General features: G+C 64.7%; 47 protein-coding genes (1 of these 47 cut by a window edge). 16 read left to right on the top strand and 31 right to left on the bottom strand.

All coding sequences use genetic code 11. The annotated features are described in order from the left end of the window. Positions 1-892, bottom strand: partial view of an FAD-binding oxidoreductase gene (locus UB43_RS22415; protein ID WP_024762157.1) — the 5' portion only. The gene continues 503 nt to the left of window position 1, outside the view; only the first 892 of its 1,395 coding nucleotides appear in the window; its start codon is at positions 890-892; its stop codon lies beyond the left edge, outside the window. 190 nt (positions 893-1,082) lie between these two features. Between UB43_RS22415 and serA the strand changes: the two genes are divergently transcribed. Beyond that, positions 1,083-2,312, top strand: coding sequence for a phosphoglycerate dehydrogenase (serA, locus tag UB43_RS22410; protein ID WP_045215566.1), 1,230 nt, complete (start codon positions 1,083-1,085; stop codon positions 2,310-2,312). 206 nt (positions 2,313-2,518) lie between these two features. On the opposite strand, the gene UB43_RS22405 is transcribed toward serA, so the two are convergent. Together UB43_RS22405 and UB43_RS22400 are read right to left on the bottom strand one after the other, a co-directional pair. Continuing rightward, positions 2,519-2,950, bottom strand: coding sequence for a DUF4399 domain-containing protein (locus UB43_RS22405; RefSeq protein ID WP_045215563.1), 432 nt, complete (start codon positions 2,948-2,950; stop codon positions 2,519-2,521). 140 nt (positions 2,951-3,090) lie between these two features. Beyond that, a complete protein-coding gene (locus tag UB43_RS22400) occupies positions 3,091-3,585 on the bottom strand; it encodes a DUF523 domain-containing protein (protein ID WP_045215561.1) in 495 nt (164 codons plus the stop codon). 256 nt (positions 3,586-3,841) lie between these two features. Between UB43_RS22400 and UB43_RS22395 the strand changes: the two genes are divergently transcribed. Beyond that, positions 3,842-4,390 carry a DUF6160 family protein gene (locus tag UB43_RS22395; protein WP_045215558.1) on the top strand — a complete coding sequence of 183 codons (549 nt, stop codon included), beginning with the start codon at positions 3,842-3,844 and terminating at the stop codon, positions 4,388-4,390. Positions 4,391-4,402: 12 nt separating this feature from the next. Here UB43_RS22395 and UB43_RS22390 read toward each other — a convergent pair whose 3' ends face one another. After that, positions 4,403-5,014, bottom strand: coding sequence for a 2OG-Fe(II) oxygenase (locus UB43_RS22390; RefSeq protein ID WP_156160476.1), 612 nt, complete (start codon positions 5,012-5,014; stop codon positions 4,403-4,405). A gap of 127 nt (positions 5,015-5,141) precedes the next feature. Between UB43_RS22390 and UB43_RS22385 the strand changes: the two genes are divergently transcribed. Further along, a complete protein-coding gene (locus UB43_RS22385) occupies positions 5,142-5,882 on the top strand; it encodes a hypothetical protein (protein ID WP_045215554.1) in 741 nt (246 codons plus the stop codon). Between the two features lie 153 nt (positions 5,883-6,035). Here the strand turns inward: UB43_RS22385 and UB43_RS22380 are convergent, their stop codons facing one another. Then, positions 6,036-6,974 (bottom strand): alpha/beta hydrolase, encoded by a 939-nt coding sequence (locus tag UB43_RS22380; RefSeq protein WP_045215552.1) that lies wholly within the window; start codon positions 6,972-6,974, stop codon positions 6,036-6,038. Positions 6,975-7,097: 123 nt separating this feature from the next. Here UB43_RS22380 and UB43_RS22375 point away from each other — a divergent pair, with 123 nt between their 5' ends. Both UB43_RS22375 and UB43_RS22370 read left to right on the top strand, forming a co-directional pair. Continuing rightward, positions 7,098-7,673 (top strand): DUF6436 domain-containing protein, encoded by a 576-nt coding sequence (locus UB43_RS22375; protein ID WP_045215550.1) that lies wholly within the window; start codon positions 7,098-7,100, stop codon positions 7,671-7,673. Positions 7,674-7,761: 88 nt separating this feature from the next. Continuing rightward, entirely contained in the window at positions 7,762-8,274 is a 513-nt protein-coding gene (locus UB43_RS22370) for a transcriptional regulator (RefSeq protein ID WP_045215548.1), read from the top strand. 3 nt (positions 8,275-8,277) lie between these two features. Here UB43_RS22370 and UB43_RS22365 read toward each other — a convergent pair whose 3' ends face one another. Further along, the gene (locus tag UB43_RS22365; RefSeq protein ID WP_045215546.1) at positions 8,278-9,327 is read right to left on the bottom strand and encodes an AraC family transcriptional regulator; all 1,050 of its coding nucleotides are present in this window, start codon (positions 9,325-9,327) and stop codon (positions 8,278-8,280) included. A gap of 107 nt (positions 9,328-9,434) precedes the next feature. Between UB43_RS22365 and UB43_RS22360 the strand changes: the two genes are divergently transcribed. Continuing rightward, positions 9,435-11,822 carry a penicillin acylase family protein gene (locus UB43_RS22360; protein ID WP_045215544.1) on the top strand — a complete coding sequence of 796 codons (2,388 nt, stop codon included), beginning with the start codon at positions 9,435-9,437 and terminating at the stop codon, positions 11,820-11,822. A gap of 420 nt (positions 11,823-12,242) precedes the next feature. Here UB43_RS22360 and UB43_RS22355 read toward each other — a convergent pair whose 3' ends face one another. The 8 genes from UB43_RS22355 to UB43_RS22320 form a co-directional block, all read right to left on the bottom strand. Beyond that, entirely contained in the window at positions 12,243-13,115 is an 873-nt protein-coding gene (locus UB43_RS22355; RefSeq protein WP_024762146.1) for an ABC transporter permease subunit, read from the bottom strand. After that, positions 13,112-13,993, bottom strand: coding sequence for an ABC transporter permease subunit (locus UB43_RS22350; RefSeq protein ID WP_089285861.1), 882 nt, complete (start codon positions 13,991-13,993; stop codon positions 13,112-13,114). The genes UB43_RS22355 and UB43_RS22350 overlap by 4 nt, the downstream gene beginning before the upstream one ends. Positions 13,994-14,019: 26 nt before the next feature. Further along, entirely contained in the window at positions 14,020-15,174 is a 1,155-nt protein-coding gene (locus UB43_RS22345; protein WP_045215541.1) for an ABC transporter ATP-binding protein, read from the bottom strand. A 149-nt stretch (positions 15,175-15,323) separates the two neighbouring features. Then, positions 15,324-16,391, bottom strand: a complete 1,068-nt coding sequence (locus UB43_RS22340; RefSeq protein WP_305728781.1) for a polyamine ABC transporter substrate-binding protein — start codon at positions 16,389-16,391, stop codon at positions 15,324-15,326. Positions 16,392-16,646: 255 nt separating this feature from the next. Next, positions 16,647-17,747, bottom strand: coding sequence for a polyamine ABC transporter substrate-binding protein (locus UB43_RS22335; protein ID WP_045215535.1), 1,101 nt, complete (start codon positions 17,745-17,747; stop codon positions 16,647-16,649). A 117-nt stretch (positions 17,748-17,864) separates the two neighbouring features. After that, positions 17,865-19,232: an aspartate aminotransferase family protein gene (locus tag UB43_RS22330; RefSeq protein WP_045215532.1), complete on the bottom strand. Its 1,368-nt coding sequence runs from the start codon at positions 19,230-19,232 to the stop codon at positions 17,865-17,867. Between the two features lie 61 nt (positions 19,233-19,293). Then, a complete protein-coding gene (locus UB43_RS22325; protein WP_045215530.1) occupies positions 19,294-20,652 on the bottom strand; it encodes a glutamine synthetase family protein in 1,359 nt (452 codons plus the stop codon). Between the two features lie 40 nt (positions 20,653-20,692). Beyond that, positions 20,693-21,442, bottom strand: coding sequence for a gamma-glutamyl-gamma-aminobutyrate hydrolase family protein (locus UB43_RS22320; protein WP_045215528.1), 750 nt, complete (start codon positions 21,440-21,442; stop codon positions 20,693-20,695). A 278-nt stretch (positions 21,443-21,720) separates the two neighbouring features. Between UB43_RS22320 and UB43_RS22315 the strand changes: the two genes are divergently transcribed. The 4 genes from UB43_RS22315 to aguA all read left to right on the top strand — a co-directional run bounded on the left by UB43_RS22315 (position 21,721) and on the right by aguA (position 26,484). Further along, positions 21,721-23,100, top strand: a complete 1,380-nt coding sequence (locus tag UB43_RS22315) for a glutamine synthetase family protein (protein ID WP_024762139.1) — start codon at positions 21,721-21,723, stop codon at positions 23,098-23,100. A 244-nt stretch (positions 23,101-23,344) separates the two neighbouring features. Continuing rightward, complete coding sequence (locus UB43_RS22310) at positions 23,345-24,406, top strand: polyamine ABC transporter substrate-binding protein (RefSeq protein WP_045215525.1); 1,062 nt, start codon at positions 23,345-23,347, stop codon at positions 24,404-24,406. Between the two features lie 55 nt (positions 24,407-24,461). Further along, on the top strand, positions 24,462-25,103 hold the full coding sequence (locus tag UB43_RS22305) for a TetR/AcrR family transcriptional regulator (protein WP_045215522.1): 642 nt from the start codon (positions 24,462-24,464) through the stop codon (positions 25,101-25,103). Positions 25,104-25,374: 271 nt separating this feature from the next. Further along, the gene (gene aguA / locus UB43_RS22300; protein ID WP_045216867.1) at positions 25,375-26,484 is read left to right on the top strand and encodes an agmatine deiminase; all 1,110 of its coding nucleotides are present in this window, start codon (positions 25,375-25,377) and stop codon (positions 26,482-26,484) included. Between the two features lie 234 nt (positions 26,485-26,718). Here aguA and UB43_RS22295 read toward each other — a convergent pair whose 3' ends face one another. The 17 genes from UB43_RS22295 to desA form a co-directional block, all read right to left on the bottom strand. Next, complete coding sequence (locus UB43_RS22295; RefSeq protein ID WP_045215520.1) at positions 26,719-28,077, bottom strand: OprD family porin; 1,359 nt, start codon at positions 28,075-28,077, stop codon at positions 26,719-26,721. Positions 28,078-29,434: 1,357 nt separating this feature from the next. Next, a complete protein-coding gene (locus tag UB43_RS22290; protein WP_045215517.1) occupies positions 29,435-30,556 on the bottom strand; it encodes a polysaccharide biosynthesis/export family protein in 1,122 nt (373 codons plus the stop codon). Between the two features lie 31 nt (positions 30,557-30,587). Continuing rightward, positions 30,588-31,988 (bottom strand): undecaprenyl-phosphate glucose phosphotransferase, encoded by a 1,401-nt coding sequence (locus UB43_RS22285; protein ID WP_045215514.1) that lies wholly within the window; start codon positions 31,986-31,988, stop codon positions 30,588-30,590. Between the two features lie 102 nt (positions 31,989-32,090). Next, positions 32,091-32,966: a glucose-1-phosphate thymidylyltransferase RfbA gene (gene rfbA, locus UB43_RS22280; protein WP_045215511.1), complete on the bottom strand. Its 876-nt coding sequence runs from the start codon at positions 32,964-32,966 to the stop codon at positions 32,091-32,093. Then, positions 32,963-34,081, bottom strand: a complete 1,119-nt coding sequence (locus UB43_RS22275; RefSeq protein ID WP_045215509.1) for a glycosyltransferase family 1 protein — start codon at positions 34,079-34,081, stop codon at positions 32,963-32,965. The genes rfbA and UB43_RS22275 overlap by 4 nt, the downstream gene beginning before the upstream one ends. Before the next feature lie 20 nt (positions 34,082-34,101). Continuing rightward, complete coding sequence (locus UB43_RS22270; protein ID WP_045215507.1) at positions 34,102-36,717, bottom strand: hypothetical protein; 2,616 nt, start codon at positions 36,715-36,717, stop codon at positions 34,102-34,104. Next, positions 36,686-37,918: a glycosyltransferase family 4 protein gene (locus UB43_RS22265; RefSeq protein ID WP_045215504.1), complete on the bottom strand. Its 1,233-nt coding sequence runs from the start codon at positions 37,916-37,918 to the stop codon at positions 36,686-36,688. The genes UB43_RS22270 and UB43_RS22265 overlap by 32 nt, the downstream gene beginning before the upstream one ends. Then, positions 37,915-38,913 carry a glycosyltransferase gene (locus UB43_RS22260; protein ID WP_045215502.1) on the bottom strand — a complete coding sequence of 333 codons (999 nt, stop codon included), beginning with the start codon at positions 38,911-38,913 and terminating at the stop codon, positions 37,915-37,917. Before UB43_RS22260 ends, UB43_RS22265 begins: the two co-directional genes overlap by 4 nt. 44 nt (positions 38,914-38,957) lie before the next feature. Next, entirely contained in the window at positions 38,958-39,485 is a 528-nt protein-coding gene (rfaH, locus tag UB43_RS22255; RefSeq protein ID WP_045215500.1) for a transcription/translation regulatory transformer protein RfaH, read from the bottom strand. Next, a complete protein-coding gene (locus UB43_RS22250; RefSeq protein WP_045215498.1) occupies positions 39,482-40,231 on the bottom strand; it encodes a WbqC family protein in 750 nt (249 codons plus the stop codon). The genes rfaH and UB43_RS22250 overlap by 4 nt, the downstream gene beginning before the upstream one ends. Positions 40,232-40,259: 28 nt before the next feature. Further along, complete coding sequence (locus tag UB43_RS22245) at positions 40,260-42,473, bottom strand: polysaccharide biosynthesis tyrosine autokinase (RefSeq protein WP_045215495.1); 2,214 nt, start codon at positions 42,471-42,473, stop codon at positions 40,260-40,262. Between the two features lie 31 nt (positions 42,474-42,504). Then, on the bottom strand, positions 42,505-43,434 hold the full coding sequence (locus tag UB43_RS22240) for a glycosyltransferase (protein ID WP_045215493.1): 930 nt from the start codon (positions 43,432-43,434) through the stop codon (positions 42,505-42,507). Between the two features lie 2 nt (positions 43,435-43,436). Continuing rightward, positions 43,437-44,957, bottom strand: a complete 1,521-nt coding sequence (locus tag UB43_RS22235; RefSeq protein ID WP_045215490.1) for a lipopolysaccharide biosynthesis protein — start codon at positions 44,955-44,957, stop codon at positions 43,437-43,439. 10 nt (positions 44,958-44,967) lie between these two features. Next, entirely contained in the window at positions 44,968-46,062 is a 1,095-nt protein-coding gene (locus UB43_RS22230) for a DegT/DnrJ/EryC1/StrS aminotransferase family protein (protein ID WP_045215487.1), read from the bottom strand. 55 nt (positions 46,063-46,117) lie between these two features. Further along, positions 46,118-47,527 carry a hypothetical protein gene (locus UB43_RS22225; protein ID WP_045215485.1) on the bottom strand — a complete coding sequence of 470 codons (1,410 nt, stop codon included), beginning with the start codon at positions 47,525-47,527 and terminating at the stop codon, positions 46,118-46,120. A gap of 1,052 nt (positions 47,528-48,579) precedes the next feature. Then, a complete protein-coding gene (locus UB43_RS22220) occupies positions 48,580-49,548 on the bottom strand; it encodes a sensor domain-containing diguanylate cyclase (protein ID WP_045215483.1) in 969 nt (322 codons plus the stop codon). A 138-nt stretch (positions 49,549-49,686) separates the two neighbouring features. Continuing rightward, on the bottom strand, positions 49,687-50,868 hold the full coding sequence (desA, locus tag UB43_RS22215) for a delta-9 fatty acid desaturase DesA (RefSeq protein WP_045215480.1): 1,182 nt from the start codon (positions 50,866-50,868) through the stop codon (positions 49,687-49,689). Between the two features lie 178 nt (positions 50,869-51,046). On the opposite strand from desA, the gene UB43_RS22210 reads away from it, so the two are divergent. The 6 genes from UB43_RS22210 (at position 51,047) to UB43_RS22185 (ending at position 57,639) form a co-directional block, all read left to right on the top strand. Continuing rightward, on the top strand, positions 51,047-53,320 hold the full coding sequence (locus UB43_RS22210; RefSeq protein WP_045215478.1) for a bifunctional diguanylate cyclase/phosphodiesterase: 2,274 nt from the start codon (positions 51,047-51,049) through the stop codon (positions 53,318-53,320). A gap of 140 nt (positions 53,321-53,460) precedes the next feature. Further along, positions 53,461-53,643 carry a sulfur starvation response protein OscA gene (oscA, locus tag UB43_RS22205; protein WP_017520779.1) on the top strand — a complete coding sequence of 61 codons (183 nt, stop codon included), beginning with the start codon at positions 53,461-53,463 and terminating at the stop codon, positions 53,641-53,643. 168 nt (positions 53,644-53,811) lie between these two features. Next, positions 53,812-54,810, top strand: coding sequence for a sulfate ABC transporter substrate-binding protein (locus tag UB43_RS22200; RefSeq protein WP_045215475.1), 999 nt, complete (start codon positions 53,812-53,814; stop codon positions 54,808-54,810). Positions 54,811-54,933: 123 nt separating this feature from the next. After that, on the top strand, positions 54,934-55,752 hold the full coding sequence (cysT, locus tag UB43_RS22195; RefSeq protein ID WP_017520777.1) for a sulfate ABC transporter permease subunit CysT: 819 nt from the start codon (positions 54,934-54,936) through the stop codon (positions 55,750-55,752). Between the two features lie 10 nt (positions 55,753-55,762). Continuing rightward, complete coding sequence (gene cysW / locus UB43_RS22190) at positions 55,763-56,635, top strand: sulfate ABC transporter permease subunit CysW (protein WP_045215472.1); 873 nt, start codon at positions 55,763-55,765, stop codon at positions 56,633-56,635. Positions 56,636-56,649: 14 nt separating this feature from the next. Then, the gene (locus tag UB43_RS22185; protein ID WP_045215470.1) at positions 56,650-57,639 is read left to right on the top strand and encodes a sulfate/molybdate ABC transporter ATP-binding protein; all 990 of its coding nucleotides are present in this window, start codon (positions 56,650-56,652) and stop codon (positions 57,637-57,639) included. The last annotated feature ends 32 nt before the right edge of the window (positions 57,640-57,671 follow it).

The raw sequence follows: 57,671 nt of genomic DNA, 5'->3' as shown, positions 1-57,671 counted from the left end.
CGAAAGTCGCCAGCGCCTCGTTGGCCACTTCCTCGGTGGTCGCCTCGAATTCCAGCAGCGCGTAGAACGGGCAGTCGGTCTCGAAGGCCGGCGGCACGTCGCCACGGGCCATGATCTTGGCCAGGGCCTTGTCGGAGAAGAACTCGAAGGCGGTCAGGTCCAGCTTGCTCTGGAAGGCATGCAGCACCGGCATGATCGAATCGAAGTCCGGGGTGCCGAGGACCATCGCGGTGAGGTTCTTCGGCTGGCGCTCCAGGCGCATGGTGGCCTCGACCACGAAGCCCAGGGTGCCTTCGGCGCCGATGAACAGCTGGCGCAGGTCGTAGCCGGTGGCGTTCTTGATCAGGTCCTTGTTCAGCTCCAGCAGGTCGCCCTTGCCGGTGACGACCTTCATGCCGGCTACCCAGTTGCGGGTCATGCCGTAGCGAATGACCTTGATCCCGCCGGCATTGGTGCCGATGTTGCCGCCGATCTGGCTGGAACCCGACGAGGCGAAGTCCACCGGGTAATAGAGGCCGTGCTCTTCGGCGAAGGTCTGCAGCTGCTTGGTGATCACGCCCGGCTGGCAAACCGCGGTGCGGTCGAATTCGTTGAATTCGACGATCTTGTTCATGTAGTCGAAGGCCACGACCACTTCGCCATTGGCCGCGACGGCAGCGGCGGAGAGCCCGGTGCGGCCACCGGAGGGAACCAGCGCGACCTTGTGCTCATTGGCCCAGCGGACGATGGCCTGGACCTGCTCGGTGCTCTTGGGGAAGGCGATCGCCAGGGGTGCCGGGGCGAAATGCTTGGTCCAATCCTTGCCGTAGGTGTCGAGGGAATCGGCGTCTGTCAGCAGCTTCCCGGCATCCAGCAGGGGCTTGAGCGATTCGATCAGGGCGTCGCGGGTCATTGGAGGAACTCTCAAATGGTTCATGGTCGTCCTGAGAACAGCTCAGGTCGCAACCGGGCAAGGAAAAGGGAGAACATGCTAGCATACGCACCCCACGCAGATCGCCACCTGGCGCCAAGCTTGGCACCGGCCGGTCCGGCCTGAGCTGTTCAATTTCTCGCCACATCCCGGGACTACAGGTTCAAAGCAGATGAGCAAGACTTCTCTCGACAAGAGCAAGATCAAATTCCTTCTCCTTGAAGGCGTGCACCAGAACGCCGTCGACACCCTCAAGGCGGCCGGCTACTCCAACATCGAGTACCTCAAGACCGCACTGTCCGGTGACGAGCTGAAGGAAAAGATTGCCGATGCCCACTTCATCGGTATCCGCTCCCGCACCCAGCTGACCGAAGAAGTCTTCGACGCGGCCAAGAAACTGATCGCGGTGGGTTGCTTCTGCATCGGTACCAACCAGGTCGACCTGAATGCGGCCCGCGAGCGCGGCATCGCCGTGTTCAACGCGCCCTACTCCAACACCCGCTCGGTCGCCGAACTGGTGCTGGCCGAAGCCATCCTGCTGCTGCGCGGCATTCCGGAGAAGAACGCCTCCTGCCACCGCGGCGGCTGGATCAAGTCCGCAGCCAACTCCTTCGAGATCCGCGGCAAGAAGCTGGGCATCGTCGGCTACGGCTCGATCGGCACCCAGCTCTCGGTCCTGGCCGAGGCGCTGGGCATGCAGGTGTTCTTCTACGACACCGTGACCAAGCTGCCGCTGGGTAACGCCCAGCAGGTCGGCAACCTGCACGAGCTGCTCGGCATGTCCGACATCGTCTCGCTGCACGTGCCGGAACTGCCGTCCACCCAGTGGATGATCGGCGAGAAGGAAATCCGCGCCATCAAGAAAGGCGGCATCCTGATCAACGCCGCCCGTGGCACCGTGGTCGAGCTGGACCACCTGGCCGCCGCGATCAAGGACGAGCACCTGATCGGCGCCGCCATCGACGTGTTCCCGGTCGAGCCCAAGTCCAACGACGACGAGTTCGAAAGCCCGCTGCGTGGCCTGGATCGCGTGATCCTGACCCCGCACATCGGCGGCTCCACCGCCGAAGCCCAGGCCAACATCGGCCTGGAAGTGGCCGAGAAGCTGGTCAAGTACAGCGACAACGGTACCTCGGTATCTTCCGTCAACTTCCCGGAAGTGGCCCTGCCGTCGCACCCGGGCAAGCACCGCCTGCTGCACATCCACGAGAACATCCCGGGTGTGATGAGCGAGATCAACAAGGTGTTCGCGGACAACGGCATCAACATTTCCGGCCAGTACCTGCAGACCAACGACAAGGTCGGCTACGTGGTGATCGACGTCGACGCCGAGTACTCGGACCTGGCGCTGGAGAAACTGCAGCACGTCAACGGCACCATCCGCAGCCGCGTTCTGTTCTAAGCGCTGATTGCGGTAAAGAAAAAGGAGGCCTTCGGGCCTCCTTTTTTGTGTCTGACTCCGGCGCGTCGAACCGTGTGGGAGCGGACTCTGTCCGCGATTGGCGTCCGGCGCGATGTGGCGCGATGCGATGCGATGCGATGCGATGCGAAACCTATCGCGGACGAAGTCCGCTCCCACGCATATGCCAGCCCGGCATCAATCAGCCATCACTTCACAGTGACGGTGATCTGCTGCGACTCCACCGGCGGGTCGAACGGCACGTGGTTCTTGTCGCCCACCAGCAGTTGCAGGGTGTGCTTGCCCGGCGGCAGGGTCACCTGGGTCTCGGTCTGGCCCTTGCCGAAGTGTTTGATCTGGTCGGTCATCGGCAGCGGCATATTCATCGCCGGCTGCTCCTTGAGGTCGATCAGCAGGTGGTGGTGGCCGGTGGCCGGCGAGTCCACGCCAGCGGGCGCAACGCCCATGCCCTTGAGGCCGAATTTGACGGTGAAGGTCTTGTCCACCGTGGCACCGTCGGCCGGCTCGATGAAGTACACCTTCGCGCCTTCCGGAGCCGGGGTACGCGGGATATCGGCGGCAACGGCAGAGGTGCCGGCGAGCAGCGCGGCAAGGCCCAGGCAAGGCAGCAGGGTTCTCATGTTCTTCTCCTTCTACATGGAAATCGAAAGGCGAAGGACCCGCTCAGGCCGGCCCCGCCTCACGCATGGAACGCACAAGCATAGGCGCCAGGGCGCGAGGCTCAAGCAAAATAGTGCATCTTCGAGTGACGGCGAGCGCTCTAGCCCCCGGCTTCCAGCCCGGCCAGACAGACGGCGGCGGCATCCAGCTCTTCCTCGCTGAACACCAGCACGCCCATGCGTTTGAGGGCGGCAGCGGTGACACCTTCACCAGCGACCTTCTGGCCGCTGAAGCTGCCATCGTAGTTCTCGCGGTTGCCGCAGGAAGGGCTGCGCGCCTTGAGCACCGCCAGGCGGATGTCGTGGCGGCGCACCAGCGCCATGGCTTCCTCGGCGCCGAGCAGGAAGGCGTCGCTGACGTCTTCGCCCTCCACCGTCATCACCGGACGGGCGCGCTCCAGCACCGCCATGCCCTGGCCACCAGGAATCTCCGCCGGGGCGCGGGGCGTCGGCAGGCCACCGGCGACTTCCGGGCACAGCGCCACCACCCGCCCCTGGTCGAGCCAGCGCGATAGCAGGTCGAACGGCCCGTGCGCGCCGCCGTCGTAGCGGACGCGATGGCCAAGCAGGCAGCGGCTGACGAGAACCTTCTGCATAGGCGAATCACTCCCTTTTGGAAGGGGACAGACTAGCCGCTCGCCGTTTGCCGGTCACGCCGGGTAACGCAACTTTCATCGGCGCGTCTGTCGCAACAGGTTTCCGGCCCGCCGAAAGTCGGGTCCTTGAGCGGCGCGCCGATCGTCGGCACAGCGGTGAAACACAACCTTCGACGGGAACAGCCGCCCGGCACTGGCTGCCCGGCAAGCCGCCGCCCAGACTCGCGCATCGGCCAATCGCCATGGAGCCTCCCTCATGCCGCGTCTCTTGCTCTGCACCGCCACCCTCGCCGCGCTGTCCTATCTGCCGCTGGCCTTCGCCGAACTCCAGGCACTGGACAACGAGCACCTGGGCGCCGTCACCGGCCAGGACGGCATCAGCATCCGCGCCGACGTGCTCGCGCACATGGACAGCGTGGCGTGGAACGACGACGGAGGCAGCGTCTCGCTACGCAATGTGTTCATCGACAACGGATGCGTGAGTGCCGGCGATTGCCCCGACGGGCGTGGCGGCAGCCTGCCTTACGGCCCCGCGCAGCTGGGCCTGAGCCTGCCGATCTTCGGTGTCGAGCAGCCGACCCTGCAGGTAGACGTGGTGCAGGGCGCCGGCGGCCAGCAGCAACTGGCGCTGACCCTGCCCGACCTGACCACCATCAACCAGCAGCTCAATGCCAGCGGACTGCCGTCGCAGACCATCCGCCTGCGCGTGGCCGGCGATCTCTACGTGGGCGGCGGCAAGCTGGGGAGCATCGAAGTGCGCGACATCCAGGACATCAGCGGCACCCTGAAGATCTGGGGCCACTGACGCCCCCGGCGTTCAGCGCGGGGCGTCGCCGCGACGGCGGAACCAGCCGGTGAGCGACAGACGCTCGTGGGTGGCCGGCAGCACCTCGTGGGGGAACTCGCCGGAGAGGAACACCACCAGCCGGCCGGCCAGCGGCGGCAAGTCCAGTGTCCGTTCGTCGGGGAGGTACATGCGCAATTCGCCGCCCTGCGTCACCGCCCAGTCGCGGTTGAGGTAGAACACGGCGGAAAGGGTGCGGCGGTCATCGTCGCGGAAGCGGTCCAGGTGCTTCTGGTAGAACGCCCCGGGCGGATAGAGCGCGAAGTGTCCCTCGAAGTCTTCCAGGCCCAGGTACAGCGAACGATTGATCTGTTGGCGCAGCGCGTCCAGCGCCCCCAGGTAAAGGTCGCAGGCCTCCGACTGGCCGGGCTCGAGCCACTGGATGCGGTCACCGCGAATGCCTTCGCGCACCGCCTGCCCCTCACCTCGGCCGATGGCGGCGGAGGCCAGCTTGCCGGCCGCATCGCGAGCACGGCATTCCGTCGCCAGTCGGGCGATCAGGGCGTCGGGAAGGAAGGCGTCCTGCTGCGACCAGCCCTTGTCGGCGAGGTCGTCAACGATGCGTTGCAGGAGGGGGCCTTGCATGAATGGAGAAGGGGGGTCGAAATGCATGGCGTATTGTAACGTCTGGCGCCAGTGTCTCGACAAGCAGGGCAAGCCTTGCCGACAATAGCCCCCGGCGAGCGATCCCTGCCGCCCAAAAGGAGTTGCAATGCGCGTACTGCTGGCCCTCACCCTTCTTGTACTGGGCATGCCTGCCCTGGCCGACGACTACCAGCGCCTGTACCAGGCCGCGGGCTGGCCGGAACAGCGAGCGCACTTCAATGACGCCCTGCACGCCGCGCAGAAGCGCTACCAGGGCAACCTGCCGCCGGCGCTGTACCAGACGCTGGTGGACAACAGCAACCAGCGCTTCGCCCCCGCCGACATCGACCAGCGCGCCCTCAACGGCCTGCGCCAGAACCTGCCGGACAGCACCGCGGCGGTGAACTTCTTCGAATCCCCGCTGGGCCGCAAGGTCGCCGGCGCCGAAACCCTGGCCACCCGCAGCGACCAGTTGCAGAAGTACGCCAATGGCCTGCCGCGCCAGCAGGCCAGCGATGCGCGCAAGCAGATCGTCCATCGCCTGAGCCAGATTTTGCCGGCCCGCGAAGCCGGCGCCGAAGTCAGCCTGGCGCTGGCCAGCGTGGCCGCCGACAGCCTCAGCCAGATGCTCCCCGGCCTGCTCGGTGGTGGCACCACCCAGGGCATGCTCGAAGGCCAGCGGCAGAAGCTGATGAGCCAGATCGGCGCCGATCTCGACAACACCCTGCTGTATGTCTATCGCGGCCTGAGCGATGCCGAGCTGGGGCAGTTCGCCGATTTCAGCGAGTCGCCGGCCGGCCGCAATTACTACCGCGCCGCCCTGGCCGCCCTTAAGGCAGGATTATCGGTTTCTTCCAGCGGGCAGTGATCGGAAAAGACCTACCGCGCTTGAGGACCACTCCGAGGAACGCCCCTCCTAGAATGGCACCCGCTGTACAGAGGGTGGCGCCTGAGGATCATGGCGCAAGGAGTGTAGGGACACACCCTCGACCACAGCGGCCCCTTCCCCGCATCATCCCCGCTATGCCATTCGCTCACTGAGAAAATCGAAGTAACGCCTGCGTAGCGTTTCGCTCTCGTTCGCCAGGTGGTGTCGCGCTCCAGTGAGCAGCAGGCACTCGATCTTCTCGAACTTGTCCTCCAGCACCTTCAGGTTGTAGCGCCAGTCCACCGTCTCGTCGGCGTCGCCCTGCACCACCAGCAGGCTCTGCGCGCCGTGGCCGGCCGCCTCGATGCGCGGAATCCAGCGCGCCAGCGCGCCGACCCAGGCCGTGGGCAGGATCTTCGGCTGCAGCGGATCGCGGTCGCGCAGGAAGGAAAGGAATTCGGCGTCATTGGAGTTCTCGCTGAAGCGTCGCGGAATCGAATCCACGAACGGCCGCAGCAGCTGGTAGCTGAACTTCGACCAGCCCCAGGCCCGTGGTCGCACCAGCGGCGCCAGCAGGATAGTGCGGCCCAGTTCCGGGCGCGGCGCACCGGTGAGCAGGTAGTCCAGCAGAATCGCCCCGCCGGTGCTCTGCCCACAGAGATGCCAGGGTTGCGGCAGGTCCAATTCCTGGGCCTGGCCCAGCAGGGCGCCCAACACCACCTGGTATTCGGCGAAGTCGCCGATGCTGGCGGCGGCGCCACCCGACAGGCCGTGGCCCGGCAGGTCGCAGGCCAGCACCGCGAAGCCCATGCCCAGCGCCCAGTCGATCACGTGGCGGTACAGGCCCATATGGTCGTAGTAGCCGTGCAGCAGGACGACGGTTCCCCGCGCCAGCACCGGTCGCCAGTACTGCGCGGCGATCTGGTAGCCGCCGGCCTCGAAGGTGCCCAGCCGGCTCTGCAGGCCGGGGTGACGGGCGTGCAGGTCCAAGCCGTAGAAATGCTGATACAGCGCGATGCCGACCTCGTTCGCCTCTGCGGTCAGAGGTCGCAGCAGAGTGCGCAGCAGATCGGGCTGGAAGGCTTCAGGCATGGGCGTTTCGCTTCTGACAGGCGGGTGGAGAAAGGAGCGCGTGCAGCAGCGGGATATTCTGCCGCGCTCGCCCCCGTGGCAAGCTTGTCGGCTATCTTACCGACTCTGTCACTGGTCGCCGCCATGTCCACACGCCGAAAATCGCTGCTCACCTGGCTGATCGCCGCGCTCTGCCTGGGCGCGCTGCTCGCCACCTACTGGTGGTACGAAAACCGCTTCATCCGCCCGTTCAGCCAACAGCCGCAGCTGTTTTCCGGCGACCACCTGATGCTGCCCGCGCAACTGGCCGGCCCCGGCAAGATCCGCCTGGTGCACTTCTGGGACCCGGCCTGCCCGTGCAACGTCGGCAACCAGCAGCACCTCGCCGAGCTGATCCAGCGCTTCGGCCCGCAGGGCGTTGAGTTCTTCGCCGTGCAGAAACCCGGCAGCCGCGGCCACCTGCCCGACACGCTGAACGCCATGCGCGCGCTGGACTCATTGCCCGGCGCCGAGCAACTGCCCGCCAGCCCCGCCGTGGCCATCTGGGATGCCCAGGGCAAGCTGGCCTACTTCGGCCCCTACAGCGAAGGTGCGGTGTGCACCTCGGGCAACAGCTTCATCGAGCCGATCCTCGATGCCCTGGTGGGCGGCCGCCAGGTCCACGCGACCCACACCCTGGCGGTGGGCTGCTATTGCCCCTGGGATGGCGCAAAGCACTGAGCCGCATCAACGAAGACGATGGCCAATCCGTGACTACACTTGGATCGCCGGCCCATGAAGGGCCGCTCGCTACCAAGGAGCTTTTCGCATGCGTCTTCCTTCCGCCCTCGCCTTCTGCGCCGTTCTCTCCACCGGGCTTGTGCTGCCCCTGGCCGCCCACGCCGAAGATGCCCCCAACAGCAAACAGGTGATGGAGCAACACAAGCAGGCCATCAACAACCGCATCGCCGACATCGACTACAAGCGCAAGCGCATCGTCGAAGCCAACATGAAGCTCACCCCGCAGGAAACCGAGAAGTTCTGGCCGATCTACAACAGCTACCGCACCGAGGCGGACAAGCTGAGCAAGCAGACCCTGGCGATCATCATCGACTACGCCAACAGCTATAACACCGGCTCGGTCAGCAACGACGACGCGGCGAAGCTGCAGAAGCAGGTGCTGGAGCTGCAGGACGACCGTCAGGAGCTGAAGGAGAAGTACCTCAAGCGCATCGCCAAGGAAGTCTCGCCGCAGCGCGCCCTGCGCTTCCTGCAGGTCGAAGACCAGCTCGACGCCATGGCGCTGCTGGAAGTCAGCCGCGAAATCCCGCTGGCCGAGTAATCCTCAGCCTTCGGTGCCGCCCAGCAGGCGCTGGCGATAGCGCTCGGGCGGCACCGAATACCAGCGCTTGAACGCGCGATAGAACGGCGACAGCTCGGCAAAGCCGCAGGCCCGCGCCACCTCGCGGATCGCCTCGCCCTGCTCCAGCAACTGCGCGGCACGCTGCCGGCGCACCTCCTCCCGCACTTCCCTGAACGTCTGCGCCCGGCTCGCCAGGTTGCGCTGCAGCAGCCCCGGCCGCACGCCCAGCTCACGGGCGCAGCTTTGCAGGGTGCACTCCTCCTCCCCCAGCCGTATGGCGATCAGGTAGCGCAGGCGATTGAGCAGGTCGTTCTCGTCCAGCGTGCCCAGCTGTTCCCGCGCGTGCTCGGTGAGCAACTGGTGCAGCACGGGGTTGCCGGTGCGTGACGGCCGGGCCATTTGCGCGCGGTCGAACAGCAAGGCGTCATGGGGCTTGCCGAAGCTCGGCGTCAGGCCGAACAGCCGCCGGTGCTCGCTCAGCCGGCGCGGCTGCGGATGGCGGAATTCGATGGCCTGGACGCGGAATTCATCGTCGGTGATCAGCGCCAGCAGCTTGAGGAACAGCAGCATCAGACACTCCATCTGCTGGCGCAGGTTGCTGGTGCCCAGATAGTTGAGGTCGAGGATCAGCCGTACCTGCTCGCCCTCCTCGCGCATCTGCGCAGCGAAGCCGCCGGAGAGGATGTGCTGGAAGCGCAGGAAGCTGTGCAGCGCTTCGCGCAGGTCGCTGCTGGCCATCAGCAGGTAGCCGACCACGTCCAGCAGGCGCGGCTTCATCGCCTCCCCCAGGTGCAGGCCGATATCGGCATCGCCGGTAATTTCGTCAAGCGTCGTCCAGAACAAGGGGGCGTCGTCGTGCACCAGACGACCGCTCTGCGCCGGCGGCGGCAGGCGCACCTTCTGCAGCGCCTGGCGGTAGATATCGGTGGGGTCGAAGCCCAGCACCGAGAGCGCCTCGTACAACTGGCGGCGCAGGGTGGCGGACTGGGTCAGCGCCGGAGTGGCGGGGAAGTTCAGCTCGGGGGCGGCCATGGTCACTCCAGGGATTGACCTGAGAATTCCAGTAGCGAGACGTTTGGTCAATGAGCGACGAGCGGTATCCACTGCAAAATCGCCGCATAACAACAAGGAGTTGCCGCATGAAACGCACTTTGACTGTCCTCGCTGTCGTCGTCGCCGCTGCCGCGGCGGGCGCCGGCTGGTACCTGCACGGCAAGCAGCCGGTACGCGACGGACAACTGCCCCTGGCCGGTCTCGCCAGCGAAGTCACGGTTCGCTACGACGAGCGCGGCGTGCCGCACATCAAGGCCGGCAGCGAGGAGGACATGTACCGGGCGATCGGTTACGTCCATGCCCAGGACCGCCTGTTCCAGATGGAAATCCTCCGTCGTCTGTCCCGTGGCGAGCTGGCCGAGGTGCTCGGGCCCAAGCTGGTGGACACCGACCGCATGTTCCGCAGCCTGCGCATCCGCGACCATGCCGCCGAGTACGTGGCCAGACAGGACAAGAACTCTCCGGCCTGGAAGGCTCTGGTCGCCTACCTCGATGGCGTCAACCAGTTCCAGGACAGCCACCCGCGCCCGGTGGAGTTCGACATCCTCGGCATTCCCAAGCGCCCCTTCACGCCCGAGGACACCGTCAGCGTCGCCGGCTACATGGCCTACAGCTTCGCCGCCGCCTTCCGCACCGAGCCGGTGCTGACCTATGTGCGCGACGAACTGGGCGCGGACTACCTGAAGGTCTTCGACCTCGACTGGCATCCCGAAGGCGTGATGACTCCCAAGGCGTTGGCCGCCGCCGACTGGCAGGACCTGAGCGCCATCGCCCGGCTGAGCCACGCGGCGCTGGAGAAGGCCGGCCTGCCGCAGTTCGAGGGCAGCAACGCCTGGGCGGTTTCCGGTGGCCGCACCAGGAGCGGCAAGCCGCTGCTGGCGGGCGATCCGCACATCCGCTTCGCCGTGCCGGCGGTGTGGTACGAGATGCAGGCCAGCGCGCCGGGCTTCGAGCTGTACGGCCACTACCAGGCGCTCAACCCCTTCGCCTCGCTCGGCCACAACCTGCAGTTCGGCTGGAGCCTGACCATGTTCCAGAACGACGACGTCGATCTGGTCGCCGAGAAGGTCAACCCGGACAACCCCAACCAGGTCTGGTACCACGGCCAGTGGACGGACCTGAAAAGCGAGGAGCAGAGCATCGCGGTGAAGGGCGAGGCGCCGGTGAAGATCACCCTGCGCAGTTCACCCCACGGCCCGCTGGTCAACGACGCGCTGGGCACCGCCGCGGGCAAGACGCCGGTCTCCATGTGGTGGGCCTTCCTGGAAACGCAGAACCCGATCCTCGACGCCTTCTACGAGCTGAACCGCGCCGACACCCTGGCCAAGGCCCGCAGCGCGGCCTCGAAGATCCAGTCGCCGGGCCTCAACGTGGTCTGGGCCAACGCCCGCGGCGACATCGGCTGGTGGGCCTCGGCGCAGCTGCCGGTGCGCCCGGACGGGGTCAATCCGAACTTCCTCCTCGACGGCGCCAGTGGCCAGGCCGACAAGAGCGGTTTCTACCCCTTCAGCGAGAACCCGCAGGAAGAGAACCCGCCGCGTGGCTACATCGTCTCCGCCAACTTCCAGCCGGTGCCGGCCAACGGCCGCCCGGTGCCGGGCTACTACAACCTGCCCGATCGCGGCCAGCAGTTGAACAAGCGCCTGTCCGACGACTCGGTGAAGTGGGACCTGCAGAACAGCCAGGCGCTGCAACTGGACACTTCCACCGGCTATGGCCCGCGCTTCCTCAAGCCGCTGCTGCCGATCCTGCGTGAAGCCGCGGCGACCGACGAAGAGAAGGCGCTGGTGGAGAACCTGGCCAACTGGCAGGGCGACCATCCGCTGGATTCCGTGACCGCCACGGTGTTCAACCAGCTGCTCTACCAGGTGGCCGACGGCGCCATGCGCGACGAGATGGGCGACGCCTTCTTCGACAACCTGCTGTCCACCCGCGTGCTCGACGTGGCCCTGCCGCGCCTGGCTGCCGACGAGAACTCGCCCTGGTGGGACAACCGCAAGACCCCGCAGAAGGAAACCCGCGCCGATATCGTCAAGGCCGCCTGGAAGGACAGCCTGGCGCACCTGCGCGCCAAGCTCGGCCAGGACTCGAAGCAGTGGCAGTGGGGCAAGGCGCACACTCTCACCCACAGTCATCCGCTGGGCCAGCAGAAGCCACTGGACCGCCTCTTCAACGTCGGCCCGTTCGCCGCTCCTGGCGGCCACGAGGTGCCGAACAACCTCTCCGCCCGCGTCGGCCCGGCACCCTGGCAGGTGGTCTACGGCCCGTCCACCCGTCGGCTGATCGACTTCGCCGACCCGGCCCACAGCCTGGGCATCAACCCGGTGGGCCAGAGCGGCGTGCCGTTCGACAAGCACTACGACGACCAGGCCGAGGCCTACATCGAAGGCCAGTACCTGCCACAGCACTATGACGACAACGAGGTGAAGGCCAACACCAAGGGCATCCTGCGGCTGATTCCCGTCCGTCGCTGAAGCGCCCTCGACAAGATCCACCCGGAAATGAAAAACCCCGCCTCTGCGGGGTTTTTCATTGGTGCGATGTTGAGAGTGTTGCGGGAGATGCCGGAGCTCCCTGGCGCGATATTCCCCCTAGGGATAGGTCGGGGTGTTGTATTACGCGCCATCTCCCGCACGGAGTGCCATAGGCATCACTGAAGGTTTGCCGACGGCGCCGCCCGGTCCTGGTTCGGGGGGAGACCGGAAAGCGCTACCGAACGCTTTAAAGAGTAGTTCGCAATCCTCTGGGAGCGAGTCTTTCCTACCCACGGATTTTTCCGATAAGTCCCGATATTCCAAGCACTTCGGAATAACGTGTGAGCAAAAAAACACGGGCCACCCGAAGGTGGCCCGTGGTTCGACAATCGCCGGATACTACCGGCCGACAAGACGGCGTCAGGCGGTGGCTGTCGAACCCTTCTGCCAATCGGTCGCGTTGGACTCCATGGCTTCCTGGATCGCACGCTTGCGACGCTCTTCGGCCTGACGGGTGAAGTACCAGGCGAAGAAGGTGAACAGCGAAACGGTCAGCAGGATCAGGCTGGCGACGGCGTTGATCTCCGGCTTCACGCCCAGGCGCACGGCGGAGAACACTTCCATCGGCAGGGTGGTGGAGCCAGGACCGGACACGAAGCTGGCCAGTACCAGGTCATCCAGCGACAGCGCGAAGGACATCATGCCGCCCGCCGCCAGCGACGGGGCGATCATCGGGATGGTGATCAGCATGAACACTTTCCAGGGCTTGGCGCCCAGGTCCATGGCCGCTTCCTCGATGGACAGGTCCAGCTCACGCAGACGCGCCGACACCACCACCGCCACGTAGGACGAGCAGAAGCTGGTGTGGGCGATCCAGATGGTCACGATGCCGCGCTCCTGCGGCCAGCCGATCAGCTGGGCCATGGCGACGAACAGCAGCAGCAGCGACAGACCGGTGATGACCTCGGGCATGACCAGCGGCGCGGTGACCATGCCGCCGAACAGCGTGCGGCCACGGAAGCGCGGGATGCGGGTCAGCACGAAGGCCGCCAGGGTGCCCAGGGCCACCGAGGAGATCGCGGTGTAGCAGGCGATCTCCAGCGAGCGGAACACCGAACCGACCAGCTGCTGGTTGTCCAGCAGGCCGACGTACCACTTCACCGACCAGCCGCCCCAGACGGTCACCAGCTTGGAGCCGTTGAAGGAGTAGATGACCAGGATGATCATCGGCACGTAGATGAAGAGCAGGCCCAACACCAGCATGATGTTGGAGAACGACCAACGCTTGTTCATACCTTGCCCTCCAGCTCTTTAGCCTGGTTCTTGTTAAAGAGAATGATGGGGATAATCAGGATGGCCAGCATCACCACGGCAAGGGCAGACGCCACCGGCCAGTCACGGTTGTTGAAGAACTCCTGCCACAGCACCTTGCCGATCATCAGCGTCTCGGGGCCGCCCAGCAGTTCCGGGATCACGAACTCGCCCACCGCCGGGATGAACACCAGCATGCAGCCGGCGATGATGCCGTTCTTGGACAGTGGGACGGTGATCTTCCAGAAGCTGGTGAAGCTGCGCGCGCCGAGGTCGGACGCGGCTTCCAGCAGGCTCATGTCGTGCTTCACCAGGTTGGCGTAGAGCGGCATGACCATGAAGGGCAGGTACGAGTAGACGATGCCGATGTACACCGCGAAGTTGGTGTTCAGGATCGTCAGCGGCTCGTTGATGATGCCCAGCCACATCAGGAAGCTGTTGAGCAGGCCGTTGTTGGACAGGATGCCCATCCAGGCGTAAACGCGGATCAGGATCGCCGTCCAGGTCGGCATCATGATCAGCAGCAGCAGGACGGTCTGCATTTCCTTGCTGGCGCGGGCGATGGCGTAGGCCATCGGATAACCGATCACAAGGCAGAGGAAAGTGCTGATCGCCGCCATCTTCAGCGAGCCCAGGTAGGCGTCGATGTAGAGCGGGTCGTCCGTCAGCATCAGGTAGTTGCCCAGGTTCATCACGACCTGGAGGGTCTGGTCGGCGTACTGGAACACTTCGGTGTACGGCGGAATGGCCACGTCCGCTGCCGCCAGACTGATCTTCAGCACGATGGCGAAGGGCAGCAGGAAGAACAGGAACAGCCAGAAGAACGGCACACCGATCACGGCATGCCGGCCGTTCGGCAGGCGTTTCATGAGCGATTTGCTGATGTTCATGATTGCAGTACCACACCGCTGTCGTCGTACCAGCTGATGTAAACCGGCTGGTCCCAGGTCGGGCGCGCCACGTGGCGCTCGGCGTTGGCCATGAAGGCCTGGACGATGAAGCCGGAGGTCAGCTTGATGTAGTAAACCGAGTGACCGCCCAGGTAGGCGATGTCGTGGACGGTGCCCTGGGCGACGTTGAAGCCTTCGTGCTCGAGGTTTTCCGGCTTCTGCGCGCTGACCATGACCTTTTCAGGACGCAGTGCGTAGGTCATGCGCTTGTTCTCGGCACGGGTGCTGATGCCGTGGCCGATGTAGATCGGGTTTTCCAGCTGCGGGCAGGCGATGACCGCGTGGTCCTGCAGGTCTTCGACGATCTCGCCGTCGAACAGGTTGACGTTGCCGATGAACTCGCAGATCAGGCGGCTGGCCGGCGTCTCGTAGATGTCCATCGGGCTGCCGATCTGCTCGATGCAGCCCAGGTGCATGATGGCGATGCGCTGGGCCATGGTCATGGCCTCTTCCTGGTCGTGGGTCACCATCACGCAGGTCACGCCCACGCGCTCGATGATTTCGACCAGCTCAAGCTGCATCTGCGAACGCAGTTTCTTGTCCAGGGCGCCCATGGGCTCGTCGAGCAGCAGCAGCTTCGGACGCTTGGCCAGGGAGCGGGCCAGGGCCACGCGCTGACGTTGGCCACCGGAGAGCTGGTGCGGCTTGCGCTTGGCGTACTGGGTCATCTGTACGAGCTTGAGCATCTCGTCGACGATCTTGTCGATCTCGGCCTTGGGCAGGCCGTCCTGCTTGAGGCCGAAGGCGATGTTCTGCGCCACGCTCATGTGGGGGAACAGGGCGTACGACTGGAACATCATGTTGATCGGCCGCTCATAGGGCGGCAGGTCGGTAATGTCCTGGCCATCGAGGAAGATGCGACCTTCAGTGGGACGCTCGAAACCAGCCAGCATGCGAAGCAGGGTCGACTTGCCCGAACCCGAACCACCCAGCAGGGCGAAGATCTCGCCTTTCTTGATGTCCAGGGACACGCTGTCCACAGCCAGCGTTTCGTCGAACTGCTTGCTGACCCGGTCGATTTTTACCAGAACCTCTTTAGGCTTCTGGTCGCCACTCAAGGCTTTCTTGTAGGCACCGGAGGCTATTGCCATTACCACAACTCCCAAATCATAGAGGCCCGGCCCCCGCGGCCGGGCATGCTTGGTATTACAGGGCTGGCGCAGTTTACGTGCGCCGGAAAACCTTGCGAGAGGCTCTCCGACGCTCCGTGCCCGCGCGGACGGATTTGGGGAAAACCGTCTTACTTGCCCGACTTGATCTTGGTCCAGGAACGGGTCATGAGGCGCAGGATCTTCGGCGGCAGCTCATGCTGCACGAAGAGTTTGTCGAGAACCTCCTGGGATGGGTACACCTCAGGATTGTTGCGCACGGACTCATCCATGAATTCGCCAGCCTTGGGGTTCGGGTTGGCGTAACCGACGTAATCGCTGACCTTGGCGATCACTTCGGGTTTGAGCAGGTAGTTGATGAACGCGTGGGCCGCCTTCGGGTTGGAGGCATCCTTCGGCACGGCGAGGATGTCGAACCAGAGGTTGGCGCCTTCCTTGGGAATGGCGTAGGCGATGTTCACGCCCTTGCCGGCTTCCTTGGCGCGGTTGGCGGCCTGGAATACGTCACCGGAGAAACCGGCCGCAACGCAGATGTTGCCGTTGGCCAGGTCCGAGATGTACTTGGAGGAGTGGAAGTAGGTGACGTACGGACGCACCGCCATCAGCTTCTCCTCGACCTTCTTGTAGTCATCCGGATTGGTGCTGTTGGGGTCCAGCCCCATGTACTTGAGCACAGCCGGCATCATCTCGTCGCCCGAATCGAGGAAGGCGACGCCGCACTGGCTGAGCTTCTTCATGTTCTCGGGCTCGAAGAGCACAGCCCACGAATCGATCTTGTCGACACCCAGCACGGCCTTGACCTTCTCGACGTTGTAGCCGATGCCGTTGGTGCCCCACAGGTACGGCACGCCGTACTCGTTGCCCGGGTCGTTGGCCTCGAGCTGTTTCATCAGGTGCGGGTCGAGGTTCGACCAGTTCGGCAGCTGGCTCTTGTCCAGCTTCTGGAACGCACCGGCCTTGATCTGGCGACCGAGGAAGTGGTTGGACGGCACGACCACGTCATAGCCGGTGCGACCGGCCAGGAGCTTGCCTTCCAGGGTTTCGTTGGAGTCGAAGACGTCGTACACCGGCTTGATGCCGGTTTCCTTCTCGAAATCGGCGAGGGTGGTTTCACCGATGTAGTCCGACCAGTTGTAGATGTGGACGGTCTGCTGCGCCTGGGCCAGCGAAGTCAGGCCGAAGAGGGAGACTGCAGCGATCAGGGTTCTGCGGAAGGGAATGCGCACACGTGAGTCCTCTCGTTGTTTTTTACTACTTCAGTCGGTTGCTGCCGGGGTTTCGACGGCCGGTCCGTGGGTAGCGCCGAACCCTTCATCAGCACGAGAGCGCCAGGGCTTGCGCAGCCATTCCACCGATGGAAGCTGTTTGTTGCTGCCGGTAGCGGCGAGGGAGGGCACTCCCCCGCCGCTGTCCCGGACCATCCGCTGCCGCGTCAGGCGGCAGCGACTACCCGATTACTTGCCGGACTTGATGGTGGTCCAGCTGCGGGTCATCAGACGCTGGGTCTTCGCCGGCAGATCCGGGAAGGCGTACAGCTTCTTCATGGTTTCCGGAGTCGGATACACGCCCGGGTCGTTGCGGATCGCCTCGCTCACCATCGGGGTGGCCGCGGCGTTGCCGTTCGGGAACTGCACGACGTTGGTGATCTCGGACATGACGGCCGGCTCGAGCAGGAAGTTGATCCACTTCAGCGCGGCTTCCTGGTTCTCGGCATCCTTCGGAATGGCAACGGTGTCGAAGAACGCGCCGGCACCTTCCTTCGGAATGTTGTACTTCACAGTGACCTTGTTCTTGGCTTCTTCAGCGCGGGACTTGGCCTGGTAAACGTCACCCGAGTAACCGATGGCCACGCAGATGTTGCCGTTGGCGATATCGGAAATGTACTTGGAGGAGTGGAAGTAGGAGACGTACGGACGAATCTTGAGGAACAGCGCTTCGGCTTCCTTCAGCTCTTTCGGGTCCTGGCTATCCGGCTTGTAGCCCAGGTAGTGCAGGGCCGCCGGGAGCATTTCGGTCGGCGAGTCGAGGAAGCTCACGCCGCAGGCCTTCAGCTTCTGGATGTTTTCCGGCTTGAACACCAGGTCCCAGGAGTCCACCGGGGCGTTGTCGCCCAGCGCGGCCTTGACCTTGTCCGGGTTGTAGCCGATGCCGATGGTGCCCCACATGTAGGGGATCGCGTACTGGTTGCCCGGGTCGCTGATCTCCAGGGTCTTCATGATGTCCGGGTTCAGGTTCTTCCAGTTCGGCAGCTTGGACTTGTCCAGCGGCACATACACGCCCGCCTTGATCTGCTTGGCCAGGAAGGAGTTGGACGGCACCACGATGTCGTAGCCCGACTTGCCGGCCAGCAGCTTGGCTTCCAGCACTTCGTTGCTGTCGTAGACGTCGTAGACGACCTTGATACCGGTTTCCTTGGTGAACTTGTCGACCGTGTCCGGTGCGATGTAGTCCGACCAGTTGTAGACGTGCAGCACCTTGTCATCTGCCTGCGCCATACCAGCCACAGCGCCCGCCAGCGTTACAGCGAGCAGGGATTTGCCGAAGGTCTTGAACATGCGGGTAGCTCCGTTTGTTTTTTTGATGTTCCGGGTGGCGTGGACATCTCCTTCCGTCACCACCCGGTGAGCCTGGCCAACGCACAGGCGCAGTCTGTCAAAGGTCCGGTGAAAGACTCAAGACAGAACGGCTGCGGCGGTTTGATCGAGGCACTTGCGCGCCAGGGTGATCAGGTCATCGATCTGCGATTTCTCGATCACCAGCGGCGGCGAGATAATCATAGTGTCTCCCACCGCGCGCATGATCAGACCGTTGCGGAAGCAGTGCTCGCGGCACAGCATCCCGACACCCTTGCCTTCGAAGCGCTCGCGGGTCTTCTTGTTCTTCACCAGCTCCAGTGCTGCCACCAGGCCTACCCCGCGGGCTTCGCCTACCAGGGGATGGTCGGCCAGCTCTTGCCAGCGTTGCTGCAAATACGGTGCCGTTTCGTTCTTCACACGCTCGACGATCTTCTCTTCACGCAGGATGCGGATGTTCTCCAGCGCCACCGCAGCGGCTACCGGGTGACCAGAGTAAGTGAAGCCGTGGTAGAACTCCCCACCCTCATTCAGGGTATGGACGATCTCGTCGCGAACGATCACGCCGCCCATGGGGATGTAGCCGCTGGTCAGGCCCTTGGCGATCGGCATCAGGTCCGGGGCGTTGCCGAAGTACTGGCTGCCGAACCATTCGCCGGTACGGCCGAAGCCGCAGATGACTTCGTCGGCGATGAACAGGATGTCGTACTTGGCGAGGATCTCGCGGATCTTCGGCCAGTAGGTTTTCGGCGGGATGATCACGCCGCCCGCGCCCTGCAGGGGCTCGGCGATGAAGGCGGCGACCTTGTCTTCGCCGACTTCGAGAATTTTCTTCTCAAGCTGCTCGGCAGCCCAGACGCCGAACTCTTCCGGGTCCATGTCGCCGCCTTCGCCGAACCAGTACGGCTGGGCGATGTGCTCGATGCCGGGGATCGGCAGGTCGCCCTGCTCGTGCAGCGCCTTCATGCCGCCCAGGCTGACGCCGGCGACGGTGGAGCCGTGGTAGCCATTCCAGCGGCCGATGACCACTTTCTTCTGCGGCTGGCCCTTGATGGTCCAGTAGTGGCGAACCATGCGCAGCACGGTGTCGTTGGACTCGGAGCCCGAGCCGGTGAAGAACACGTGGTTCATGCCTTCGGGGGCGATGTCGGCGATGGCCTTGGACAGCTCCAGCACCGGCGGGTGGGCGGTCTGGAAGAACAGGTTGTAGTAGGGCAGTTCCTGCATCTGCTTGTAGGCGACTTCAGCAAGCTCCTTGCGACCGTAGCCGACGTTCACACACCACAGGCCAGCCATGCCGTCGAGGATCTTGTTGCCCTCGCTGTCCCACAGGTACACGCCTTCGGCCTTGGTGATGATGCGCGCACCCTTCTCGTTCAGTTGCTTGTAGTCGGTGAACGGAGCCAGGTGGTGATCGCGGCTGAGCGCCTGCCAGTGTTGGGTGTTGGCGCTGGTCTGGTTAGTCATCTTGATAAAACCTCTTCTCTAAGAAACACGGGGCCCGGCCACGCGCCGGACCCCACGCCGATCAGACAGAAAGCAGGAGGAACTCGCGCTCCCAGGAACTGATTACTCGCTTGAAGTTCTCGTGCTCGGCGCGCTTCACCGCGACGTAGCCCCGAATGAACTTGTCACCCAGGTATTTCTCCAGGGTCTTGCTGCCTTCCATGCATTCCAGGGCGGCCTCGATGGTCAGCGGCAGGCGCAGGTTACGCCGTTCATAACCACGGCCTTTGACCTGGGCACTGGGTTTGAAGCCTTCGACCATGCCGATGTAACCGCACAGCAGGCTGGCCGCCAGGGCCAGGTAGGGGTTGGCGTCGGCGCCGGCCAGGCGGTTCTCCACGCGGCGGTTGTCCGGGGTGGAATCCGGTACGCGCAGGCCCACGGTGCGGTTCTCCTCGCCCCACTCCACGTTCACCGGCGCCGAGGTATCGGGCAGGAAGCGGCGGAACGAGTTGACGTTCGGGGCGAACAGCGGCAGCGCCTCGGGGATCAGCTTCTGCAGGCCGCCGATGTGGTGCAGGAACAGCTCGCTCATGCTGCCGTCGGCGTTGGAGAAGATGTTCTTGCCGGTCTTGATGTCGACGATGCTCTGGTGCAGGTGCATGGCACTGCCCGGCTCGCCGGTCATCGGCTTGGCCATGAAGGTCGCGGCCACGTTGTGCTTGAGCGCAGCCTCGCGCATGGTGCGCTTGAACACCACGATCTGGTCGGCCAGGTCCAGGGCATCGCCGTGACGGAAGTTGATCTCCATCTGCGCGGTGCCTTCTTCATGGATCAGGGTGTCCAGATCCAGGCCCTGCAGCTCGCACCAGTCGTACATGTCCTCGAACAGCGGGTCGAATTCGTTCGCCGCGTCGATGGAGAAGGACTGGCGGCCGGTCTCCTGGCGACCGGAACGGCCGATCGGAGCCTGCAGCGGGTAGTCGGGGTCGTCGCTGCGCTTGGTCAGGTAGAACTCCATCTCCGGCGCCACGATCGGCTTCCAGCCTTTGTCGGCGTACAGCTGGAGCACGCGCTTGAGCACGTTGCGCGGCGACAGCTCGATGGGGTTGCCCAGCTTGTCGTAGGTGTCGTGGATGACCATCGCGGTCGGCTCGATGGCCCAGGGGACGAGGAACACGGCATTCTCGTCCGGGCGGCAGACCATATCGATGTCGGCCGGGTCCAGCAGGTCGTAATAGATGTCGTCCTCGACGTAATCACCGGTCACGGTCTGCAGGAGAACGCTCTCCGGCAGGCGCATGCCCTTCTCGTTGAGGAATTTCGCAGTCGGCGCGATCTTGCCCCGGGCGATCCCGGTCAGGTCGGCGATCATGCATTCCACTTCAGTGATCTTGCGTTCCTTCAACCAGCCACTGAGCTGGTCTAACTTGCTAGTCATAAAGACCTCAGGGTTTGAGAGCCCGGCCCCAACGCCGGACTCAGCGGTTCCCCGCCCTCTTGCTGCAGGCTTTGCCGAATGCCTGGAAGATAGCGAGATAGTTGGGGTTCGTTTCGACCTGCCATTCCGGGTGCCACTGCACCCCGACGGCGAAGGCCGCACCTTCGACGGAGAAGGCTTCAACCAACCCGTCAGGCGCCAGAGCTTCTACACGAAGGCCGGGCGCCAGACGATCAACGCCCTGGCCGTGAATAGAGTTGACCTGGAACTGCGAGGGTAGCCCGATACCGGCGAAAACGCCGCCCGGCTGCACATCGACGACGTGCCGCAGACCATACTGGATTTCGATCGGCTCACCGGCGGGTTCGCGGTGGTCCATGAAACCTTCGACTTCGTGCACCTTCTGGTGCAGCGAACCGCCGAAGGCGACGTTCATTTCCTGGAAGCCGCGGCAGATGCCCAGCACCGGAATCCCGGCCGCGACGGCGCGGCGGATCAGCGGCAGCGTCGTGCTGTCGCGCTCGGGATCATGAGGGGTGCCTGCAATGCTGGCGGAACCACTATAATGATGGGGTTCGACGTTCGACGCCGAGCCTGTGAAGAGCAGGCCGTCGAACGCGGCCAACATGTCTTCCTGGTCGATGGCATCGCCCAGGGAGGGAATGATCAAAGGAATGCCCGAGGCCCCGGAGATCAGCGCTCTGAGGTATTTGTCGCCAGCAACATGGTAGGGTTTGGAACCGATCTGCTTGATGCAGGCGGACACGCCGATTAACGGCAGGCGAGACATGGGACACCCGTGTTTGTAAGTGTTATGGGCTTGAGGCCGAGCTTAGCCTTGTTCATTTTTTTACACAATAGCCATGTAAAAAATCAAACACGCCCCACTGAACAGCCCGCCAGCAAAGGCTCTCCGCTCATCAAAAGCGGCTTGAAACGCCCCAAAAACGGCCCATCACGACCGATGCGCCCCACTTTGGTGCGACATTGACAACCCTTGCCAATTCGGATTGACTCACACCTCAGCTTTCGAATGATTGAAATTTTTAACAATAAAGGTGTGACATCATGTCGGTACCCCAGAGTGCCGTGTCGCTCGAAGAAGCGAGTGAGTTCCTGAAGGAACACCCCGAGGTCCAGTTCGTCGACCTCCTTATTGCAGACATGAATGGTGTGGTCCGCGGCAAGCGCATCGAACGCACCAACCTGCCCAAAGTCTATGAGAAGGGCATCAACCTCCCCGCCTCTCTCTTCGCTCTCGACATTACCGGCTCCACCGTAGAAAGCACCGGCCTCGGCCTGGACATTGGCGACGCGGATCGCGTCTGTTTCCCAATCCCCAACACCCTCTCCATGGAACCCTGGCAGAAGCGCCCGACCGCGCAGCTGTTGATGACCATGCACGAGATGGAAGAGCGCACGCCGTTCTTCGCCGACCCGCGTGAAGTACTGCGTCAGGTCGTACAGAAGTTCACCGACATCGGTCTGACCATCGTCGCGGCCTTCGAGCTCGAGTTCTACCTGATCGACCAGGAGAACGTGAACGGCCGTCCGCAGCCGCCGCGCTCGCCGATTTCAGGCAAGCGTCCGCAATCGGTCCAGGTCTACTCCATCGACGACCTCGACGAGTACGCCGACTGCCTGCAGGACATCATCGACGGCGCCCGCGCCCAGGGCATCCCGGCCGACGCCATCGTCAAGGAAAGCGCCCCGGCCCAGTTCGAAGTCAACATGCACCACGTTGACGACGCCCTGAAGGCCTGCGACTACGCAGTCCTGCTCAAGCGCCTGATCAAGAACGTCGCCTACGACCACGAGATGGACTCGACCTTCATGGCCAAGCCCTACCCGGGTCAGGCTGGCAACGGTCTGCACGTGCACGTCTCGCTGCTCGACAAGGACGGCAAGAACATCTTCACCAGCGAGGATCCCGAGCAGAACGCCGCGTTGCGCCACGCGATCGGCGGTGTGCTCGAGACCCTGCCGGCGTCGATGGCGTTCCTTTGCCCGAACGTCAACTCGTACCGCCGTTTCGGTTCGGCCTTCTTCGTGCCGAACGCACCGAGCTGGGGCCTGGACAACCGTACCGTCGCCCTGCGCGTGCCGACCGGAGCGCCGGAAGCGGTGCGCCTGGAACACCGCGTCGCCGGTGCCGATGCCAACCCGTACCTGCTGCTCTCGGCGGTACTGGCCGGCGTCCACCACGGCCTGACCAACAAGGTCGAGCCGGGCGCGCCGATCGAAGGCAACGCCTACGAGCAGCTGGAACAGAGCCTGCCGAACAACCTGCGCGATGCACTGCGCGAGCTGGACGACAGCGACGTGATGAACAAGTACATCAGCCCCGAGTACATCGACATCTTCGTCGCGTGCAAGGAGCATGAGATGCAGGAGTTCGAGTATTCGATCTCCGATCTCGAGTACAACTGGTACTTGCACACCGTATAAGTGGTAAACGAAACGCCGGCCCTCGTGCCGGCGTTTCCTTGTGCCTCTGGTACACCCGGGGAACTGCGACATCGCAACGGCGAGGAGGGGCGCTGTGGCGAGTCACATCCGTCGTTCCTTCCTGTCCGCGATGTCTCCATCCGCCCGCCCGGGCGCCATCGCGTCTGTCGTGTCTTTGCTGTCGCGCTATCGAGCGGCGAATGCCGCATCCGCTGATTACGTGGTTCATTCAGGGAGATCGCCAATGCCACGCCTGTACGCCTTGATTCTGATGCTGTTGTGCCCGCTGTCCGCCTGGGCCGACCAGGTCATCCGCGTCTACAACTGGAACGACTACATCGCTCCGGAAGTGCTAAAGGACTTCGAGAAAGACACCGGCATCCGGGTCGAGTACACGACCTACAGCACCGCCGACGAGGTCAAGAAGGCCCTGGAGAGCGGTGAGAAGTTCGACGTCGCCGTGCCGTCGCACAACGACCTGCCGGCGCTGATCCGCGACAAGCGCATCCAGGCGCTGGACTTCAGCAAGCTGCCCAACCGCAGCCACCTCGACACCCAGCTGCTGAGCAAGCTGGCCGCCGTCGACCCCAACAACCAGCACGCCGTGCCCTACCTGTGGGGCGCCGTAGGCCTGGCGATCAACGAACCCGAAGCGGAGAAGGCCTACGGCGGCAAGCTGCCCGACAGCTGGAGCGTGATGTTCGACCCGCAGCAGAGCCAGCGCCTGAAGGCCTGCGGCATGAGCCTGCTGGACGCTCCGGACGAAGCCTTCTCGGTGCTGATGAACTACCAGGGCCGCAACTTCGCCCGCAGCGCCCCGTCGCAGATCCGCCGCGCCGGCGAAGTACTCGCCGAACTGCGCCCGAACCTGCGCTACATCGACAGCGAGCGCTACATCCAGGACCTCAACGCCGGCAAGCTGTGCGTCGCCATGGCCTGGGTCGGCGACGCCCTGGGCGCGGCCAACGCCGGCCAGCCGGTGCGCTTCGTGGTACCTCAGGAAGGCTCGGTGCTGTTCATCGACAACCTGGTGATCCCCAGCGCCTCCGAGCATCCGGACCTGGCCCTGAAGTTCATCGATTACCTGATGCAGCCCAAGGTCGCCGCGCAGATCACCGCCGCCACCCTCTACCCCAACGGCAACAAGGACTCCGCGCAGTTCCTCGACGCCGCCCTGCGCGACCAGCCGGGCCTGTACCCGGACCAGGAGACCAAGCGCCGCCTGTTCGCCCTGGAAACCGCGCCGGAGAAGACCGCCCCGGTGATCACCGAAGTCTGGGCCAAGTTGCGCGACGGCGGCAGCTGACTTGCCGAGCACCCCGGAGCTGGCGTCCAATAGCCGCCCAGCTCCGGAGGTCGTCATGCCCGCCCCCTCTCCCACTCGCAAGCCCCGCGCCAGCAGCCAGGCACGCATCGCCGTGATCCTCGAGGCCGCCCGCGCCCTGCTGGCCGAGAGTGGCGCGGCGGGCCTGTCGATCTATGCGGTGGCCGAGCGCGCGGACATCCCGCCCTCCTCCGTCTACCACTTCTTCCCCAGCGTACCGGCCCTGCTGCAGGGGCTGACCAGCGACGTCCACGCCGCCTTCCGCGCCTGCCTGGAGCAACCCGTCGACCACGCCGCCCTGCGCGACTGGCGCGACCTCGCGCGACTGGTCGAGCAGCGCACCCTGGCCGTCTACGCCGAAGACGCCGCCGCGCGCCAGCTGATCCTCGCCAGCCACGGCCTCGCCGAAGTCACCCAGGCCGACAGCCAGCACGACGTGCAGCTCGGCCAGGCCATGCGCAAACTGTTCGAGCGCCACTTCGAGTTGCCGCCGCTGCCGCAGGACATCGAGGTGTTCAGCCTCGCCATCGAGCTGGGAGATCGCGTCTACGCCCTCTCCGTGCAGCGCCACGGGAAGATCACCGAGCGCCTGGCCGAAGAAGGCATGCGGGTGATCGACGCCTACCTGTCGCTGTACCTGCCACCCTGCCTGCCAAAACGGCCGTCGCTCCTGGGGTAATCGATTTTTATCCGACAAATATCCGGACAGACGCGCGAAAAATTTCGGCTACGCCCTTCTTAAACCGATTTTTATCGGATATAAATTCCCTCACCTGGAAACGCTTCGCCGCGCAGCCATGGCGGGCAACCTATACTGGCCCTCCTGCAAGGCTCGACGGCGACGATCTCTCGAATGACATAAGCCACTTCGCAGAATGGCTGGGGCGCAGCGATACCCATCGATGGATATCGGCCTTTCCTTCCGCGAAGCAACCATCAAGGACCGCCCCATGACCACGCTGACCAGCACTCCCCGCGCCGATGGCTTCCGCATGCCGGCGGAATGGGAACCCCAGACCCAGACCTGGATGGTCTGGCCCGAGCGTCCGGACAACTGGCGCCTGGGTGGCAAACCCGCGCAAGCCGCCTTCAGTGCCGTGGCCCGCGCCATCGCTCGCTTCGAGCCGGTGACCATCGGCGTCTCCGCCGGCCAGTACGAGAACGCCCGCGCCCAACTGGCTGACGCGGACAACATCCGCGTGGTGGAAATCAGCAACGACGACGCCTGGGTGCGCGACACCGGGCCGACCTTCGTCACCAACGACAAGGGCGACGTGCGCGGCGTGGACTGGACCTTCAACGCCTGGGGCGGCCTGGAAGGCGGCCTGTACTTCCCCTGGCACCGCGACGACCAGGTAGCGAGCAAGATTCTCGGCATCGAACGCTGCGACGGCTACCGCACCGAAGGCTTCGTGCTGGAAGGCGGCTCCATCCACGTGGACGGCGAAGGCACCCTGATCACCACCGAGGAATGCCTGCTCAACCACAACCGCAACCCGCACATGAGCCGCGAAGAGATCGAAGCCGTGCTGCGCGAGCACCTGGCCATCGACACCGTGATCTGGCTGCCGGACGGCCTGTTCAACGACGAGACCGACGGCCACGTCGACAACTTCTGCTGCTACGTGCGCCCCGGCGAAGTGCTGCTGGCCTGGACCGACGATCAGAACGACCCGAACTACGAGCGCTGCCAGGCCGCCATGCGCGTGCTGGAAACCGCCCGTGACGCCAAGGGCCGCCAGCTGACCGTGCACAAGATCATCATCCCCGGCCCGATCCACGCGACCGAAGCCGAGTGCGAAGGCATCGACCTGGTGATCGGCACCCAGCCGCGCGATCCGTCGATCCGCCTGGCCGGCTCCTACGTCAACTTCCTGATCGTCAACGGCGGCATCATCGCCCCGCGCTTCGACGACCCGGCGGACGCCGAGGCCGAAGCCACCCTCAAGCGCATCTTCCCCGAGCACGAAATCGTGATGGTGCCGGGCCGCGAGATTCTCCTGGGCGGCGGCAACATCCATTGCATCACCCAGCAGCAACCGGCGCCGCAGAAGCGCTGAGTCGCTGAGTCGCTGAAGCTGATTTGCTGAAGAAAAGGGCCGTCGCTCCCACCGGAACGACGGCCTTTTTCATTGGCAGGGGAATGCCTCTGTAGGAGCGAGCTTGCTCGCGAACCACTTCGCGACGGGACTTGTTCGCGAGCAAGCTCGCTCCTACAAAGAGCCCTCGTGCGCACCCATGAAAAAGCCGCCGCCTCTTGCGAGGTCGGCGGCTTTTTCGTTATCCCGCGAGAATTACAGCAGCGGGATGGTGTAGCTGACGATCAGGCGGTTCTCGTCCTGGTCACGCTGGGTCGCAGTGCCCGAACCGGTGGTCGGCAGCCCGCTGCGCAGGGCAGCGTTCTTCCAGGTGAAGCCCAGGCCCTTGAAGGTGCCATCCGGGATCACGTAGGCCAGGGAGATATCACGCTCCCACTCGCTCTTGTCGCCGTACTTGGTGTCGATGTTATCGCCGTGCAGGTACAGGGTCTGGAAGGTCAGGCCCGGCAGGCCGGCCTGGGCGAAGTCGTAGCCGTAGCGGACCTGCCAGGTGCGCTCGCCGGCGCGCAGGAACTTGCCGATCTGCACGTCAGTGATCAGGTAGGCAGTGGCGCCGTCGCCGTTGTTGATGAACGGGAAGTCGCTGTCGCCACTGAGCTGCTGGTAGCCGGCGCCGAAGCTGTGGCCGCTGACGGTGTAGGTGAACAGGCCGCTCCAGGCGCGGTTGTCGACTTCACCCTTGGTCACGCCGTTGCCGTAGTAACCGCTGGTGTAGAAGTTCTTGTCGTGGCCGTTCTTGCCATCATCGCTGCTGTGGAAGTAGCGCAGGTCGGACTTCAGTACGCCCGGGCCGATCGCCCAGTTGTGCTGCAGGCCGAGGAAGTGCTGTTTGTAGAAGTCCTGCAGGTTGCCGTAGTAGTACTGCAGCGTCAGGTCCTTGGTCAGCTTGTAGTCGGCGCCGCCGTAGTAGAACTTGTTGACGAACTCGCCGGTGCGCGCGTTGTTGGCGCCGGCGATGGACAGCCCTTCGTTGTTGCTGGAACTGCGGCCCTTCATGTGTTCCAGCTGACCGCCGAGCAGGGTCAGGTCCTTGAACTCGTTCGAGGTGACCTGGCCACCTTCGAAGGTCTGCGGCAGCAGGCGACCGTCGTTGTAGGTCACGACCGGCAGCTTGGGCAGCAGGGTGCCGTACTGCAGCACGGTGCTGGAAACCTTCACCTTGCCGGTGGCGCCCAGGTGGGAGAAATCGTCGACGGCGCGACCGTCACCATCGGTGGGGAAGACAGTACCGGAAAAACTCGAGCTGGTCGGGTTGTAATGTGTGCCCTTGCCGCTGTCCAGGCGCACGCCCAGCAGGCCCAGGGCATCGACGCCGAAGCCCACGGTGCCTTCGGTGAAGCCGGAGGTGTAGTTGAGCAGGAACCCCTGGCCCCACTCTTCCTGCTTGCTCGGCTCGGCGGTGCCGTTGCGGTTGTCGGTGTTGATGTAGAAGTTGCGCAGGGTCAGGTTGGCCTTGCTGTCTTCGATGAACCCACCGGCGACGGCGGATTGGGCGAGGCCTGCGGCAGCGATGGCGAGCGCGAGGCTCGATTGCGTGAGAGTGCGGCGTTTCATTGGAATTTCCCCATTTTATTGATCTTGGAAAGCAGGCCATTCAAGGCGACCACTGGCTCCAACGGAGCCCGACCGAACGGCAAGCAGCGGCCATGGCGTGTCAGGCACGCTCGGCATGCGGTAATTCGGCGGTGTACGGCGCTCCCCTAAGCGGGGATCGAGCGCAGGCAAGCAGGCGGGAGGGCAGCAGAAGAATGAAATGGCATGGATCGGATCTCGTGTCTTGTTGTTGTGGCAATGCGCGGGGCATGCATCAGTGGCTAGGCAATCCCCAGGCCAACCGGCCTTACCTGCCTGACACGCCCGCCATTTCCGACACTCGAAACAATCTGCAAGCAAATTCCCTCAGGAAAATCAGCGGAAAACCGCCACGAGCCCCCTTCATCCTGGCGGATAACCGCCATCCCCTTTCGCTGTCACGGCAACGCTGGGGGTCACGATAAAAGAAGCTCTATAAATCAAAAAAGAATTAATTATTACTATGTCATTTCTTTTTGGAATATATGATACACCTCTCAACGCTCCTTGCCTGCCCCCTCTGGAGGTACCTACAGCAGCGGACCATCTGTAGGAAATCAGCCGCGCGTTGCAGCTGCCGCGTCCGATCAGGACGAGCACGAAGGGCAGCACGAGTCGCTGCCACCCTCGCACCAAAGCCCGGCCAAACGAACGCCCCGGGAAGCCCGGACCGGCATCGATCCTTACCAGCGCATACCAAAGCGGGTGAAGTGGTTTGAGGCCTGGGATGGATTGCTGAGCGGTTTCTACCTGAGCGGGAAGCGGCCGGAATAATCGCCAGCAGGAAGAAAACACCCGTCCACGAAACAGGTGAGCCCGGCTGGTCACTCGGGGGAAAACACAAAAGATCGAGGTCATGAGGCGAAGAAATTCAGTCGAAAAGCCGACAGGCGACAGATCATGACGGACATCTTTTCCGCTTCGCCCCCCAACAACCTCCCTGCCAACTGACGGGGAAGATGGCTTGGACATGTGGACGGGACAATCACGTCGGGACAGCTGCGCGAGTTCAGGCCGAGCCGCAGAAACCTGTGGTCCGCGTCCTAGTTTTTAGGCGGCCTGCTTCCCACACGTGGGAGCGTACGGAAGGCACCTTCGGCAAATGACAGGCAAAAAAAACCCGCCGGCGCTGCAACGCGGGCGGGTTCGGGACCCTGTGCTAGGGGAAGGCCCCAAAGGAGAGCGGCGGAGTGGAGTCCGCCATAGGAGTGGTGCGTCCCCGCACCCGATGGCGGCGATGATGGCCACCAGCCGGTGCGGAGTCGATTCCAGCGATCCACCCATGGCTGTGGGAAAACTCCCCAATGCCGCGGGCTTTGCCGGGAAGTGCGGACCGCGATCAGTTGCCGCCGACGGCGGCGCTGGTGCTGATGATGTTGGCCGACGGCAGCAGTTGGCTGATGAAGCGGTTCCAGCGGGTGATGTTGGCCGGGCCGATGAACACCACGTCCTGCGGCTGCATGGCGAATTCCTTGGCCAGGGCGTAGGCGGTAGGACGCTTGGCTTCCAGGTGGAAGACCTGGGCCTGGAAGGTTCCCGGCGCGGTGCCGGCGACCGGTTCCGGGTTGCCACGGATCACGTAGACCGAGTCGCCGTCGGAGGTTTCCGGGGCCAGGCCGCCGGCATTGCCGAGCACTTCCAGCAGCGACAGGCCGGTGGTGCGGTAGGTGACCACCTGCGGACGTTCCACTTCACCGACCACGTAGACTTTCTTGCGGTCGTTGTAGGGGAGGTGGATCTGGTCACCGTTCTTCAGGTAGATGCCGGTCAGGGTCGAACCGGAGCGGTTCAGCGCGTCGACGTCGAGCACGTACTCGCGGCCATCACGCTTGAGCGTCAGCCCGGACAGATCCGCCTCGCCGGTGATCACACCCGCCTTGCTGACTGCCTGCACCAAAGTGGTCGGCGTGTTGTTCAACTCGACCTGCCCGCCGTTCTGGAAGGCCCCGGAAAGCACCACGTGCTGGCTGGCATAACGCAGCACGGTGACGTCCACCTGCGGGTCGACGATGCCCTTGTTCGCCAGCCGACGGGCCAGGCTCGTGCGCAACTGCGCCGGAGTCTGCCCTTGCGCGTGCACCACGCCGGCATAGGGGAAGAAGATGTTGCCGTCGGCGCCGACCACGCGACCGTTGGCTTCCATCTGCTGGGTGGAGCCGGGGCTGGTCAGCTCCGGGTGGTCCCAGACGGTGACCAGCAGCACGTCGCCGCCGCCGATCACGTAGTCCTCCTGCGGCGGGCGATAGTTCAGCAATTCTGGGGGCACACCGGGTTTGGCGGCGAACGCGGCCTCCTGGCGTTGCAGCACCTGGGGCGTGATGGGCACGAGGGTGATGTTCATCCCCTCTTTCTGTGCCTCGCGTTGGATATCGGAATCCGTCATGTGCTGACCGGGGGAGAACACGCAGCCTTGTAGCGCCAGACTGCCGACTACAAAGCTGAAAGCGAGCAGGTTTTTCATGGCAATCCTTCCTTGAAGCTTGTGTGGAAACTCAATAGGCATTGCGGTGTACGAAACCCTTGAACAGGGTCAGCAAGACGATCTTCAGGTCCCACCAGACGGACCAGTTCTCGATGTAGTCCAGATCGAACTCGATGCGCTTCTGCATCTTCTCCAGGGTGTCTGTTTCGCCACGCCAGCCGTTCACCTGGGCCCAGCCAGTAATGCCTGGCTTGACCTTGTGACGCAGCATGTAACGGCTGACCTGACGCCGGTATTGCTCGTTGTGCGCCACGGCGTGGGGGCGTGGGCCGACCACGGACATGTCGCCGAGCAAGACGTTGAAGAACTGTGGCAATTCATCCAGCGAGGTGCGCCGCAGGAAGGCGCCCAGCGGGGTGATGCGGCAATCGTTGCGCGAGGCCTGGATGACGGCGGCGCCGTCCTCCATGACCGTCATGCTGCGGAATTTCCAGACGCGGATGGGCCGGCCATCCATGCCGTAGCGGGTCTGGCGGAACAGCACCGGGCCACGCGAGGTGAGCTTCACGGCCACGGCGATGAACAGCATGGGCACGGCGATCAGCAGCAGGATCAGCGAGGCTAGCACCACGTCCTCGATGCGCTTGAGCACGGCGTTGGGGCCGTCCATGGGCGTGTCGAAGATGCTGATGGTGGCCAGCCCGTTGATGCTCTCGCTGCGCGCATGCAGCAGGTCGAACATGAACAGGTCGGGGATCAGGTAGACCGACACCGTGGTGTCGGAAAGTTCGCGGATCAGCTCGTTGAGCAGTGGCTCGCGGGACAGCGGCAGGGTCAGGTAGACCTTGTCGATCTGCCCCGAGCGGGCGGCGTCGATCAGCGCCAGGCGATCGCCTTTTACCGGTACCCGTTCGCCCAGCTCCATCTGCTGCGGGCGGTCGTCGTAGAAGCCGACCAGGCGCAGGCCCATCCAAGGGGCGGCGAGGATGGTCTCGGCCAGTCGCGCGCCGACTTCGCCGGTGCCGTAGATGGCCACATTGCGGCTGTTGAAGCCGTGGCGGCGGGCGACGCGCAGCAGCATGCGGATGGCCAGGCGATAGCCACCCATGATCAGCAACGCTGCGGCGAACCAGCCCAGGCGCCGGGGTTCTTCCAGTTCCACGTGGCGCAGCGAGATGTCCAGCAGCAGCACGGCGAAGAACGCCAGCGACCAGTACAGGGTGACACTCAGCGACTCACGCAGCAGCGACTCGCCGCGCCAGGAGCCGTAGAGCTGGTTCAGCTCGCCGAGCCAGTGGAACAGCATCACGCAGAGCAGCACCGAGACCCAGATCTGTGCATCCAGCACGCCATTGCCAGCGCCGAGCAGCACGACCCCGGTGAACACGATCACCAGGATGTCGCTCAAGCGGTGCGCCAGCGAGATCAGTGACTGGTGCGCACGCAGAATTCCTTTCGTCTTGTTGGGCATGATGGCCTCACGACTGCCGGCGTCGCTCCTGGCGCCGCTGCATCGCAGTCCGTTATCGGGCGCAGTGCCGGCCAGCCCTCCACGGGCTCGCCGGGTGCGGGTTCACTGTCGCTTGTCCAGCAGCAACTGCTGCAGGTAGCGGCCATAGCCGGTCTTGCTCAGGCGCTCGGCCTGCAGGGCCAGCAGCGTTTCGCTGAGCCAGCCCTGCTGGAAGGCGATTTCCTCCAGACAGGCGACCTTCAGTCCCTGGCGCTCCTCGATGGTCTGCACGAAGTGACCGGCCTCCATCAGCGACTCGTGGGTGCCGGTGTCCAGCCAGGCGAACCCGCGACCGAGCAGGCTGACGTGCAATTCGCCCAGCTCCAGGTAAAGGTTGTTGATGTCGGTGATTTCCAGCTCGCCACGGGCCGAAGGGCGGATCTGGCGGGCCATCTCCACCACGCGGTTGTCGTAGAAATACAGGCCGGTGACGGCATAGTTCGAGCGCGGCACGCGGGGTTTTTCCTCGATGGAAAGCACGCGGCCTGCGTCGTCGAACTCGACCACGCCGAAGCGCCCCGGGTCCGCCACCTGATAGCCGAACACGGTGGCGCCCTGGCTCCGCGCGGCGGCGTCGCGCAGGGTTTCGGTGAAGCCCTGGCCGTAGAAGATGTTGTCGCCCAGCACCAGGCACACCGAATCGTCGTCGATGAATTGCGCACCGATCAGGAAAGCCTGCGCCAACCCATCCGGCGAAGGCTGCACGGCGTACTGCAGGCGCACGCCGAATTGCTCGCCGTCACCCAGCAGGGCGCGGAAGTTCGGCAGGTCGGTAGGCGTGCAGATCAGCAGGATGTCATTGATGCCGGCGAGCATCAGCACCGACAGCGGGTAGTACACCATCGGCTTGTCGTAGATCGGCAGCAGTTGCTTGGACACGCCCAGGGTAATGGGGTGCAGGCGGGTGCCGGAGCCACCGGCGAGGATAATGCCTTTCATGATCTGCCTCCTTGCTTGGCGATCTGTTTGGCGTCGAAGCGCGCCAGGTAGTCCGAGCGCTCCATCAGAAAGCTGTCGATCAGGCTGGAGAGCCGCAGTGCGGAGATGTCCCAGGAGTAGCGCAGGACGTTCTCCTGCCCCAGGCGGCGCAGGTCCTCGCGCAGCTTGTGGTCGAGCAGCACGCGGCGCAGGGCCGCAGCGATGGCGGGCGGGTCGAGGGGGTCGAAGTACAGCACCGAGTTGCCCAGCACTTCGGGAATCGAGGCACTGCTGGCGGCCACCACCGGGCAGCCGCAGGCCTGTGCCTCCAGCGGCGGGATGCCGAAGCCCTCGTACAGCGACGGGAAAGCGAAGACGGCGGCGTTGCGGTACTGCTCGATCAGCTGGTCGTCATCCAGCCGGCCCAGCCAGCGCACCCGGTCGCCCTGCCCGCTCTGCTGCAGTTGCGCATCGACGAAGCTGCGGTTGGCGGCGCCGACGATGCGCAATTCCACGTCCAGCTCGCCGAGCATGCGGAACGCTTCGATCAGCCGGGAAAAGTTCTTGTGCGAGGCCGGCGAGGACACTGCCAGTACGTAGGGACGTTCGAGCAGCGTCGGCTCGAGGCCGGAGCAGAACTCGGCGGACACCGCATTGGCGATCACATGGATGCCCTTGGGGTCGACGCCGTAGTGCGAGGCGATTTCCCCGCGGGAGAACTCGCTGACCGTGACCTGCGCCAGCGAGCGGCGCAGCATCAGCGGGATCATCAGGCGGTACAGCGCGCGGAACTTCCAGGAGAAGCTTTCCGGGTGGCGCACGTAAGTGATGTCGTGGTGCGTGACGACCTGCCTCGAATAGGCAAGCGGCGCCGTGCTGCACAGCGAGACCAGCAGCGGCCGGCCGTGACGGGCCAGCCACAGCGGCAGGTCGACCTGCTCCCAGAGGTGCCCGCTGCGCTGGCCGATCTGTTCGACGCGAAGCTGGCTGGCGACTTCCGGGCGGAGGATTTCACCGGGCGGCGCGACGAAGTGGAGGTCGCTGCGCAGCCGCGCCAGCGACAGTGAAATCTGCTCGGCGAAGCGCTGCACACCACTCACTTGCTGGGTGAGAAAACGCGCGTTGATCACGATCATGTGGGTTCTCCGCGATGGAGTCAGCGCAACGACAGTTGCGGGGCCGACGCGCTGCGCACCAGGGTGGGCGACTCGTCGATGCGGATGCTGGCCTGGCAGTCGCCGCCCCCTGCGGGGCACTGCCAGGGCACCGGCCGGCCCTCGCGGCGAGCGATCCCTTCGACGGCGTCCAGGCGCCAGAGGGTGTCGCTGCTGCCGGGCTTGCTGGTGATGTTCAGGGTCTGCTCGTGGCCCAGGGTCCAGGCCACCAGGATTTCCTCGCTGGCCTTGGCGAAGCGCAGCAGATAGACGTTCGGGTCCTCGTTCGGCACGCGACCGACGAAGCGGTAGCGGCCGATGATGTCGGCGATGCTGGCCATCGCGTGGTAGGCCGGCTTGGGCTGTCCGCTGGCGGTGAGCAGGCCGAAGTTGTGCTCCATGTCCGTGCGGTCGATGCCGTCATCCACCAGGTCGTACCACCAGGCGCCCTTCACATTCGGCAGGCTGCGCACCAGCACGTAGGCGCGGGCCAGGTAGGCGGCCTGGCGTTCGCGGCTGATGCCGCAATCGCCTTCATGGGCCGGCCAGCTGAACTCGGTGAAGTACAGCGGGACCGATTTGCCGGCGGCGTTTTCCAGCTTCTGGTTGACGCCCTGGAACCAGTTCAGCCAGGCCTCGGGGGTGGACATCTCGCGCTCGCAGTACACCGAGGGATGCAGCGAGATACCGTCGACGACATCCAGCACGCCGCCACCGGCGATGCGCTCGGCGAAGCCCTGGCGAATGCCCTTGAGGGTGACGGCCCCGGCGAGCACCTTGGCCTGCGGGTCTTCCTCGCGGATCACCTTGGCGGCCGCGCGCACCAGGGTCAGGTAGTCGTCACTGAAGTCCTTGTCAGTGGCGTTTTCCGAGTCCCACTCGTTCCACACTTCGTAGAAGGCGACCTGCCCCTTGAAGCTGCGCACTACGTAGCGCACGTAACGCAGATAGCCCTCGCGGGAAGCGTCGTCACGCGGCTTGGCGTTGCCATAGAACTGGTTCTCGTTGCCCAGGATCAGCAGCGTGTCTATCCCTAAGCTGCGGGTACTGCGCAGCTGTGCGCGCCAGGCGGCGTCAATGGACAACACGCCGCGCTCGCGCTCGACGCTGGACCAGTAGGCATCGTCGCGGAACGACAGGATGCCGGCCTCTCGAGCCAGGCGATTGATGCCGTCGCGGTTGCCCGCGCGGATGTTCTGGTGGGTACTGGCGCCGACGATGAATTCCGGCGCGCCAAGGTTTTCCACCGGTGCCTCGTTGGCCAGGCTGCGCGGTGACTGCAGCAGGGTACCGATCAGCAACGTGCAGGCCAGCAGGCTGAGCATGCCGCCCTGCAGGCGCAGGGTGCGCGGCGCCGGTTGCGGCGCCGCCTCGCCGGGCAGGCGCAGGGCGCGGCCGATGGCCAGGCCGAGGAACAGGCTGGGAATCGGCGATTCGAGTACATCGCTGGTCCAGGCGATGAGCAGGATGCAGTAAGCGATGCCGAGCAACGCGCGGGCTTCGCGGCCGGGTTGGCGCTGCAGGCGCATCAGCATCGGCACCGCCAGCAGGTAGAGGGCGACGCCAGCCACGCCGAACAGGCACCAGAGGTAGAGCAGCGAATTGTCCGCCACCGCCAGTTGCTCGACGCCGAAGATCGGGAAGGCCGCGTAGGCGCTGCCGGTCATGCCCAGCCCGGCGCCGGTGTAGATCCAGCCGTTGTAGTCCATCACCTTGATCAGGTTCGGCCAGGTGTTGACCAGGCGATCCACCATCGAGCCCATCAGGTTGTCGCCGGTGGCAGTGGCCAGGTACGGGTCGACATGGCCGTACAGGCCGTACAGCGGCAACGCCAGCGCACCGAGCACCACCAGCAGGGCAGCCAGCAGGAACAGCAGGCGCTGGCAGCTGATGCTCATCACCAGCAAGGCGAAGAAGAAGGCGCCGGCAGAAGACTTGTTGGTGGTCAGCACGATGCCGACCAGCGCCACCAGGTAGATCAGCCCGCGCACTGGCAGCGCCAGGCGGAAGGAACCCAGGTACAGGCTGAACACCGCCAGCATCATCGCCAGGCTCGAGGACATCCGCGAGAAGCCGGCGATGCGGTCCAGACCATAGGCGCTCCAGGAACGGTTGCCGCTGATCTCGACGCCGCCCATGGAGTAGGTGTAACCCTTCCACGGCACGTTGATGCTGAGGTCCAGGGCGATGCCCAGCAGGGAAGCGAGCAGGCAGAAGAAGATGATCCAGCCCACGGCCTTGCGATGCATTTCCAGGTATTGGCCACAGAGCAGGCCGAACAGCAGTGGCGCGTAGATGAAGACGGAGAAGAAGCCGCTCTGGGATTCGGCGCCGTGCAGCCGGCCGAGCAGCAGCGAGGCTGCCGCGAGGATCAGCAGCAGCCACAGGCCGCGCTGCTGCGGACGGGTGAACAGCTCCCAGCCCACCGCGACGATGCAGGCCACCTTGGGCAGGTAGACGATGGCCGACAGGCCGGCCTGGTCGGTGTAGAAGCGCAGCGCGCCGTTGAAGGTCTCCACCAGCAGCAAGGCCACCAGCACCCCGAGCGCCAGCAAGGAGCGGTCGAAGGTCACGCGGCGGTCGACCTCAAAGCGTGGATACGGGGATTGCAGTTCCATGCTGGACTCCGCGGGTATGCAGGGTGTGGCGCAGGATGGCTTCGTATTCGTCGAGCATTCGTTCCAGGCTGAGCATCGGTGCCACGACTTCACGGGCGCGCGAGGCCAGGCGCTGGCGCAGCGCCGGGTCATGCACCAGGCGCTCAATGGCGTCTCCCAGCGAGTCGCTGCGGTCGGGCGAGCAGAGCAGGCCGTTGATTTCGTCCAGGACGATTTCCGTCAGGCCACCCATGCGCGAGGCGATCACCGGCAGGTGGTGGGCGCAGGCTTCCAGCGCCACCAGGCCGAAGGATTCCGGCGACAGGCTGGGCACCACGGCAACGTCGATCTCGCTGAAGAACTCGGCCGCCTTGCGGTAGCCGACGAAGTGCACGCGCTGGGGATCGGCGAGGGACTTCAGCTGGTTCACGTAGCGGCTGTCGCCCCGTCCGGCGATCAGCAGCGAGGCATCCTCGCCGCGCGCCTGGAACTGCTCGATCAGCCACTCGACGCCCTTGTTCGGGGTCAGCGCGCCGATGAAGCCGAAGCGCAGCGGACGACGCCCGTTGGCCGGCGGCGCGACGGGCACCTCCGCCATCGGCGAGCCGTTGTAGACCACATGGCTCTGGCTGCCGACGAAGTAGCCGGCGTCGAGCAGCGCATTGAGCTGGTAGCGACTGACGCCGACCACCGCATCGACTTCACTCGAAGCCGATGCGTGGGAGCGCCGCAGCAGCGCACAGGACGCGCACTGCTGCTCGCAGTGGCGGCCCTTGTTGAAGCGCACGCCGCGCGGGCAGGTCAGGTACTGGTCGTGAAGGATCTGGACCAGCGGCAGGCCGGCGTCGCGGATCGCATCCCAGGCGGAGATCGACCAGCCCGACAGGTTGTGGCAGACCACCACGTCCGGCTCGACCTCTTCCAGCACCTTCGCCAGCACATGGCGCATGCTCCGGTTGTAGCGATCCAGCCCGTGCCACGCGAGGCGCTTCAGCTTGCCGTGGCTCTTCTCGTCGAACGGCCAGTAGAGATTGCGCAGGCCGGCGCGCAGCACCGCCACACCGTTCAGCGTCTCGCGCTGCAGGCCCGCGTCCGGCCCGGTGCAGAGCACCTGCACGTCGTGGCCACGCCTGCGCAGGCCCTCGGCCATGTGCTGCAGCATGACTTCCGTCCCGCCCCCGATGTGCGGGGCGTAGAGGGTGTTGAGCAGCAGCACTCTCATAGCGGGTAGGCCCGGTTCATGCCGAGGCTGCCGGCCTCGCCATCACGGATCGCCTGCAGCAGCAGGGCCAGGCGGCTGGCGCGGCCGTGGCGGCGGGCGAAGAAGTGCAGCAGGCGGATGAACACCCAGCGGTTGAAGCGGTACATCAGCGGCGAGGTGACCCACAGGTTCTTGTCGAACCAGGCCTGGTTGCGCGCGGCGTAGTAGGCGCGCAGGTCGGAGCTGCCGAGCAGGTAGGTCTCGTAGATGTTGGAGGTGCGCTCCTTGATGTTCCAGGAGTGCTCCAGGTCGTCCAGGCCCGCTTCGGGCACCAGGTAGAGGTGCCCGCCGAGGGCGCCGATGCGGAAGGTGTACTCGGTGTCGTCGGCGTAGAGCACCAGGTCGCGGCGCGGCAGGCCGATGCGGCGGAACAGGTCGGCATGCCCGAGCAGGCCACCGTAGTAGGCGAACGGCAGCTCCAGCAGCGGCTGCGCCGGGCGCGGCTTCGGCTTGCCCCAGGGCGTGCGGCGCCAGAGCTTGTAGGGCAGCTGGCGGACATGGAAGCCGAAGTAGCTGGAGCGCGGCGGCGTGATGAAGCGGGTCGGCACGCCGGAGACGACGTCGGCCTGGTGGGTCGGGCGGAAGCCGAGCACGGCCGTGTTGTCGGCGCCATGGCGCAGTGCGCAGTCGATCAGGCGTTGCTTGAGCAGGGGGAAGGAGCCCGGCGTCGGCGCGTTGTCGTCATCCATCAGCCAGATGAAGTCGCAGCCGGTCTTCAGCGCGGCCTCGATGCCCACGGCGTAGCCATTGGCCGAACCGGTATTGCTGTCCAGCTCGATCACCTGCACGCGGTTGGGCCACAGCCGGAACAGCTCGTCCAGCTCCGCCACCGAGGCATTGCTGACGACAATGGCGCGGGTGATCTCCGGCTCGCGGAAGGCGCGTGCCAGCAGTTCCTGCAGGTAGTCCAGGCGATCGCCATAGGTCAGCGTCACCAGCACGGTCGATCCATTCATCTCGCCACTCCTCCTTGTACCTGGCCTTGTCTGGGTTGTGCGCCTCAGGCGCGCCAGCCGTCGTTGCCGCCCACCGCCGAGAGCTGGCTGAGCGGGACCCGGATGCGTTGTTCGCGTTGCAGCAGATTGAGCAGGATCAGGGCGCGTTCGGTGCCGTCGTCACAGAGGAAGATCGCCTCGACTTCGCATTCGCCTGAGCACTTCAGGCGCACCACCTGGCCTTCCTGGAAGCCGCTGGAGGGCCGCTCGGGCATGGCCGCCAGACGCTGGCGGATGCCTTCCACCAGCTCGTCGGCCACTGCCAGCGGCTGCGCGCCGAAGCTGACGATGCGCGCCACGCCACGGGTGGAGCGGATCGGGAACCAGTTGTCGTGCTGCTGATCGAGACGAATGAACAGGTAGCCTGGGAACAGCGGCTGCGGGCGGCTGCCCTGCTTCACCACCGGGCGGTAGCAGGAGAAGCCCTGGCGGCCGAGGTTCTCCTCGGCGCGCAGTTCCTGGTGCGGTTTGGTCTGGATCAGGTACCAGCGGTACTGCGCGGCTTCCAGGTCCACGCCAATCACAGCATTCATGACTCGTACTCCCCGAGGATGTCGGACGACGGAGCGGGTCGCTCCAGGGTGTAGCGGCCCAGCAACCGCTGCATCTCGTCCGGCGGGTTGAACATCAGCACGTCGATGATCGACAGGCTGGGGACGAAATCAGGGCTGAACTGCGGGTAGCTCAGCTCGTCCATGCGCAGGAACTGCAGCTCCAGGCCGTGGGCCTGGAACACGTCGGGCGAGTACAGGTGGCGACCGCCCTCCGGGTTGAGGTAGATGTCGCCGCCGCTCTGCTTCACCGCCTCGATCAGGCGCTGGTCGCGGCCGATGTCCTCGGCCAGCTCCAGCTCCGAGGCACGCACCATCGGCGTGTCGATACCGATGTAGTGGCAGATGCGACGGATCGAGTGCTCGGCGAAGTGCGACAGGTTGCGCTCGGGGTGCTCGAGGATTTCCTCCAGCAGCGGCATCACCTGCTCGTAGCACGGCGCGCGGTGGTAGGCATGGCGGATGGTATGCAGCAGTCGCCGGTTGCTCAGGTGCATCTGCTCGCTCAGCCTGCGTTCGTTGATCGCCTGGGTCTGCGAGCCCTGCTCCAGGGGGAAGCTGAACTGCCAGATCTTCCCGCCGACCAGCAGGCGATTGCGGTTGATCCACCCACGCCGGGTGTACTGCAGGCTGTCGCCGAGAATGAACAGGCCGCTCGCGGCGATCAGCTGGAAGTACCCCAGGTAGGGGAACAAGTACGGCTGCATGAGGCTGACGATATGGACCATGGCTGCATCCTTTCCCTAGATTCCCTTTTCAGTCCTTGGCGTCGTAGCGGTAGGCGTAGGCGCCGTAGTCGTATGCCGCCGTCGAGGCCTTGCGTTTCACACCGTTGAGAATCGCGCCCTGCAGGTGGATGCCGCTCTGCGCCAGACGCCGCCGCGCGGTGTCGATCTCGCTCGCCGGGCTCTGGCCGAAGCGCGTCACCAGCAGGCAGATGCCGCACAGCCGGCCGACCAGGGCGGCGTCGGTCACGGCGAGCACCGGCGGGGTATCGACTATCACCAGGTCGTACATCGACGAGGCATCGCGCAGCAGCTGGGCGAAGTTGTCGTGCATCAGCAGCTCGGACGGATTCGGCGCGGCGAAACCGCAGGAGATGAAGTCCAGCTCCGGCACCTCGGTGGGCAGGATCACCTCGCTCAGCGGACGGTGCGAACTCAGCGCATCCGACAGGCCGTGGCGCGGCGTCAGGCCGAATACCCGGTGCAGGTAGCCCTTGCGCATGTCGGCATCGATCAGCAGGGTGCGCAGGCCCGATTGCGCAACGATGGCCGCCAGGTTGCTGGAGACGAACGACTTGCCGGCGCCCGGCGCCGGGCTGGTGAGCATCACCACGTTGTTGCGTGCTTCGAGCAGCGCGAAGTGCAGGTTGGTACGCAAGCTGCGGATCGCCTCGTTGGCCAGGTCGCCGGGAGTCGAGGCCGCGAGCAGCTTGGGTGTGTGCCCGAGGATATCGCCCTTGCGCTCCTTCTCCAGGCGCTCCTGCTGCCGCGAGTAGGGAACCGCAGCGAGCACGGAGAGGCCCAGCTGTTCGATCGCCTCGGGATTCTCCACGCCACGGTAGAAGGCCTGGCGCAGGAACAGGATGCCGAGGGCGACGCAGAAGCCGAGCAGCGTGGCGAGCAGCACGATGACCTTGCGCATGGGCTTGGCCGGTTGCTCGACGTTGGCCTGGGCGGTGTCGATCACCCGCACGTTGCCGATGGTGCCGGCGCGGATGATGTCCTGCTCCTGGGCCTTGTTCAGCAGGCTGGTGTAGGTCTGCCGGGTGACCTGCATGTCACGGGACAGGCGCAGCAGTTCCTGCTGGGTGGCCGGCAGGTTCTGGATGCGTTTCTGCAACTGGGCCTTGCGGTCCTCCAGGCTGCCCATCTGCTTGTTCAGTGCCTGGTACAGCGGGTGTGTCGGCGTGTACAGGCGGTCGTACTCGGCACGCTTGAGCTTGAGTTCGGAAAGCTGGTTGTCGATGCCCACTACCTGGTCCAGCACACCGCGGGTCTCGACGCTGATATCGGCGGACTTGGCGGTGGTCTGGTAGGCGTTGTAGGCGTTTTCGGCGCGTTCCAGGTCCAGGCGCACCACCGGCAGCTGCGAGCGCAGGAACTGCAGGCGCTGGGAAGCTTCGGCGGAGCTGCGTTCGACGTTCTGCAGCACGTAGAGGTGGCTGATCTTGTCGAGGATGAGGTCAGCCCGCAGCGGGCTCGGATCTTCCAGGGTCATGTAGATGATCCCCGAGTCCTTGCCGGCCTCGACCACCTTGAGCAGCTTCTGGTAGTTCAGGGTGGTGGTCAGCAGGCGATTCTTGGCCACGATGAACTCGGTGCCGGGGCGCGCCACCAGTTCGTCCACCTCGATGCTGAAGCCCTTTTCCAGTACCGGCTTCTTCAGCTCACCGCGAAGGATCAGCTGGTCGTCGGCGTTGAGCAGGTGGTAGGCGTCGCCGCCATCGGCCACCAGGGTCAGCGGCTCGCCCAGGTACTCCTCGGGCACATCGAGGGAGAACACCTTGATCTGCTCGCCGCCCCAGCCATAGGAGCCCATGCCCAGCCAGGGCGCGGACAGGGCGTCGCCGGCCTCGGGCTTGTAGCGCCGCGCCAGGTAGTCACCGATGAGCGGCAGGTGCTTGGGCTTGGCGACGATATCCAGCTTGAGCAGCTCGACTGCCTTGCCGAGTACCGCGCGGGATTTCAGCAGCTCGATCTCGGTGGCGGCGATGGACACGGAGTCGGGGCGGTTGATCACCTCCGGCGTGCCGTTCAGGCCGTTCTTCTTCTGCTCGATCTGGATCATCGCGCCGGAGACGTAGATCGGTGTGGCGATCACCGCGTAGAAGAGCCCGAGCACGGCGAACAGCCCCGTGACGGCGAGGATCATCTTCTTGTGATCGAACAGCAGGCGCAGCAGGCCGGCAACGTCGATGCGGGTGTCCTGGAGCGTTTCCAGGGACGAGCGGGGCATGACACTCATGGACTTCCATCCTCCATTGAGGTGGCGCGGCTCAGCGCGCCGAAATCGGGTTCAGCCGCTTGAGCAGGTTGGCGCCGTGGTTGCCGATCAGCAGCAGGAAGGCCTGCACCTTGCGCATGGGCGACACGGCGGCCATGGACATCCGGCAGACCTGCATCAGGAAGTACTCGTTGAGCTCCTGGTTTCCCAGACGCTGGTAGTAGCGCGACAGGCAGTAGTAGGTGTGCAGGGTCATCTGCTGCTGCACGCGATCGGCCTGCATGGAGAAGATCCCCCCCTTGTGCACGCGGTAGGCGGCCGGGCGGATTTCCTCGATGAAACGGCCCTTGCCGAAGGCGCCCAGCAGCGACCACCAGCACAGGTCGACCATGCGCGTGGTGCGCAGCTCCTCGGGCATCTCGGTGAGGACATTGCGGAAGCAGGTGGTGAGGGTGGAGATCGGCCGGGCCTTCTGCAGGTCCAGGCGGCTGGCGTCGCGGCGGTACTTGCCGGTGAGCTGCCGGGGCTTGATCACGCCGTCCTCGTTGTAGGTGTAGGCGTCGTGGTAGGTAATTACGTAGTCCGGGTTCTTCTCCAGGAAGTCGACCTGGATCTGCAGCTTGCGCGGGTCGGTCCAGAAGTCGTCGCCCTCGCAGTAGGCGATGTAGCGTCCCCGGCACTTGCGGAACACCGGCAGGCCGTGGGACACGCCCTTGGAGTACTGGTTTTCCTTGTGGAAGATCGGCTTGATGATGTGCGGGTAGCGCGCCGCATAGTCGGCGATCACCTCGCTGGTGCCGTCGGTGGAGGCGTCATCGTTGACCAGCACTTCGATGCGGAAGTCGGTGACCTGCTCCAGGAAGCTGTCCAGCGTGCGGCCGATGTAGTTCACCTGGTTGTAGGCCAGGCAAACGACGCTCAGGAGAGGCTTCGGGTCTTCCGGCCAGTTGGAGAGGATCTGCAGCTCGGAGCGGATATCCATGTCTAGACACTCGGCTTGTGGGACGGTTTGAACAGGCGCAGCAAAGCCGGGGCAGAGCCCGCGCCCACGAGGAACAGGGTGATCAGGCCGCACACGGCCAGCGCCGCCAGCAACATCAGGCGCTCGCCCGAGCGCGCCAGCAGTGCGTAGAAGGGTTCGCTGAGCAGCAGGCCGGCGGCGCTCAGCGCGGCGATCTGCAGGGTGTCGCGCAGCCACGGGCCATGCAGGCCGGGAGCGAAAGCGTGGTGCACGATCGCCGGCCAGATCAGGAACGACACCAGGCGCAGGCCGAACCAGCACAGCGCCACGCCGAGCACGCCGTAGAGGTAGGCGCTGGCGATCACCAGCGGCACGGTCACCAGCGTGGAGATGACGGTGTACCAGACGTGCATGCGCAGCAGGCCGTGGGCGTACTGCAGGTAGAACTGGAAGCTGGCCACCGCCAGCAGGCCTGAGCCGAGTACGTACCAGGCCAGGATCGGCCGGCACCAACTGGCGGCCACGGCATCGCCGCTCCAGGCCAGAACCAGGTCATGACCATGAGCGGCGATCACCGCGACCATCGGGAACAGCAGCACGCAGACGAAACGGTTCGCCTTCAGATAGAGCTGCTGCATGTCTTCGTGGCGTTGTTCGGCGACCAGCACGGTCATGCGCGGCAGCAGCGACTGCGCCAGCGGATTGACCAGTGTGAGGACGCCGCCGGAAATCAGCGCCACCAGGGAGAAGTAACCGTACTGCTGCAATGGCAGCAGGTTCGACAGCAGGACCTTGTCCAGCTGGGTGAGCACGATCCACAGGCAGGAGGTGAAGGACATGCCCAGGGCGAAGGGCAGCACCGGGCGCACCGTGTCCCAGCAGAAGCGCGTCAGCACGCGCACGTCCATCCACAGGTAGGCCTTGCCGCCCAGCAGCAGCGCCTCGATCAGCGACACCGCGACCTGGAACTGGAAGAACACCAGCGGGTCCTGGCTGACCTGCGCCACCAGCAGCAGGCCGCCGAAGTAGCGCAAGGTGGTGATGAACACGTTCACCGCGTTGATGAAGCCGTGCAGCTCCTGCCCCTGCAGCGCGCTGCGGTAAAGGGTGGCGTACAGCCGCAGGGCCACCAGCAGGCCCATCAGGCTGATGCACTGCGCCACCAGCTCGGGCGAGAGCTGCTGCACGTTGAGCCACTGCCCGGCGATCCAGTTGCTGCCGCCCCAGACCGCCAGGCTGCTGAGGACGGTCAGCGGCAGCAGGATCAGTTCGAAGGAACGCAGCAGGCGGGCCTGGTGCTGGTCTTCGCCACTGAGGCCGCGGCCGTGGGCAACCTGGCGCACCAGCGCCGGCGACAGGCCCATGTCCAGCAACAGCAGCCAGCTCTGCAGCACCGCGAAGAAGCCGATCAGGCCGTAGGCCTCGGCCCCGAGATGGCCGAGGTAGAACGGCTGGATCAGGATGCCGATGACGATGGCGTACGCCTGCCCTGCGTAATTGATCAGGGTGTTGCGGACCATCGACAGCGAGCGTGCGGTGCGCATGATCGTCCCCTTACACCGCGACGGCGACGCGGCCGCTTTCCAGCAGCAGCACCTGGATCACCGCGCGCTGGATCTCCTGCGGCAGGCCCGGGTACAGCGGCAGACAGAGGATGCGCTGGCTCAGCTCGCGGGACAGCACTTGCGGCACCTGCGGGGCGAGGTAGTCGAGGGTATCCAGCGACGGGTAGAAGTACCGCCGCGGGTTGACCCCGATCTCGTTCAGCGCGGCGCGTACGCGCAAAACCTGGGCTTCGTCGCGCAAGCCGATGGGGTAGTAGCTGTTGTTCAGCCGGGCATGACTTTCGGTGACCTGCAGGTCGTAGTAGCCGCTGAGCGACGCGGTGTAGCGGGCGGCAATCTCCTCGCGCTGGGCGAGGATGTCGTCGATCTCGTCGAGCACGCACAGGCCCATGGCGGCGGAGAACTCGTTGAGCTTGGCGTTGATCCCCAGGCCGACGATCTGGTCGACGCCGGCGATGCCGAAGTTGCACATCAGGCGGATCTGCTTCGCCAGCTCGTCATCGGAGGTGACGATGGCGCCGCCCTCGATGGTGTGGAACAGCTTGGTGGCATGGAAGCTCAGGGTGGTGGCGTCACCCCAGGCCAGCACCGAACGGTCGCGGTAGCGCGAACCGAAGGCGTGGGCGCCGTCGTAGATCACTTTCAACTGGTTGCGCTGGGCCACCGCCTGAATATCCTCCACCGCACAGGGATTACCGAACACGTGGGTGGCGACGATGGCGGTGGTATCCGGCGCAAGGCTGGCTTCGATGCGCGCAGGGTCGAGGTTCCAGGTCCGCGCATCGATGTCGGCGAAGCGCGGGCGGATGCTCTCCCACTGCAGCGTGCTGCTGGTCGCAACGAAGCTGAAGGGGGTGGTCACGGCACTGCCGGTCACGCCCAGGGCGCGGTAGGCCACTTGCAGGGCGATGGTGCCGTTGTTGGTCAGAATCACATGGCGAACGCCGAAGTAGTCCTGCAGGCGCTCTTCCAGTTCCGTGACGAAGGGGCCGTGGTTGGTGATCCAGCCGGAGGCATAGATCTGTTCCACGTAGGCCTTGAACTTGTCCAGGTTGCCCAGGTAGGTCTTGGTCACATTGATCACGGTCGCATCCCTCAGTTGGATGGAAAGTCCTTTAGCTGTCGGGCCGGCGCGCCGCTCAACCCAACGCTGACAGCGCGAAGGGCGCGTCGTCCATGCCGGACTCCATGGGGTGCGCCGCTTGCGGCGCGCGGTTGGCCAGGTGCTCCTGCAGGGCCTCGATGACCCGGCCGCTGGCGTCGTTGTGGAACTGCCAGACGCCGTAGATGCGACTGTCGAAGGAGCGCTCGCTGCCCAGCATCGGGTTCGCCGCAAGACCGGAGCCCAGGCCGAAGCTGTAGAGCCCGGGGATCGGCCGGCCGGTGTGGTCGCGCAGGCAGCCGGCGGCATCGGAATCCAGCCCGCCCTTGCTCTCGCGCACTTGCAGCGGCTCGCCGTTGGCGCGGCGCAAGGCCGGCAGGCACGGCTGGTAGCCGATGGCCTGGACAAACACACCATCGTCGCTGCAGCACTGCTCCAGGCGCTCGCGCACGGCGGGTGAGCGATCTTCCAGGCACAGCAGCTCGACCTTCACCCGGGTGCCACTGACCACGCCGTTGGAGAGCACGTCGGTGCCGACCTGGTGGGCGCGGTAGCGCAGGCCGCCGGAGCGGTTGACCCGACCGGACACCGGGCAGACATCCATGCCCTCGTCCACCACGTAGCCGGCGGCGCGAGCTTCCTCGACGCTCTCGAAGAACAGGCGGATCGGCGCACGGTGCAGCAGGGTGATCTGCTCGAGGCCCAGGCAGTCCAGGGCACAGGCGAGGTTGTCGAGGATCGAGAAGGCGCTGTGGGAACCACCCACCACGGTGAAGCGGGTGCCCGGAGTCACCCGGTCGCCGAACAGCTCCACCAGTTCGGCGGCGTTCAGGCTCAGCAGCGCATCGGAGGAGTAGACCGTCGGGCCGTCATGGGACAGGTGCAGGTCCTGCTCGGCCAGGCTCCAGTTCAGGTACTCGCGGTTCTGCCGGCCGCCCAGGTTCATCACCAGCGAGCCTGCGTCGATCTGCGCGGTGTGGGAGCCGCTGCGCAGCGCCAGCTGGAAGCTGCCGTCGTCCAGTGCGGTGATCTTTTCGATACGCGTACCCAGCGCCACTTCGACACCCAGGTGCTCGGTGACGTAGCGCATGAACAGCGTCGAGGCATGCGCCAGCAACTCGCCCACCTGGGTGAGCATCGGCGCGCCGTGGGGATCGTTCTGCAGGGCGCGAAACGCCTGGGAATGCGCCAGCGGCGCAAAGATGGGCAACAACGCCGGATCGCGCAGACAGTCGAGGAACACATCGCCCACCGAGTTGGCGGTGATGTGGTAATCCCCCAACCGGCCACGGCCGACCGCCAGTGCAGCGTCCACGACCAGCAGGCCATCACGGGCGAGGCTCGCCAGCGCGCCGGTCTTGTAGGCGTTGAACAGGAAGCCCATGCCTGCCGGGCCGGCGCCGCCGACCACACAGGCATAGTTGGAACGAAGCGATTGCTCGGCCATCAGCCTTGACTCCCAGCGCGGCGGGGCGCGCGGCTCTCGTGAGGCCGGCGCTGTCGGCCGGCAGGGTGGCAGCGTTCGCGCCGGTATTCCGTCACTCTCGGCGCAGCCGCCGTCGCGCAGGCCCTCTTCAGGAAGGTCGCGGGAGTCAGTTCGGAATGGATGGCGAACGGCTGCGGAAGAACGTCGGCACGGCGCCGAAATTGCTGTTTCAGAAATGAAACGAATGCTGTCTGGCGCGGCTTAATTGCACGGGAAAGTTCATTTTTGTTACACCACAAGCGACCTCTTGAGAGAGGGGCATAACAAAATTTCGAACTAACGAAATCAGTTCGACTAAACTTTTTATTAACGCCTCGGGGATTGGCGTCAAACTTCCGCAGTTTCATCAGCGAAACACTTCCCGCCCGGGAAGCGCCGCTCTTTTTGCTTGTTTCGACGGCACTGAAAGTTCCGTCGTTTTCCATTGTTTCAGCGGCCATCGTCACTCACTCCAGTCCAGGAGGTGCTCTACGCCGGGCCAAATGAAAAGTTCGAAGACAAGGCTACCGCCCGAGTTCGAATGACCCGATTCGATTAACGACAATCAACTGTTCGTCCCTGGAGTGGCCGTTACTTTTCACTGGGCAAAGCTACCGCCCTTCGGCCAAGTTCCGAAAATCTGGAAAAACAAAAAGCAAAAATCCATCGCGCATCCGCAGCTAGGTGCTGACGGAAGTTGTCAGGCAGCGATAGGAAAGTGACAGGAAGAAGAGGTGGCAGAATCTTCCGTGACACACTGCTCGTGCGACTGCTCCCTGAGGTGTCTCATCCAGACACCACACGATATTGCTATGTGGATAGTAATAGTGGGGGGGGTGAAGGCATGTCAATGTAGGAAGCGATCCTACGTCAGGATTCCGACAAAAGGCAAATCAAGGTTTATAACTCATTGATTTACAAGGCGTCATAAACCCGACACAGGCCTTTTGACAGCAGAAACATACACCCATGCATCTGCGGCACGGCATTAGTCGGAAAGTATTAATACTGCCGCTGCAACGGCGCGGAGTGTTTCATCCCTGAACAATGCGGTCCTTGCCGGCGCGCTTCGCCTGATACAGGGCCGCGTCGGAACGGCTGTAGAGCGCGGAAAGATTCTGGTCATCGGGCTGTAGCAGAGTCAGCCCCTGGCTGATGGTGACGCTGAAGAAATGCTCGGCCTCGTTGAAGCGCAGACGCTGCACTTCCCGCTGAAGGCGCTCGCCGATCTGCCGTGCCATGTTCTCGTCGCAACCGGGCAGCAGCACGGCGAATTCCTCGCCGCCGATACGGCCGAACAGATCGCCGCGGCGCAATGCGCCAGCGCCGCTCTGGGCGATGCGTTGCAGGACCACGTCACCGACCTGGTGGCCATAGAGGTCGTTGATCTTCTTGAAGTCGTCCACATCCAGCAGCAGGAACGCCAGCGGCGTGGAGGTCGCCTTGCAGTCACGGAAGGCCTGCTCGGCGCTGTCGAAGAAGTAGCGGCGGTTGCTGCTCTGGGTCAGCACGTCGGTGGTGGCCAGGCGGTGCAGCTCGGTTTCCAGGTGCTTCTTGTCGGTGATGTCCTCGGCGATGCCGACGATCATCAGCGGCAGGCCGGCGTCGCTGTGCTGGCTGACGAAGCATTTGTCGCTGAGCCAGCGCACTTCGCCATCGGCGCGCAGGATGCGGTATTCGCGCTGCTCGATGGCACCGCGCTGCAGCACTTCCTGCAGGGTGCTCTGGGCGTAGTCCAAGTCATCGGGATAGATGCAGTTGCGCCACTCGTTGTAGTCCGCCAGCAGCAGCGCGGCGGAGCGGCCGAAGATGCGCTCGTACGCCGGGCTGACATAGACCATGCGCTGGGCCTGCCAGTCGAAGGCCCAGAGTACCGAGTTCACGCTCGCCAGCAGCGCGCTGAAGAGCTGCTCGCGCTCTTTCAGGCGCGTCACCTCGGCGCGACTGTGCAGCAAAGCCAGCAAGGCCTCTTCCTGATCGGCCGGCAATTTATTCTCATCCATGTATCAGCGTCCTCCCGCTCATTGACCGGGGCTATGACCGCAAACTACGCCAGGCTGCTGCAAATTAAACGAAAAGCCCGCCGAACGGCGGGCTTTTCTTGAGACGCATCTCTCAACGTCCTAGGACGCTTCCGCCATTCAGACGGCCGGGCGCAGGGAGTAGGTCTTCAGTTGCTCGGCGAACTCGCGCAGGGACTGGATGCCACTGGCTTCCGCCTCGTGCACCCACTGCTTGATCGCGGCGAGCATGTCGTGGCCGTTGGCGCTGGTTTTCACCCAGATCTGCTGCAGGGCCAGGCGCTTCTCGTAGATCACCTGCAGGGACTGGCTCTGCGCGAGCAGGTCCTGGATGCGCGCATGGTGGCGCTCTTCCAGCAGGCTGGTTTCACGCGAGAGCAGGCGCTTGGCGCGGCGGAACAGGTGGCGCACCGACTCGTCGGCCTTGGCCAGTTCCTGCTTCACCAGCGGGCCGATCACCAGCTTGCGGTACTGGGCCATGATCTGGAATCGGTTGTTGAGGATGGCCATGGCGGTATCCATGTCCAGGTTGCCCTTGCCTTCCACGCGGTGCGCGATGGGTGCCACGCGGGCCACCTTGGCCAGGCGCAGGAAGCTGAACACCTTGATCCAGGCCCAGCCCAGGTCGAACTCCCACTTCTTCACCGACAGCTTAGCCGAGTTCGGGTAGGTGTGGTGGTTGTTGTGCAGCTCCTCGCCGCCGATCAGGATGCCCCAGGGCACCAGGTTGGTGGCAGCGTCGCGGCATTCGAAGTTGCGGTAGCCGACGGCATGGCCCAGTCCGTTGATGACGCCGGCGGCCCAGACGGGGATCCACATCATCTGCACGGCCCAGACGGTCATGCCGAGCACGCCGAACAGGGCGAGGTCGATGATCGCCATCAGCACGATGCCGCCGATGGGGTAGCGCGAGTAGACGTTGCGCTCGATCCAGTCTTCCGGGCAGTTCTTGCCGTAGATACGCAGGGTGTCGGCGTTCTCCGCCTCCTTGCGATACAGCTCGGCGCCGGTGCGCAGCACGGTGCCCAGGCCCTTGTACACCGGGCTGTGCGGGTCCTCGGCGGTTTCGCACTTGGCGTGGTGCTTGCGGTGGATGGCGGTCCACTCACGGGTGTTCATGGCCGTGGTCATCCACAGCCAGAAACGAAAGAAATGCTGCAGCGCCGGATGCAGTTCGAGCGCGCGGTGCGCCGAGTAGCGGTGCAGATAGACGGTGACGCTGACGATGGTGATATGCGTCAGGACCAGGGTGACTGCCACCAGTTGCCACGGCGACAGGTCAAGGAAACCGTTGTACCACATAGGCGATACTGTACCTCGGAAGGGGGTAGAGCGACGCCCAGCTGGGCGTGCTGTACCGGGAAAAGACAGCCGCATTATCACCAAGCAGGTCCGGATTACCATCCGGTCTTTTAGATACGAATGTGGCCACGTGGCCATCATTTATACTGCACAGCCAATAAATCCAACCCACTACCGCATGAATCCACGCCTCAGCGCCCTGCGCATCAGCTTTCTATACCTGGTCGCCGCCACCCTCTGGGTCTGGCTGAGTGACCAGTGGTTACAAAATGTCCTGCTCGACCCCGCCTCGCTGGCGCGGGCGATGGAGCTGAAGAAGTACGGATTCCTCGCGGTCACCTTCCTCATGCTGTTCTTCCTGCTCTGGCGGCACTTTCGCCAGCAGTACGCCGCCTTCGCCGCGCTGGCCGACAAGGAGCAACGCCTGAGCCGTGCCTTCGCGGTGGTCGAGGACGGCATCTGGGACTGGGATCTGGAAACCCAGCGCGTCCACTACTCCTCCGGCTACGCCAACCTGCTCGGCCTGCCCCTGGAGCACCTGAGCGATGACCTGCTGCTGTGGGAAAACCGCCTGCACCCGGAAGACCGCGCACGCGTCCTGGCGCTCCACCAGGATTGCCTCCAGGGCCTGCGCACGCGCCTGGAGTGCGTCTACCGCATCCGCCACAGCGACGACACCTATCGCTGGGTACACAGCAGCGGTCGCCTGACCCGCGGCGAGGACGGCCGCCCGCTGCGCCTGACCGGCGTCAACCGCGACATCACCCACCAGCGCAGCAACGAAGACCACCTGCGCCAGGCCGCCGCCGTGTTCGAGGCGACACAGGAAGGCCTGCTGGTGACCGACGCGCGCGGGGTGATCGTGCACATCAACCCGTCCTTCTCGCGCATCACCGGCTACAGCGCCGAGGACGTGCTCGGCGGCCAGCCCTCTCTGCTCAAGTCGGGTCGTCAGGACGCCGCCTTCTACCAGCGCATGTGGAGCGCCCTGCACGAGAACGGCGTGTGGAGCGGCGAGATCTGGAACCGCCGCAAGAGTGGCGAGGTGTACCCGCAGTGGCAGCACATCCGCGCCGTGCGTAACGACGAGGGGGAACTGACCCACTACGTCGCGGTGTTCTCCGACCTCAGCAGCCTCAAGCGTTCGCAGCACGAACTGGACTTCCTCGCCCACCATGACCCACTCACTGGCCTGCCCAACCGCCTGCTGCTGCGCGAACGCATCGAACAGGCACTGGCCCGCGCCGAGCGCGAACAGGGCGGCGGCGCGCTGCTGAGCATCGACCTGGACCACTTCAAGCACATCAACGACAGCCTCGGCCACAACATCGGCGACCTGCTGATCCGCGCGGTGGCCGAGCGCCTGGAAAACTGCCTGGACGAACGCTGCTCCCTGGCGCGCCTGGGCGGCGACGAGTTCGCCGTGGTCCTCGAAAGCCAGCAGCCGCACCATGCCAGCAGCCTGGCCCAGCGCCTGCTGGAAGCGATGAGCGCGCCCTTCGAGGTCAACGAGCAGGTCATCTACATGTCGGTGAGCCTGGGCGTCAGCCTGTTCCCCGAGGATGCGCGCAACGTCGATCACCTGATGCAGCACGCCGACGCCGCGCTGTTCCAGGCCAAGGCCAGCGGGCGCAACCTCTACGCTTTCTATACCCCCGAGCTGACCGCCCGCGCGCGCTCCCACGTACAGGTGGAATCGGCGCTGCGCCACGCGCTGGACCACGACGAACTGCGCCTGTACTTCCAACCTGTGCACGACCTTGCCAGCGGCCGCATGGTCGGCGTCGAGTCACTGGTTCGCTGGCAGCATCCGCAACACGGGCTGATCGCCCCCGGCGAGTTCATCCCGGTGGCCGAGGAAAGCGGCCTGATCACCGCCATCGACGCCTGGGTGCTGGATCAGGCCTGCCGGCAGATGCGCCAATGGCTGGACGCGGGCATCGGCCTGGACTTTATCGCGGTCAACGTCTCCAGCCGGTTGTTCGGTCGCGGCGGCCTGGAAGAGCGCGTGGCCATGGCCCTGGAGCAGAGCGGGCTGGAACCGCATCACCTGGAGCTGGAAGTCACCGAAAGCGCCGTGATGGAGAACTTCGACCAGGCGCTGGAACTGCTCTGCCAGCTGCGCCTGCTGGGCGTGCACCTGGCCATCGACGACTTCGGCACCGGCTACTCCTCCCTGATGCGCCTCAAGCGCATGCCGGTGCACAAGCTGAAGATCGACCAGGGCTTCGTCGCCGGCCTGCCGGACGAATCCGAAGACGCCGCCATCGCCTGCGCGGTGATCGCCCTGGGTCAGAGCATGGGCCTGCAGGTGGTCGCCGAAGGCATCGAACGGCCCGACCAGGCCGCCTTCCTCCTCACCCACGCCTGCGATTTTGGCCAGGGCTACTGGTACGGCGCACCGCAGCCGGCCACCGAGCTGCTGGCACAATTACCGCGCGACCCCGCATGAAATCGCGCTAAAAACTTTCGGATATATAAAAATTCTTAAACAGTATTTTTAAGAATATCCAGCTCCTGCCTAAGATGCGCTCACACCGCACGCGCCGTAGGTGAAACGGCCGGTGGTAAACCCACTAGGAGCAGATACCCATGAGCGCAACCCTCCGTAGCCTGGACGGCCAGGACGAAGCCAACATCCTGCGTGAAGTGCAGAGCGCCCTGCGTGGCCTGCGTTTCGGCGCCGTCGAGATCACCGTGCACAACGGCCAGGTCGTGCAAATCGAGCGCAAGGAAAAATTCCGCCTGCAGCAGAGCCCCGGCAAACCTGCCTGAGCCAACGCGCCCCTTTATCAAGGGGCATGACTGGACCACCGGAGCGTCGCCATGACCACCCTGCCCCACCGGTACTGCAGCAGCCAGCCACGAATGCGTGGCTGAGATCGCCCCCCGAAAGACCCTGCCAAACAAACATAAAGAACTGCATTTTTTCAGGAGCTGCACATGTCCATCCGCCGTTTCGCCCTGGCCGCCCTCGCCAGCGCCCTCATCGCCGGCCCCGTATCCGCCGCGACCCAACTGCTCAACGTTTCCTACGACCCGACCCGCGAGCTGTACCAGGCCTACAACGCCGCCTTCATCAAGCACTGGAAGGCCCAGGGCGGTGACGACCTGACCGTGCAGCAATCCCACGGTGGCTCGGGCAAGCAGGCCCGCGCCGTGATCGACGGCCTGAAGGCCGACGTGGTGACCCTGGCCCTGGCCGGCGACATCGACGAACTGAACAAGCTGGGCAAACTGCTGCCCGCCGACTGGCAGGCCCGCCTGCCCGACAACAGCACCCCCTACACCTCGACCATCGTGTTCCTGGTGCGCAAGGGCAACCCCAAGGGCATCAAGGACTGGGCCGACCTGACCAAGCAGGGCGTGGAAGTCATCACCCCGAACCCGAAGACCTCCGGCGGCGCCCGCTGGAACTTCCTGGCCGCCTGGGCCTGGGCGAAGAAGGAATACGGTAGCGACGAGAAAGCCCAGGAATACGTGCAGAACCTGTACAAGCACGTTCCGGTTCTGGACACTGGCGCCCGCGGTTCGACCATCACCTTCGTCAACAACAACATTGGCGACGTGCTGCTGGCCTGGGAAAACGAAGCCTTCCTGGCCAAGAAGGAACAGGGCGGCGAGAACTTCGAGATCGTCGTTCCGTCCGTGTCCATCCTCGCCGAGCCCCCGGTGGCCGTGGTCGACAAGACCGTCGACAAGAAAGGCACCCGCAAGGTCGCCGAGGAATACCTGAAGTACCTGTACAGCGAAGAAGGCCAGCGCATCGCCGCGCAGAACTTCTACCGCCCGCGTGATGCCAAGGTCGCTGCCGAGTTCGCCAACCAGTTCCCGAAACTCAACCTGGTGACCATCGACAAGGACTTCGGCGGCTGGAAAGTCGCGCAGCCCAAGTTCTTCAACGACGGCGGCATCTTCGACAAGATCTACCAGGCGCAGTGATGCGCCACCCGCCCGGCCTTGCGCCGGGCGGCCCGATCCGTGCGGGCCGGTGCACAGCCCGTACGGAAGGAAAACCCCCGCCCCATGGCGGGGGCTCAACGCGTTCACGAGAAAGGACAGACAATGTCGCGACGCATCTCCCCGGTCATACCCGGCTTCGGGCTGACTCTGGGCTACACCCTGGTGTATCTCAGCCTGTTGGTGCTGATTCCGCTGGGGGCCATGTTCCTCAAGACGACCCAGCTCTCCTGGGATCAGTTCTGGACCATCATCACCGCGCCGCGAGTCATCGCCGCGCTCAAGCTGAGCTTCGGTACCGCGCTGATCGCCGCCCTGATCAACGGCGTGATCGGCACCCTGCTGGCCTGGGTGCTGGTGCGCTACCGCTTCCCGGGGCGCAAGATCATCGACGCGATGATCGACCTGCCCTTCGCCCTGCCCACCGCCGTGGCCGGCATTGCGCTCACCGCGTTGTACGCCCCCAACGGCCTGGTCGGGCGCTTCGCCACCGAGATCGGCCTGAAGATCGCCTACACCCCGCTGGGCATCACCCTGGCGCTGACCTTCGTGGTGCTGCCCTTCGTGGTGCGCACGGTGCAACCGGTGCTGGCCGATATTCCGCGTGAAGTCGAAGAGGCCGCCGCCTGCCTGGGCGCCAAGCCGCTGCAGGTATTCCGCCACGTGCTGCTGCCGGCGTTGCTGCCCGCCTGGTTGACCGGCTTCGCCCTGGCCTTCGCCCGCGGTGTCGGCGAGTACGGCTCGGTGATCTTCATCGCCGGCAACATGCCGATGAAGACCGAGATCCTGCCGCTGCTGATCATGGTCAAGCTGGACCAGTACGACTACACCGGCGCCACCGCCATCGGCGTGCTGATGCTGGTCGTCGCCTTCGTCCTGCTGCTGCTGATCAACCTGCTGCAGCGCCGCATCGAAACGCCTTGAGGAGCGCGCCATGAGTACCGCAAGCCTTTCCGCCGCGGCCGCTGCCAACGCTGCTCGCCGGGGTAATGTCTGGGGCCGCCGCGCCCTGATCGCGCTGGCCTGGCTGGCCTTCGCGCTGTTCCTGCTGCTGCCGCTGTTCGTGGTGCTGAGCGAGGCGCTGAAGCAGGGCTTTGGCACCTTCTTCGAGGCCATCCTGGAACCCGACGCGCTGGCCGCGCTGAAGCTGACGCTGATCGCCGTGGGCATTTCGGTGCCGCTGAACCTGGTGTTCGGCGTCGCCGCCGCCTGGTGCGTGACCAAGTTCGAGTTCCCCGGCAAGAGCATCCTGGTGACCCTGATCGACCTGCCGTTCTCGGTCTCCCCGGTGATCGCCGGCCTGATCTACGTGCTGCTGTTCGGCGCCCAGGGCTATTTCGGCGAGTGGCTGTCGGACCACGACATCCAGATCGTCTTCGCCGTCCCCGGCATCGTCCTGGCCACCCTCTTCGTCACCTTCCCCTTCGTCGCCCGCGAACTGATCCCGCTGATGCAGGAACAGGGCACGCAGGAAGAAGAGGCGGCGCGCCTGCTCGGCGCCAACGGCTGGCAGATGTTCTGGCACGTGACCCTGCCGAACATCAAATGGGGCCTGATCTACGGCGTGGTGCTCTGCACCGCGCGGGCCATGGGCGAGTTCGGCGCGGTGTCGGTGGTCTCCGGGCACATCCGCGGCGTCACCAACACCCTGCCGCTGCACGTCGAAATCCTCTACAACGAGTACAACCACGTCGCCGCTTTCAGCGTTGCCACCCTGTTGCTGCTGATGGCCCTCGTCATCCTGCTGCTCAAGCAGTGGAGCGAGTCGCGCCTGTCCCGCACCAAAGTCAAAGCTGACGATGAATAAGTGAGAGCCACGCCATGAGCATCGAGATCCGTAACGTCAGCAAGAACTTCAACGCCTTCAAGGCGCTGAACGACATCAACCTGGATATCCACAGCGGCGAGCTGGTCGCCCTGCTCGGCCCGTCCGGCTGCGGCAAGACCACCCTGCTGCGCATCATCGCCGGCCTGGAAACCCCGGACGTGGGCAACATCGTGTTCCACGGCGAGGACGTCTCGCAGCACGACGTGCGCGATCGCAACGTCGGCTTCGTGTTCCAGCACTACGCGCTGTTCCGCCACATGACGGTGTTCGACAACGTCGCCTTCGGCCTGCGCATGAAGCCGAAGAAGGAACGCCCGAGCGAAGCGCGCATCGCCGAGAAGGTCCACGAGCTGCTGAACATGGTGCAGCTGGACTGGCTGTCCGACCGCTACCCGGAGCAGCTCTCCGGCGGCCAGCGCCAGCGTATCGCCCTGGCCCGCGCCCTGGCGGTGGAGCCGAAGATCCTGCTGCTCGACGAGCCCTTCGGCGCCCTCGACGCCAAGGTGCGCAAGGAGCTGCGCCGCTGGCTGGCGCGCCTGCACGAGGAGATCAACCTGACCTCCGTGTTCGTCACCCACGACCAGGAAGAAGCGATGGAAGTCGCCGACCGCATCGTGGTGATGAACAAGGGCGTGATCGAGCAGATCGGCTCGCCGGGCGAGGTCTACGAGAACCCGGCCAGCGACTTCGTCTACCACTTCCTCGGCGACTCCAACCGCCTGCACATCGGCGGTGACGAGCACGTGCTGTTCCGTCCGCACGAGATCTCGCTGTCGCGCTCCGAAGTGGCCGAGCACCGCGCCGCCGAAGTCCGCGACATCCGTCCGCTGGGCGCGATCACCCGCGTGACCCTCAAGGTCGACGGCCAGGACGAGCTGATCGAGGCCGAAGTGGTGAAGGACCACGACAGCCTGACCGGCCTCGCCCGCGGCGAAACGCTGTACTTCAAGCCGAAGGCGTACCAGCCGGTGGCCAACATCTGACCCCGAGAGGCACCTGTAGGAGCGGGCCATGC

It is taken from the genome of Pseudomonas sp. 21 (genome assembly GCF_000955805.1).
Lineage (GTDB): Bacteria > Pseudomonadota > Gammaproteobacteria > Pseudomonadales > Pseudomonadaceae > Pseudomonas.
Note: the sequence above shows the minus strand (reverse complement) of the source record. Positions and strands in the feature narration are given on the sequence as shown.

Coding starts and splice junctions, on each gene's coding strand:
- serA (WP_045215566.1), top strand. CDS start 1,083: ATGAGCAAGACTTCTCTCGACAAGAGCAAGATCAAATTCCTTCTCCTT.
- UB43_RS22405 (WP_045215563.1), bottom strand. CDS start 2,950: ATGAGAACCCTGCTGCCTTGCCTGGGCCTTGCCGCGCTGCTCGCCGGC.
- UB43_RS22400 (WP_045215561.1), bottom strand. CDS start 3,585: ATGCAGAAGGTTCTCGTCAGCCGCTGCCTGCTTGGCCATCGCGTCCGC.
- UB43_RS22395 (WP_045215558.1), top strand. CDS start 3,842: ATGCCGCGTCTCTTGCTCTGCACCGCCACCCTCGCCGCGCTGTCCTAT.
- UB43_RS22390 (WP_156160476.1), bottom strand. CDS start 5,014: ATGCAAGGCCCCCTCCTGCAACGCATCGTTGACGACCTCGCCGACAAG.
- UB43_RS22385 (WP_045215554.1), top strand. CDS start 5,142: ATGCGCGTACTGCTGGCCCTCACCCTTCTTGTACTGGGCATGCCTGCC.
- UB43_RS22380 (WP_045215552.1), bottom strand. CDS start 6,974: ATGCCTGAAGCCTTCCAGCCCGATCTGCTGCGCACTCTGCTGCGACCT.
- UB43_RS22375 (WP_045215550.1), top strand. CDS start 7,098: ATGTCCACACGCCGAAAATCGCTGCTCACCTGGCTGATCGCCGCGCTC.
- UB43_RS22370 (WP_045215548.1), top strand. CDS start 7,762: ATGCGTCTTCCTTCCGCCCTCGCCTTCTGCGCCGTTCTCTCCACCGGG.
- UB43_RS22365 (WP_045215546.1), bottom strand. CDS start 9,327: ATGGCCGCCCCCGAGCTGAACTTCCCCGCCACTCCGGCGCTGACCCAG.
- UB43_RS22360 (WP_045215544.1), top strand. CDS start 9,435: ATGAAACGCACTTTGACTGTCCTCGCTGTCGTCGTCGCCGCTGCCGCG.
- UB43_RS22355 (WP_024762146.1), bottom strand. CDS start 13,115: ATGAACAAGCGTTGGTCGTTCTCCAACATCATGCTGGTGTTGGGCCTG.
- UB43_RS22345 (WP_045215541.1), bottom strand. CDS start 15,174: ATGGCAATAGCCTCCGGTGCCTACAAGAAAGCCTTGAGTGGCGACCAG.
- UB43_RS22335 (WP_045215535.1), bottom strand. CDS start 17,747: ATGTTCAAGACCTTCGGCAAATCCCTGCTCGCTGTAACGCTGGCGGGC.
- UB43_RS22330 (WP_045215532.1), bottom strand. CDS start 19,232: ATGACTAACCAGACCAGCGCCAACACCCAACACTGGCAGGCGCTCAGC.
- UB43_RS22325 (WP_045215530.1), bottom strand. CDS start 20,652: ATGACTAGCAAGTTAGACCAGCTCAGTGGCTGGTTGAAGGAACGCAAG.
- UB43_RS22320 (WP_045215528.1), bottom strand. CDS start 21,442: ATGTCTCGCCTGCCGTTAATCGGCGTGTCCGCCTGCATCAAGCAGATC.
- UB43_RS22315 (WP_024762139.1), top strand. CDS start 21,721: ATGTCGGTACCCCAGAGTGCCGTGTCGCTCGAAGAAGCGAGTGAGTTC.
- UB43_RS22310 (WP_045215525.1), top strand. CDS start 23,345: ATGCCACGCCTGTACGCCTTGATTCTGATGCTGTTGTGCCCGCTGTCC.
- UB43_RS22305 (WP_045215522.1), top strand. CDS start 24,462: ATGCCCGCCCCCTCTCCCACTCGCAAGCCCCGCGCCAGCAGCCAGGCA.
- aguA (WP_045216867.1), top strand. CDS start 25,375: ATGACCACGCTGACCAGCACTCCCCGCGCCGATGGCTTCCGCATGCCG.
- UB43_RS22295 (WP_045215520.1), bottom strand. CDS start 28,077: ATGAAACGCCGCACTCTCACGCAATCGAGCCTCGCGCTCGCCATCGCT.
- UB43_RS22290 (WP_045215517.1), bottom strand. CDS start 30,556: ATGAAAAACCTGCTCGCTTTCAGCTTTGTAGTCGGCAGTCTGGCGCTA.
- UB43_RS22285 (WP_045215514.1), bottom strand. CDS start 31,988: ATGCCCAACAAGACGAAAGGAATTCTGCGTGCGCACCAGTCACTGATC.
- rfbA (WP_045215511.1), bottom strand. CDS start 32,966: ATGAAAGGCATTATCCTCGCCGGTGGCTCCGGCACCCGCCTGCACCCC.
- UB43_RS22275 (WP_045215509.1), bottom strand. CDS start 34,081: ATGATCGTGATCAACGCGCGTTTTCTCACCCAGCAAGTGAGTGGTGTG.
- UB43_RS22270 (WP_045215507.1), bottom strand. CDS start 36,717: ATGGAACTGCAATCCCCGTATCCACGCTTTGAGGTCGACCGCCGCGTG.
- UB43_RS22265 (WP_045215504.1), bottom strand. CDS start 37,918: ATGAGAGTGCTGCTGCTCAACACCCTCTACGCCCCGCACATCGGGGGC.
- UB43_RS22260 (WP_045215502.1), bottom strand. CDS start 38,913: ATGAATGGATCGACCGTGCTGGTGACGCTGACCTATGGCGATCGCCTG.
- rfaH (WP_045215500.1), bottom strand. CDS start 39,485: ATGAATGCTGTGATTGGCGTGGACCTGGAAGCCGCGCAGTACCGCTGG.
- UB43_RS22250 (WP_045215498.1), bottom strand. CDS start 40,231: ATGGTCCATATCGTCAGCCTCATGCAGCCGTACTTGTTCCCCTACCTG.
- UB43_RS22245 (WP_045215495.1), bottom strand. CDS start 42,473: ATGAGTGTCATGCCCCGCTCGTCCCTGGAAACGCTCCAGGACACCCGC.
- UB43_RS22240 (WP_045215493.1), bottom strand. CDS start 43,434: ATGGATATCCGCTCCGAGCTGCAGATCCTCTCCAACTGGCCGGAAGAC.
- UB43_RS22235 (WP_045215490.1), bottom strand. CDS start 44,957: ATGCGCACCGCACGCTCGCTGTCGATGGTCCGCAACACCCTGATCAAT.
- UB43_RS22225 (WP_045215485.1), bottom strand. CDS start 47,527: ATGGCCGAGCAATCGCTTCGTTCCAACTATGCCTGTGTGGTCGGCGGC.
- UB43_RS22220 (WP_045215483.1), bottom strand. CDS start 49,548: ATGGATGAGAATAAATTGCCGGCCGATCAGGAAGAGGCCTTGCTGGCT.
- desA (WP_045215480.1), bottom strand. CDS start 50,868: ATGTGGTACAACGGTTTCCTTGACCTGTCGCCGTGGCAACTGGTGGCA.
- UB43_RS22210 (WP_045215478.1), top strand. CDS start 51,047: ATGAATCCACGCCTCAGCGCCCTGCGCATCAGCTTTCTATACCTGGTC.
- oscA (WP_017520779.1), top strand. CDS start 53,461: ATGAGCGCAACCCTCCGTAGCCTGGACGGCCAGGACGAAGCCAACATC.
- UB43_RS22200 (WP_045215475.1), top strand. CDS start 53,812: ATGTCCATCCGCCGTTTCGCCCTGGCCGCCCTCGCCAGCGCCCTCATC.
- cysT (WP_017520777.1), top strand. CDS start 54,934: ATGTCGCGACGCATCTCCCCGGTCATACCCGGCTTCGGGCTGACTCTG.
- cysW (WP_045215472.1), top strand. CDS start 55,763: ATGAGTACCGCAAGCCTTTCCGCCGCGGCCGCTGCCAACGCTGCTCGC.
- UB43_RS22185 (WP_045215470.1), top strand. CDS start 56,650: ATGAGCATCGAGATCCGTAACGTCAGCAAGAACTTCAACGCCTTCAAG.